47 protein-coding genes, 1 tRNA gene and 2 pseudogenes are annotated in these 57,671 nt (G+C 41.2%); 22 read left to right on the forward strand and 28 right to left on the reverse strand.

Translation table 11 applies throughout. From position 1 onward, the window contains the following. A pseudogene (locus KQP79_RS08595) lies at window positions 1–211 on the forward strand (endonuclease); the annotation flags it as partial. A 47-nt stretch (window positions 212–258) separates the two neighbouring features. Here the strand turns inward: KQP79_RS08595 and KQP79_RS08600 are convergent. Both KQP79_RS08600 and ettA read right to left on the reverse strand, forming a co-directional pair. Continuing rightward, complete coding sequence (locus KQP79_RS08600) at window positions 259–3,504, reverse strand: TonB-dependent receptor domain-containing protein (RefSeq protein WP_004311593.1); 3,246 nt, start codon at window positions 3,502–3,504, stop codon at window positions 259–261. Window positions 3,505–3,720: 216 nt separating this feature from the next. Continuing rightward, the gene (ettA, locus tag KQP79_RS08605; RefSeq protein ID WP_004311592.1) at window positions 3,721–5,412 is read right to left on the reverse strand and encodes an energy-dependent translational throttle protein EttA; all 1,692 of its coding nucleotides are present in this window, start codon (window positions 5,410–5,412) and stop codon (window positions 3,721–3,723) included. A gap of 121 nt (window positions 5,413–5,533) precedes the next feature. Here ettA and KQP79_RS08610 point away from each other — a divergent pair. Beyond that, a tRNA-Lys gene (locus tag KQP79_RS08610) sits at window positions 5,534–5,606 on the forward strand. Window positions 5,607–5,679: 73 nt separating this feature from the next. Here KQP79_RS08610 and KQP79_RS08615 read toward each other — a convergent pair. Together KQP79_RS08615 and KQP79_RS08620 are read right to left on the reverse strand one after the other, a co-directional pair. Then, window positions 5,680–7,551 (reverse strand): PAS domain-containing sensor histidine kinase, encoded by a 1,872-nt coding sequence (locus KQP79_RS08615; RefSeq protein WP_004311591.1) that lies wholly within the window; start codon window positions 7,549–7,551, stop codon window positions 5,680–5,682. A gap of 192 nt (window positions 7,552–7,743) precedes the next feature. Further along, window positions 7,744–9,129, reverse strand: a complete 1,386-nt coding sequence (locus KQP79_RS08620; protein WP_004311590.1) for a GDSL-type esterase/lipase family protein — start codon at window positions 9,127–9,129, stop codon at window positions 7,744–7,746. A gap of 91 nt (window positions 9,130–9,220) precedes the next feature. Between KQP79_RS08620 and KQP79_RS08625 the strand changes: the two genes are divergently transcribed. The 3 genes from KQP79_RS08625 to mtgA all read left to right on the forward strand — a co-directional run bounded on the left by KQP79_RS08625 (window position 9,221) and on the right by mtgA (window position 12,173). Continuing rightward, window positions 9,221–10,573, forward strand: coding sequence for an MATE family efflux transporter (locus tag KQP79_RS08625; RefSeq protein ID WP_008643882.1), 1,353 nt, complete (start codon window positions 9,221–9,223; stop codon window positions 10,571–10,573). 162 nt (window positions 10,574–10,735) lie between these two features. Next, the gene (locus KQP79_RS08630; RefSeq protein WP_004311588.1) at window positions 10,736–11,452 is read left to right on the forward strand and encodes an OmpA family protein; all 717 of its coding nucleotides are present in this window, start codon (window positions 10,736–10,738) and stop codon (window positions 11,450–11,452) included. Continuing rightward, window positions 11,430–12,173 carry a monofunctional biosynthetic peptidoglycan transglycosylase gene (gene mtgA / locus KQP79_RS08635; protein ID WP_061448298.1) on the forward strand — a complete coding sequence of 248 codons (744 nt, stop codon included), beginning with the start codon at window positions 11,430–11,432 and terminating at the stop codon, window positions 12,171–12,173. The genes KQP79_RS08630 and mtgA overlap by 23 nt, the downstream gene beginning before the upstream one ends. A 246-nt stretch (window positions 12,174–12,419) precedes the next feature. Here mtgA and KQP79_RS08640 read toward each other — a convergent pair whose 3' ends face one another. Further along, window positions 12,420–12,923: an RNA polymerase sigma factor gene (locus KQP79_RS08640; RefSeq protein WP_008022098.1), complete on the reverse strand. Its 504-nt coding sequence runs from the start codon at window positions 12,921–12,923 to the stop codon at window positions 12,420–12,422. Between the two features lie 240 nt (window positions 12,924–13,163). Here KQP79_RS08640 and KQP79_RS08645 point away from each other — a divergent pair, with 240 nt between their 5' ends. The 3 genes from KQP79_RS08645 to KQP79_RS08655 all read left to right on the forward strand — a co-directional run bounded on the left by KQP79_RS08645 (window position 13,164) and on the right by KQP79_RS08655 (window position 15,359). Continuing rightward, the gene (locus tag KQP79_RS08645) at window positions 13,164–13,724 is read left to right on the forward strand and encodes a LemA family protein (protein ID WP_004311585.1); all 561 of its coding nucleotides are present in this window, start codon (window positions 13,164–13,166) and stop codon (window positions 13,722–13,724) included. A 45-nt stretch (window positions 13,725–13,769) separates the two neighbouring features. Then, the gene (locus KQP79_RS08650; RefSeq protein WP_264386627.1) at window positions 13,770–14,732 is read left to right on the forward strand and encodes a M48 family metallopeptidase; all 963 of its coding nucleotides are present in this window, start codon (window positions 13,770–13,772) and stop codon (window positions 14,730–14,732) included. Window positions 14,733–14,858: 126 nt separating this feature from the next. Beyond that, on the forward strand, window positions 14,859–15,359 hold the full coding sequence (locus KQP79_RS08655) for a DUF4251 domain-containing protein (protein ID WP_032846475.1): 501 nt from the start codon (window positions 14,859–14,861) through the stop codon (window positions 15,357–15,359). A gap of 8 nt (window positions 15,360–15,367) precedes the next feature. On the opposite strand, the gene KQP79_RS08660 is transcribed toward KQP79_RS08655, so the two are convergent. Then, entirely contained in the window at window positions 15,368–15,991 is a 624-nt protein-coding gene (locus tag KQP79_RS08660) for a trimeric intracellular cation channel family protein (RefSeq protein ID WP_004311582.1), read from the reverse strand. Between the two features lie 92 nt (window positions 15,992–16,083). On the opposite strand from KQP79_RS08660, the gene wecB reads away from it, so the two are divergent. The 4 genes from wecB to KQP79_RS08680 all read left to right on the forward strand — a co-directional run bounded on the left by wecB (window position 16,084) and on the right by KQP79_RS08680 (window position 22,494). Further along, window positions 16,084–17,169, forward strand: a complete 1,086-nt coding sequence (wecB, locus tag KQP79_RS08665) for a non-hydrolyzing UDP-N-acetylglucosamine 2-epimerase (protein ID WP_004311581.1) — start codon at window positions 16,084–16,086, stop codon at window positions 17,167–17,169. Window positions 17,170–17,535: 366 nt separating this feature from the next. Further along, window positions 17,536–20,112 (forward strand): DUF5686 and carboxypeptidase-like regulatory domain-containing protein, encoded by a 2,577-nt coding sequence (locus KQP79_RS08670; RefSeq protein WP_061448297.1) that lies wholly within the window; start codon window positions 17,536–17,538, stop codon window positions 20,110–20,112. A gap of 6 nt (window positions 20,113–20,118) precedes the next feature. Then, window positions 20,119–21,390, forward strand: coding sequence for a replication-associated recombination protein A (locus tag KQP79_RS08675; protein WP_004316871.1), 1,272 nt, complete (start codon window positions 20,119–20,121; stop codon window positions 21,388–21,390). Window positions 21,391–21,537: 147 nt separating this feature from the next. Next, on the forward strand, window positions 21,538–22,494 hold the full coding sequence (locus KQP79_RS08680) for a D-2-hydroxyacid dehydrogenase (protein WP_061448296.1): 957 nt from the start codon (window positions 21,538–21,540) through the stop codon (window positions 22,492–22,494). A gap of 248 nt (window positions 22,495–22,742) precedes the next feature. Here the strand turns inward: KQP79_RS08680 and cydB are convergent, their stop codons facing one another. Genes cydB through KQP79_RS08695 form a run of 3 tightly spaced genes read right to left on the reverse strand, consistent with a single transcriptional unit; the run spans window position 22,743 to window position 25,727 of the window. Further along, window positions 22,743–23,885 carry a cytochrome d ubiquinol oxidase subunit II gene (gene cydB / locus KQP79_RS08685; RefSeq protein ID WP_061448295.1) on the reverse strand — a complete coding sequence of 381 codons (1,143 nt, stop codon included), beginning with the start codon at window positions 23,883–23,885 and terminating at the stop codon, window positions 22,743–22,745. Between the two features lie 37 nt (window positions 23,886–23,922). Then, window positions 23,923–25,470 carry a cytochrome ubiquinol oxidase subunit I gene (locus KQP79_RS08690; protein ID WP_004311577.1) on the reverse strand — a complete coding sequence of 516 codons (1,548 nt, stop codon included), beginning with the start codon at window positions 25,468–25,470 and terminating at the stop codon, window positions 23,923–23,925. A gap of 20 nt (window positions 25,471–25,490) precedes the next feature. Then, window positions 25,491–25,727, reverse strand: a complete 237-nt coding sequence (locus tag KQP79_RS08695) for a DUF4492 domain-containing protein (protein ID WP_004300334.1) — start codon at window positions 25,725–25,727, stop codon at window positions 25,491–25,493. A gap of 218 nt (window positions 25,728–25,945) precedes the next feature. Here KQP79_RS08695 and KQP79_RS08700 point away from each other — a divergent pair, with 218 nt between their 5' ends. The 9 genes from KQP79_RS08700 to KQP79_RS08740 all read left to right on the forward strand — a co-directional run bounded on the left by KQP79_RS08700 (window position 25,946) and on the right by KQP79_RS08740 (window position 34,925). Beyond that, entirely contained in the window at window positions 25,946–27,343 is a 1,398-nt protein-coding gene (locus tag KQP79_RS08700; protein ID WP_004326925.1) for a TolC family protein, read from the forward strand. A 19-nt stretch (window positions 27,344–27,362) separates the two neighbouring features. Further along, complete coding sequence (locus KQP79_RS08705) at window positions 27,363–28,592, forward strand: efflux RND transporter periplasmic adaptor subunit (RefSeq protein WP_234120553.1); 1,230 nt, start codon at window positions 27,363–27,365, stop codon at window positions 28,590–28,592. Between the two features lie 48 nt (window positions 28,593–28,640). Then, on the forward strand, window positions 28,641–29,384 hold the full coding sequence (locus KQP79_RS08710) for an ABC transporter ATP-binding protein (protein WP_004300330.1): 744 nt from the start codon (window positions 28,641–28,643) through the stop codon (window positions 29,382–29,384). 119 nt (window positions 29,385–29,503) lie between these two features. Continuing rightward, complete coding sequence (locus tag KQP79_RS08715; protein WP_004300329.1) at window positions 29,504–30,724, forward strand: ABC transporter permease; 1,221 nt, start codon at window positions 29,504–29,506, stop codon at window positions 30,722–30,724. Window positions 30,725–30,772: 48 nt separating this feature from the next. Next, the gene (locus tag KQP79_RS08720) at window positions 30,773–31,834 is read left to right on the forward strand and encodes a sensor histidine kinase (protein ID WP_061448293.1); all 1,062 of its coding nucleotides are present in this window, start codon (window positions 30,773–30,775) and stop codon (window positions 31,832–31,834) included. Window positions 31,835–31,876: 42 nt separating this feature from the next. Continuing rightward, window positions 31,877–32,575, forward strand: a complete 699-nt coding sequence (locus KQP79_RS08725) for a LytR/AlgR family response regulator transcription factor (RefSeq protein WP_004300327.1) — start codon at window positions 31,877–31,879, stop codon at window positions 32,573–32,575. A 367-nt stretch (window positions 32,576–32,942) separates the two neighbouring features. Then, window positions 32,943–34,166, forward strand: a complete 1,224-nt coding sequence (locus tag KQP79_RS08730) for a tyrosine-type recombinase/integrase (RefSeq protein WP_004318751.1) — start codon at window positions 32,943–32,945, stop codon at window positions 34,164–34,166. Between the two features lie 97 nt (window positions 34,167–34,263). Continuing rightward, on the forward strand, window positions 34,264–34,434 hold the full coding sequence (locus tag KQP79_RS08735) for a hypothetical protein (RefSeq protein WP_004313367.1): 171 nt from the start codon (window positions 34,264–34,266) through the stop codon (window positions 34,432–34,434). 41 nt (window positions 34,435–34,475) lie between these two features. Then, window positions 34,476–34,925 (forward strand): DUF5053 domain-containing protein, encoded by a 450-nt coding sequence (locus KQP79_RS08740; RefSeq protein ID WP_004311570.1) that lies wholly within the window; start codon window positions 34,476–34,478, stop codon window positions 34,923–34,925. Between the two features lie 172 nt (window positions 34,926–35,097). Here KQP79_RS08740 and KQP79_RS08745 read toward each other — a convergent pair whose 3' ends face one another. The 18 genes and pseudogenes from KQP79_RS08745 to KQP79_RS08830 form a co-directional block, all read right to left on the reverse strand. Then, window positions 35,098–36,201, reverse strand: coding sequence for a putative phage abortive infection protein (locus tag KQP79_RS08745; protein WP_229105646.1), 1,104 nt, complete (start codon window positions 36,199–36,201; stop codon window positions 35,098–35,100). Window positions 36,202–36,639: 438 nt separating this feature from the next. After that, window positions 36,640–37,446: an EcsC family protein gene (locus KQP79_RS08750; RefSeq protein WP_004313369.1), complete on the reverse strand. Its 807-nt coding sequence runs from the start codon at window positions 37,444–37,446 to the stop codon at window positions 36,640–36,642. Between the two features lie 127 nt (window positions 37,447–37,573). Then, window positions 37,574–37,783: an HTH domain-containing protein gene (locus KQP79_RS08755; protein ID WP_004313370.1), complete on the reverse strand. Its 210-nt coding sequence runs from the start codon at window positions 37,781–37,783 to the stop codon at window positions 37,574–37,576. A 282-nt stretch (window positions 37,784–38,065) separates the two neighbouring features. Next, a complete protein-coding gene (locus KQP79_RS08760) occupies window positions 38,066–38,329 on the reverse strand; it encodes a hypothetical protein (protein ID WP_004313371.1) in 264 nt (87 codons plus the stop codon). 29 nt (window positions 38,330–38,358) lie between these two features. Then, window positions 38,359–39,420 carry a helix-turn-helix domain-containing protein gene (locus KQP79_RS08765; protein WP_004313372.1) on the reverse strand — a complete coding sequence of 354 codons (1,062 nt, stop codon included), beginning with the start codon at window positions 39,418–39,420 and terminating at the stop codon, window positions 38,359–38,361. Window positions 39,421–39,474: 54 nt separating this feature from the next. Then, entirely contained in the window at window positions 39,475–40,089 is a 615-nt protein-coding gene (locus KQP79_RS08770; RefSeq protein ID WP_008997727.1) for a hypothetical protein, read from the reverse strand. Between the two features lie 158 nt (window positions 40,090–40,247). Continuing rightward, window positions 40,248–40,754 carry a hypothetical protein gene (locus KQP79_RS08775; protein WP_008770959.1) on the reverse strand — a complete coding sequence of 169 codons (507 nt, stop codon included), beginning with the start codon at window positions 40,752–40,754 and terminating at the stop codon, window positions 40,248–40,250. Then, window positions 40,751–41,329 (reverse strand): N-acetylmuramoyl-L-alanine amidase, encoded by a 579-nt coding sequence (locus KQP79_RS08780; RefSeq protein WP_004313374.1) that lies wholly within the window; start codon window positions 41,327–41,329, stop codon window positions 40,751–40,753. The genes KQP79_RS08775 and KQP79_RS08780 overlap by 4 nt, the downstream gene beginning before the upstream one ends. Further along, on the reverse strand, window positions 41,313–41,840 hold the full coding sequence (locus KQP79_RS08785; RefSeq protein WP_004311566.1) for a hypothetical protein: 528 nt from the start codon (window positions 41,838–41,840) through the stop codon (window positions 41,313–41,315). The genes KQP79_RS08780 and KQP79_RS08785 overlap by 17 nt, the downstream gene beginning before the upstream one ends. Then, on the reverse strand, window positions 41,837–42,124 hold the full coding sequence (locus tag KQP79_RS08790) for a hypothetical protein (RefSeq protein ID WP_004313375.1): 288 nt from the start codon (window positions 42,122–42,124) through the stop codon (window positions 41,837–41,839). The genes KQP79_RS08785 and KQP79_RS08790 overlap by 4 nt, the downstream gene beginning before the upstream one ends. A gap of 203 nt (window positions 42,125–42,327) precedes the next feature. Next, complete coding sequence (locus tag KQP79_RS08795) at window positions 42,328–42,606, reverse strand: hypothetical protein (RefSeq protein ID WP_004300310.1); 279 nt, start codon at window positions 42,604–42,606, stop codon at window positions 42,328–42,330. Next, a complete protein-coding gene (locus KQP79_RS08800; RefSeq protein ID WP_264386628.1) occupies window positions 42,569–43,990 on the reverse strand; it encodes an RNA-directed DNA polymerase in 1,422 nt (473 codons plus the stop codon). Before KQP79_RS08800 ends, KQP79_RS08795 begins: the two co-directional genes overlap by 38 nt. A 14-nt stretch (window positions 43,991–44,004) precedes the next feature. Then, window positions 44,005–44,412: a four helix bundle protein gene (locus tag KQP79_RS08805; protein ID WP_004300306.1), complete on the reverse strand. Its 408-nt coding sequence runs from the start codon at window positions 44,410–44,412 to the stop codon at window positions 44,005–44,007. Window positions 44,413–44,558: 146 nt separating this feature from the next. After that, window positions 44,559–45,369: pseudogene (locus KQP79_RS08810) on the reverse strand (DUF1566 domain-containing protein). A 25-nt stretch (window positions 45,370–45,394) separates the two neighbouring features. Next, on the reverse strand, window positions 45,395–46,183 hold the full coding sequence (locus KQP79_RS08815) for a hypothetical protein (RefSeq protein WP_004313377.1): 789 nt from the start codon (window positions 46,181–46,183) through the stop codon (window positions 45,395–45,397). Window positions 46,184–46,185: 2 nt separating this feature from the next. Continuing rightward, window positions 46,186–52,359 (reverse strand): hypothetical protein, encoded by a 6,174-nt coding sequence (locus tag KQP79_RS08820; protein ID WP_008770956.1) that lies wholly within the window; start codon window positions 52,357–52,359, stop codon window positions 46,186–46,188. Window positions 52,360–52,370: 11 nt separating this feature from the next. Beyond that, window positions 52,371–53,684 carry a hypothetical protein gene (locus KQP79_RS08825; protein WP_008770955.1) on the reverse strand — a complete coding sequence of 438 codons (1,314 nt, stop codon included), beginning with the start codon at window positions 53,682–53,684 and terminating at the stop codon, window positions 52,371–52,373. Between the two features lie 4 nt (window positions 53,685–53,688). Then, window positions 53,689–55,680: a hypothetical protein gene (locus KQP79_RS08830; RefSeq protein WP_008770954.1), complete on the reverse strand. Its 1,992-nt coding sequence runs from the start codon at window positions 55,678–55,680 to the stop codon at window positions 53,689–53,691. 340 nt (window positions 55,681–56,020) lie between these two features. Between KQP79_RS08830 and KQP79_RS08835 the strand changes: the two genes are divergently transcribed. After that, window positions 56,021–56,824 carry a deaminase gene (locus KQP79_RS08835; protein ID WP_008997729.1) on the forward strand — a complete coding sequence of 268 codons (804 nt, stop codon included), beginning with the start codon at window positions 56,021–56,023 and terminating at the stop codon, window positions 56,822–56,824. A gap of 84 nt (window positions 56,825–56,908) precedes the next feature. Here KQP79_RS08835 and KQP79_RS08840 read toward each other — a convergent pair whose 3' ends face one another. After that, window positions 56,909–57,382, reverse strand: a complete 474-nt coding sequence (locus tag KQP79_RS08840; RefSeq protein ID WP_008997730.1) for an RNA polymerase sigma factor — start codon at window positions 57,380–57,382, stop codon at window positions 56,909–56,911. Window positions 57,383–57,671 lie beyond the last annotated feature (289 nt).

A 57,671-nucleotide genomic window follows, 5' to 3' on the forward strand; every position in this document is an offset into this window, starting at 1 on the left:
GTCTTCGTATGTTTATCATACTATAAAAGGTGATAAGTTGCAGGATGGTTTTCAGAGGAGCGGGCATGGGTATATGTATACTTTCAAGTACTTCAAGCATCTGTTGAGAATCGACTATATTCTCCATTCACCGGAACTGAATAGCACGGATTACTTCTCGCCGGATCTTAATTATAGCGATCATAATCCGGTGGTGATGAGGATGAAATAAAAAAGATGCTCCGTTTATTGAACGAAGCATCTTTTTATATAAATATTCTAGAATGTAAACTTAACGCCTAACTGCATCTGCCATGCACTACCTGTAGAAGCAGTATAATCCCATTTAGAATTTTTCTGGAACACCTCGCGAGAAGATGCATTCATCTGATAAGTAAGAGGTTCTCCTACCTTACTTGCTGTTTTTAACAACCTTACATTATCATAACTCTGCAAACCGCAAGAGCGATAAGCCCCCCACTTCGAATTTAATAAGTTACCAATATTCAACATATCAAGACTTACTTGAATACCGTACTTACGGCTACCAATCTTAGCATAAAAATCCTGTGCTATCTTCATGTCAAAACGGTGAATCCACGGTTCTAAAGAAGAAGCACGTTCTACATACTGCCCCTTGTGATCATTCAAATAAGAGTCATTATTTACATAGTTCCAAAAATCTTCTTGTTGGTCTACCGCCGAATAAGTCACATTATTTTGTTTATCTTTAATATCCACAAATGTCATTTCTTCTTTAGAAGCAGGCACATACATCAAATCGGAATAGTTTCCGTCACCGTTCATATCATTAGAATAGGTATAAGAAAAACGTCCTTGTTGGTAACCTGTATAGAACAAAGAAACAGTCGTTTTCATATTCGCATAAGCAACTTCATAAGAAGCATTAGCTATCAAACGATGCGGGGTAGAAAATAAAGAATAAGAGACACCCGGATCATTCAATGAATTAACTGCAACATTATTCTGCCATACTGAAGCCGCCGATGAACCTGGATTTGCCGTCATATCTTTAGCCATTGTATAAGTGTACCCAAATGAACCTGTAAAGCCAAAATCAAATTTCTTCGTTAATACTGCATTAAAAGAATATTGATAACCTTTTTCATCCCCATTAGTCAACTGTATAACGGTTTTCGTCTTAGGATTGTCATAGTAATTATTCTTAGTCCAATATACACGTCCCGGTTGTTCATTATAGGTTCCAGAAGGGGCCTTTTCGTTCATATTCTTCTGAACAACATTATATATATCACGTGTATACATAGCACCAACAGAAAGCATAAATCCATAAGGTAACTGAAACTCTGCATTTACATTACTACGCCAAACTTGAGGCATTTTAAAATTCGGATCCACATAAGCTATAGCACCGGGGACCTCATTTCCCGGAGTTGATGGAAACATATCCGGATTTTGGGTAAGAGTTTCTTTATAATTTGGATTAAAAGCAAAGTTTGCCGGTAATTCCGAAGTCTCAAATTCGACCATATTTTGCATCTGACCTGCATTTGTCGGTTGGTTAGTGAACCATACAAATGGTAATAACCCTGTAAACAAGCCTGTACCTCCAGTCAAAACAATAGAACGGTCACCTTTTATATCCCAATTAAATCCTAAACGAGGAGATATTAACAATTTACTTTTCGGCCATTCGGATACGTCAACATTCGTTCCATTAAATGACTGTTCTTTGATAGCCGCATTCCCTAACAAATCATCAAAATATAACGGTAAATCAAAGCGTAATCCATATGTCAATTTTAAATTAGGTGTAATAGAATATTCATCTTGTGCATAAGCTCCCAACATACCAAATGTCAGTTCAGCTCCCGGAGCGTCTTTTCCATTATATCCATAAGTAATGCCATACAGCATCGGTTTTTCTCCCGTCATAAAATCGTCCATTGAAGCATAACGATAATATCCATAAGGAGCACGTAAATATGAATTCATGAAATACTGTCTTTCAAATGTTGCACCGGCAGTTATCAAATGGTTTCCTTTATTAATAGTTACATTGTCAGTAACACTAAATACATTATTCTCGACATCATTAAAAGGAGTAAACAATTCTGTACCCAATGTCATATACTGCTTACCGTCCTTGTAAATATCAACCATTGGAAACGCATCTCCCTTAGTTGTACGAGAATCTCGGATATGGGTATAAGTCACTAATAATTTGTTTTGTACTGAAGAAGAAAAATTGCTATTCAACTCACCGGAAAGAGACGTTACAATATTTCTAAAACCATAGTTGGAATTTCCAAATGCAAATGCATCAACCCCATAACGGTTTGAATTAGCTTTAGTGATTACCGAAGAAGTTGAACTAATACTAGCATCATTTTCTGATTTCACTGTGTTAAAACGTAATGACAGTTTATGACTTTTATTAATATTCCAATCCAAACGAGCCATAAGCTTCCAATTTTTACTCTCGAAATCATCAAATTTATCATAACTTCCCGGATCATATCCATATTTATCCTTTACAAAATCACTTATTGTCTTCAAATCCTTTATCCAAGTTCTAGAAATATGATTTTGATTATCCCCACTTCCACCTTCTTCTTGACTAGGAGTCCACAAAATACCAGGGCTAGTACTATTTTCTAATTCTCCATTTACAAAAAAGAATAGTTTATTTTTTATTATCGGAGCTCCTAATGTAAAGCCATACAAACTGGATTTATAACTTTCCACATTAGGAACGTCAACATCGTTAATAGATTTTCCTATAAAATTCTTTGGTTTCTGATATGTATAAACTGTTCCCTTTAATTCGTTTGTACCACTCTTGGTTACAGCATTAATAGAAGCTCCCGTAAAATTGGAATACGTAACACTATAAGGAGAAACATTAACGCTAATTTCATCAATTGCATCAAGTGAAATAGGCTGCGCATCTCCACCCGGCAAATTATTAGTACTCAAACCAAAATTATTGTTCAAAGCTGCACCATCCACAGTTATTGTATTATAACGTCCATCACGTCCGGCAAAAGAATTACTGCCACCCGCATAAGGAGAAAGTTTAGTAAAGTCAGTAATACTACGATTAATAGTAGGCAATGTCGTTAACTGACGCTCACTCACATTCGTTACAGTCCCCATCTTCTCTACTGTTTTCTGTGCTGTTACTATAACTTCATCCAATAATTCAGAACTTTCCTTTAAAACTACATTTAAAGTGTATACTTCTCCTAACGATAAATTTACACCTTTATAAATAGCAGTCTGATAACCAACATAAGAAACTTCAACTTTGTAAGGACCACCGGTACGCATACCTTGCAAATTAAATTGACCACTGATATTAGTCACTGTACCATAACGTGTACCTGACGGCTCGTGGATTGCAACCACAGTCGCTCCAATGATAGGTTCATCTTGTGCTGTAACCTTACCACTCATACTAGAAGTGGTAACCTGCGCACTAACGGTAGCAATGACCATGAGCATCGCCGCTACTAAAAAAGATCGCATTCTCTTTAACATAAATGTAGTTGATTAGTTAATATAAATTGTTTGCTTTTAAAAACTGTGCACAAATATAATTAATAATATTTAGAACTACATTACGATTATACTACAATTTTTTAAGAGAGATAAACGTTTTCCCTTGTTATAAAACGATAAAGGCTCTACAATATTTGCAGAGCCTTTTATTTTGAAACAGAAAGCATTATAAATGCTTCAATCTATTACTTTATACTAGTCAGTCATTAACTTTCTATAACGAACGCGTTTTGGTTCTTCATTTCCCAAACGTTTCATTTTGTTTTCTTCATATTCTGAATATGAACCTTCGAAGTAGAATACATTGGAGTCTCCTTCAAAAGCAAGGATATGTGTACAGATACGGTCGAGGAACCAACGGTCGTGCGAGATAACTACTGCACAGCCGGCGAAATCTTCCAAACCTTCTTCCAAAGCACGCAGAGTGTTTACGTCGATATCATTGGTAGGCTCATCGAGCAACAGTACATTACCTTCTTCTTTCAAAGCCATCGCCAAGTGTAAACGGTTTCTTTCACCACCGGACAATACACCGCAGAGTTTTTCCTGATCGCCTCCGGAGAAATTGAAACGGGAAAGGTATGCACGCGCATTCACGTCACGTCCACCCATGCGGATCAACTCATTACCACCGGAAATTACCTGATATACGCTCTTATTCGGATCAATATCTCTGTGTTGCTGGTCTACATACGCCACCTTTACAGTCTCTCCTACTTCAAATTCTCCTTTATCCACTGTTTCCAATCCCATAATCAGGCGGAACAATGTCGTCTTTCCCGCACCATTAGGACCAATCACACCGACAATACCATTAGGAGGAAGCATAAAGTTCAAATCGTCAAACAACAATTTATCACCGTATGCTTTAGCCACATGTTTGGCTTCAATGACCTTATTACCCAGACGGGGACCATTCGGAATAAAGATTTCAAGTTTCTCTTCTTTCTCCTTCACGTCCTCATTCAGCAATTTGTCATAAGAGTTAAGACGTGCCTTACCTTTCGCCTGACGGGCTTTCGGAGCCATGCGTACCCATTCCAACTCACGTTCCAGTGTTTTACGACGTTTGCTGGCGGTCTTTTCTTCCATTTCCATACGTTTGGTCTTCTGTTCCAACCAGGAAGAGTAGTTACCTTTCCAGGGGATACCTTCACCACGATCCAGTTCAAGAATCCATCCGGCAACGTGATCGAGGAAGTAACGGTCGTGCGTCACAGCAATAACCGTACCTTCATATTGTTGTAGATGTTGTTCCAACCAGTCGATAGACTCTGCATCCAAGTGGTTGGTAGGTTCGTCCAGCAAAAGCACATCCGGTTTCTGCAGCAACAAACGGCAAAGAGCTACCCGGCGACGTTCACCTCCGGAGAGATTTTCTACCGGCTGATCTTCAGGCGGACAACGGAGAGCATCCATCGCACGCTCCAACTTGCTATCCAGATTCCATGCATCAGTTGCATCAATGATATCTTGCAATTCACCCTGGCGAGCAAAAAGAGCATCCATCTTATCCTGATCCTCATAATACTCCGGCAAACCGAATTTCTGATTGATTTCTTCGTATTCTGTCAGTGCGTCAACAATGGGTTGCACACCTTCCATCACTACTTCTTTTACTGTCTTTGTGTTGTCTAAATAAGGTTCCTGTGCCAAATACCCCACGGAATATCCCGGAGAAAACACGACTTCTCCCTGAAAGGATTTCTCCAAACCGGCGATGATCTTCAATAACGTTGATTTACCAGAACCGTTCAAACCGATAATACCGATTTTCGCTCCATAGAAAAACGACAGGTAAATGTCTTTCAGCACATTCTTATTAGGAGTGAATGCTTTGCTCACTCCTACCATTGAGAAGATAATTTTTTTATCGTCAGCAGCCATAATGTATGATTATATATTGTTGATAATGGCACAAAGATAAGAAAAATGTTTGAATTCTTTTGGAGTTATAAAAAAATGTTCTACCTTTGCACCCGCATTCGAAAGAAAGCACTGAAGGATTGATTCGCTAGCTCAGCAGGTAGAGCACAACACTTTTAATGTTGGGGTCCTGGGTTCGAGCCCCAGGCGGATCACGAAACATAAAATTAATCCCTTGATAATCAGTCGTTATCAAGGGATTTTTATTTTAATATTCTTCACATATACTTATTCTACAAGCATAGAGCGACACGGTAATTCGATTATAAAAGTAGTACCTATCCCCAGTTGGGAATCGACTAATATCCGCCCGTTCATCTTCTCGACGATCAGTTTGCAGATAGGTAAGCCCAGACCGGCCCCTTGAGCAAAGGAATCCAATTTCTCAAACCTTTCGAATATCTTTTCAAGCATATTCTGCGGGATGCCCCGACCGGTATCTTTAACACCGATTCTGACAGATTGGTGGTCTACCTCATAGAAGACTTCCACATGTCCGGTGGTAGTGTTCTTTAAGGCATTCGAAAGGAAATTACTCAAGATCTGTTTGATACGCAATTTGTCCAGTTCTACCAGAGAATCATGTGCCGGATAGTTAGTCAGAAGTTCAACGCCGGATGGTACTTGATGAGCATACTCCGCTACACTCTCGTCAAGAAGCTCGGTAAGGTTAACCCAGTCCGGACGCAATTCCAGATAACCGGATTCTATTTTAGAAAGATCAATTACATCATTAATCAGATTTAATAATAGTTTGTTGTTATGTCCAATCAGAGAATTATATAGTTCCTTTTCCGCTGCATTTTCCGTACTAGTCAACAGGCTTGAAAAGCCGACAATAGCATTTAAAGGAGTACGGATTTCATGACTCATATTAGCCAGGAAAGCAGACTTTAACCGATCGGACGCTTCAGCTTTATCACGTGCCTTGACAAGCATTTCTTCTGTCCTTTTCAGTTCTGTGATATCATAATTGATGCTGATAATTTCGATAATCCGGTCCTGCGGGGCATATTTCTTTACTAACAGATTGACATGCGTCCATGTGTATGTGCCATCCTCCCTAAGAACACGCATCTCTTTGCTAAGTTTGGTAGTAAGTCCCTTTCGTGCGTCGTCCAAAAACCGAATCAACAAGGCACGGTCATCAGGGTGGAAATGCCGGTATGTGCCAAAGATGTCGGACAACGGAGTTTCATCCGCTTCACCCACATTTCTGTACCAGCTTTTTTGGGCATAGCCGTGTCCACTCAAAATATTGAAATGAGCATAACCGACCTTGGCATAATCACCGACCAATTCAAAAAACTCCTCAAACTCCTGAATCTTATTATAGGCTACCGTTGTTTCTGTCTTATCCGCATTAATCAATAGATAGTTTATTGGCTGATGCTCACTATTATATAATGTAGTCACTTTAGTCATCAGATCAATCGTACCCTGTTTTTGGGTATTCTGATAATACGATCCGACCTTCGAGAAGTCATAACGGAAAGTAAAGTCGGCGTCTTCATTTTTCTTCAGCCGTTCTTTCATTTCTTTCGGAAAAATAGGATTATCAAAAATATTGATACCCAATACGTCTTCTTTCTTCTCTATATGAAACATTTCTAATTCCTTATCGTTCAGATCCACCAATACCCCATCCATATCGTATAATTCGATACCAATAGGCAAATACTTGAAAATGTTAGATAAGAGACGCTCACTGTATTGCAAAGCTTGGTAAGCAGATGCCATATCAGGACCATCTTGCACTTCGGATATACCATAAATGATTTCGTTTCCGTCTTCATCCGTTTCTTGAAAGCATACCTTGCTACGTACCCAAACAGCTCCTTTCACCGTATCAAGCAAATACACCACCTCCGGCCGTTGATACACACCATAAGAATGAACTGTTGTAGAAAGTTGTTCCTCTTTCTGAATACGTTTATTGAAATCTTCAAAACTAATAACTCCGGTCTGATCCAGACCTAATAACTCTACTATAAAGTCAGAACATTCATAATTCGCAGTTGATAAATTGGCTTTCCACCATCCCATATTAGCGTTAGCCATCAACTGCGAGAAAAAGGTAAAATCTTGTAGTCTATTCATAACGCTATTTATCATTTTATTATTTTTCGGGCGCAAAAATATAGATTGGTAACAAATCTAACTTTCAGAAAGACACTTTTTTAGCATATTATAAGAAGATTATTTGTGATTAAACTAAAAAATTTCCGGTTAAAACTTTCTCTAAAAGAGATTATTTCAACCGGAAATTTTACAATCGTCAAGTTCCTTATTTTACTTTTTCAAGGACTGATAAACAGCTTTTGCCATCACTTTAGCCCCTTCTTCATTCGGATGGATCTTATCCGGAAACAACTGGGGCATTCCGTCCATTGCTGCGTGAAGATCGATGACAGACAAGTTATTTTTCTTGGCAACCTTCTTTATCATCGGAATGATTTGTTTAGAGATGATATCATCGTTGATATTATCACCGGTCTGATAGGCTTTAGAAGGATAACAAAGATAAATCTTCGGTTGAGCTGGCAACGCTTTGAAAGCATCGACCATCGTTTGCAGATCTTTCGTGAAGTCGGCCTTATACTTCCAGTTGAATGATTTACTGTCATTCGTACCCAACTTGATAACAACGATATTAGGATTGAAAGCCAGCGCATCCTGATAAGCCTTTTCATTCATATAAGGATGATCGCCCTTGTTCAGCAGAGTGCGGGCACTGACTCCGAAATTCTTTACCCAATAAGCCTCTCCCAACATACGGCTCAACACAGCCGGATAACTGTCACGATCACGATTCTTGATACGTGCTCCATACGTAATACTATTTCCAATGCAAGCTACACGGATAGCATCTTTATGAGGTACTTTGAAACTACGGAGCCAAGACGTCAGTTCGTCCAACATTTCATTCTTATAGAGGAAACCCTCGCGAATTCCCCATCCATGTCCACCGGAAGGATAAATATGAAGCACTGAAGGAACATTGTTCTTGTTCAGCGCCAAATAATAATTAACTCCGTTAGCAGGCGGAACGACTTTATCATCATCACTATATACGATAAAAGCACGCGGTGTATCTTTCGTCACTTGCTTTTCATTAGAATATTCAAGTTCCAATTCAGCAGAAGCATCTTTTCCCAAAAGGTTGTCGTGAGAGCCTCTATGGGTATAAGATTTATCCATCGTAATCACAGGATAAAAAAGAATCTGAAAGTTCGGACGAAGTTCGGGCTTGGCATGAGTGGCAATGGTAGAAGCCAGATGTCCACCGGCAGAAGAGCCCATGATACCAATGTCATTCGGGTTCAAATTCCAGACATCGGCACTGTCACGCACCAATTTCATTGCTGCTTCAGCATCCGAAATGGGTAATGTACGATCACCGTTCGGCATCCGGTATTTTAGCACAATCAATGCAATACCTTGTTTATTAAAGTAGGGAGCCCAATCACAGCCTTCGTGTTCGAATGCCAAATGTGAATATCCACCTCCCGGACACGCAACCACAGCACGCCCCGTTGCCAGTTCCGGCGCAGGAAGGAATACGCGAAGTGAAGGTTGTTCAATATCAAAAGGTTTCGGAACATTTTGCGCTACCACTCGTGAACCAGCAAAAAAGAGAAGCAGCAAGATAAAAATAGTAGAAAATTTCTGTTTCATAGTATCTATGTACTTTGATTAATGAATAATTAGATGCGCGAAGATAGTAATTTTGCGTATCTTTGCACCCCATTTTGATTAGAAAAATTATATGCAAGGAATAAAGAATCTGACACAAGGCCCTATCAATCGTCAACTGTTTAATCTGGCAATGCCGATCATGGCAACGTCGTTTATCCAAATGGCATATAGCCTCACAGATATGGCGTGGGTAGGACGACTGGGAAGTGAAGCCGTAGCCGCCATCGGTTCTGTCGGAATCCTGACCTGGATGTCCGGTTCTATCTCCTTATTAAATAAGGTGGGATCTGAAGTGAGTGTCGGACAATCCATCGGTGCGCAAAGCCAGGAAGATGCCCGCAGTTTCGCGTCTCATAACATCACGATTGCTTTGATTATTTCCATCTGTTGGGGCACACTCCTTTTTATATTTGCAGAACCTATCATACGCATCTATGAACTCGAGGATCATATTACGGCCAATGCCATCCAATATCTGCGGATTGTTTCTACCGGATTACCTTTTGTCTTCCTCTCCGCCGCCTTCACCGGAATTTATAATGCAGCAGGGCGCAGTAAAGTCCCGTTCTTTATCAGCGGCACAGGATTGATACTGAACATCATTCTGGACCCGCTCTTCATTTTCGGTTTCGGGCTGGGAACCAATGGTGCGGCATACGCTACCTGGATTGCGGAAGCAAGTGTTTTCCTGATTTTCGTTTATCAGTTGCGTTGCCGGGATGCCCTGCTTGGCGGTTTCCCTTTCTTCACGCGGCTAAAGAAAAAATATACACGGAGAATCTTTAAACTGGGATTGCCCGTAGCTACTTTGAATACGCTATTTGCTTTCGTCAATATGTTCCTTTGCCGCACCGCCTCGGAACAGGGAGGGCACATCGGACTGATGACTTTCACCACCGGAGGGCAAATTGAAGCAATCACCTGGAATACCTCACAGGGATTCTCCACCGCTCTAAGTGCCTTCATCGCCCAAAACTACGCCGCCGGACGAGTGGAACGGGTACTTAGAGCCTGGTATACGACTTTATGGATGACGGGAATCTTCGGTACATTCTGCACATTACTATTCGTTTTCTTCGGGAATGAAGTTTTTGCCATATTCGTCCCCGAACAGGCGGCCTACGAAGCCGGAGGTGTGTTCCTCCGTATCGACGGATATTCGCAACTTTTTATGATGCTCGAAATCACCATGCAGGGAGTATTCTACGGCATCGGACGCACCATCCCTCCTGCTATTATCAGCATCAGTTGCAACTATATGCGTATTCCGCTTGCCATCCTGTTTGTACGGATGGGTATGGGAGTGGAAGGAATCTGGTGGGCAGTCTGCATCACCACGGTTGCCAAAGGGTTAATTCTTTTGAGTTGGTTCATTATTATTAAAAAGAAGTGTTTGAGTATTCCTTCAACGATAAAAGGATAATTATCATTTCCCTTTATTAACAAACAAAGGGACTCATCCGAGTTATTTTAACTTAAAAAGTACACGCTTGCCAAATAATATGTATCTTTGCATTGTTATTAATAATGCGAAGTGATTCGTATAAAAACATTTTTTATAAACCAATTAAAAAACATCAACATTATGAACAAGATGAAATTTATGGTTCTCTTCATGAGTATTGCCATGATATTTGGTAGCTGTGGAAGTATGAACAACACTGGTAAAGGTGCTGCTATCGGTGGTGGTTCGGGCGCTGCACTAGGTGCGATCCTGGGAGGTGTTATCGGTAAAGGTAAAGGTGCTGCTATCGGTGCTGCTATTGGTACGGCAGTAGGTGCAGGTACAGGTGCTCTTATCGGTAAGAAGATGGACAAAGCAGCAGCAGAAGCAAAACAAATTGAAGGCGCACAAGTAGAACAGATAACAGACAACAACGGATTGCAAGCCGTGAAAGTAACATTCGACTCGGGTATTCTTTTCACTACCGGTAATGCAAATCTAAGTGCTGCTGCTAAATCTGCTTTAAGCAAGTTTGCCAACAATGTGCTCAACCAGAACCGGGATATGGACGTGTCTATCTACGGATATACCGACAACCAGGGCTGGAAGAACAGTACTGCTGCACAAAGCCAGCAAAAGAACCTGAACTTATCACAAGAACGTGCGCAAAGTGTGTCCAGTTACTTGTTGAGTTGCGGTGTTTCCACCAATCAGATCAAGAGTGTACAAGGAATGGGTGAAAGCGATCCCGTTGCAAGCAATGACACTGCTGCCGGTCGCGAACAAAACCGTCGTGTAGAAGTATACATGTACGCAAGTGAGCAAATGATTAAAGATGCACAAGCAGCTACTCATTAAAAAATTACTGCGCTATACGCGCAACCTGCTGATTTTCTTCTTTGCATCAACGCTACTGGCAGTGATTATTTATCGTTTCATGCCGGTTTATGTAACTCCGTTGATGGTTATCCGAAGCGTTCAGCAAGTTTTTTCAGGAGATAAACCCACGTGGAAGCACACGTGGGTTTCTTTTGATAAGATATCTCCCAACCTGCCGATGGCGGTCATAGCCTCCGAAGACAACCGTTTTGCCGAACACAACGGGTTCGACCTCGTAGAAATCAAGAAAGCGATGAAAGAAAACGAAACACGCAAACGGAAACGGGGAGCAAGCACCATCAGTCAGCAGACAGCCAAGAATGTGTTCTTATGGCCGCAATCGTCGTGGGTACGCAAAGGGCTCGAAGTCTACTTTACGTTTCTCATCGAACTCTTCTGGTCGAAAGAGCGAATTATGGAAGTCTATCTCAACTCTATAGAAATGGGAAATGGCATCTACGGTGCACAAGCAACCGCAAAAAATAAGTTCGGAACAACAGCCGACAAGCTGACCCGGGGACAATGCGCGCTCATCGCCGCCACCCTACCCAACCCGATACGATTTAACTCGGCGAAACCTTCGTCATACATACTAAAACGACAAAGTCAGATATTACGGCTGATGAATCTGGTTCCTAAATTCCCACCGGACGAGAAGGCCGTTGAAAAGAAAAAAAGCAAAAAAAAGAAAAGCAAATAACAAGAAAGAATTTATAACCTAGTTTAATTTACGATTAGACGATTTACAATGTACGATTGAAACAACTATTGGAATCATAAGTACTTATCTTTGCATGAGTATTCCCTCATTCACAATTCAAACTTCAATCGTACATCGTAAATCATCTAATCGTAAATAAAATAGGTTATAAAAAAGGAAGGAGCGAAGAGATAGATTCTCTTTGCTCCTTCTGCTAATAAGCTTGTTTGTATGCGTTATCCTCATTTATACAAAATCTTTCAATTCCTGTTGTAAACGTTGACGTGTGAAGAATATGCGGCTCTTCACTGTGCCTAATGGTAATCCTAGTTTCTCTGCGATTTCGCGGTATTTAAAACCAGATACGTGCATAGAGAAAGGAATCTTATACTCCCGGGGGAGTCCGTTGACGATGCGGTGCATTTCTTTCAGGTCGTAAGCACCTTCCGTACTTTCAAATCCTGAATCTTGTGGCAGATTTAAGTGATAATAATTATCGGTTGTGTCAACAAAAGTTTGATCGCGTACTACTTTACGGTAGTTATTTATAAAGATGTTACGCATAATAGTGTACATCCATCCTTTGAAATTTGTGTCCGGAACATATTTTTCTTCATTATCTAATGCTTTTAAAGATGTTTCCTGCAATAAGTCATTTGCTTCTTCACGGTTGGCCGTCAATTTATAAGCAAAACGAAGCAACTCTTCCTGTACTCCAATTAAATCTTTTCTGAAACTTAAACTTTTCATACTTTAATGGTTTTATGGTTAATATTTCGTTTTTCTCGATGTTTGCAAGTTTAAAGGTATTTTGCTTATCAAGCAGGGTAGGATCCGTTATTTTTTAGGGTGAAATTCTATCAATTGACAGATTTTGGGTGCTTTCTGACAGTTTTTAGGTGGTATTAGCGAAATTTACCCCCTACTACTTGGTTAAAAGAACCAAATAGATTACTTTTGATTTTATATTATTAAATAAAACAAAAAGCTATGACCATACTTATTATTGTAGGGATTATTGTATTGCTGGGCATCTTCTTTGCTTCCATGTACAACTCATTAGTGAAATTGAGAAACAATCGTGAAAATGCGTTCGCCGACATCGATGTACAGTTGAAACAACGCCATGATCTCATTCCCCAACTGGTAGACACCGTGAAAGGATATGCCGCACACGAAAAGGAAACGCTCGATCGGGTGATTCAGGCACGTAACGGTGCAGTCGGCGCAAAAACGATTGATGATAAGATAGCTGCCGAAAACCAGTTAAGCTCTGCTCTTGCAGGATTGAAAATCACTCTCGAGGCTTATCCCGATTTGAAAGCTAATCAGAATTTCCTGCAATTACAGGAAGAAATTGCTGATGTAGAGAATAAACTGGCTGCTGTCCGCCGTTACTTCAACTCGGCAACCAAAGAATATAATAACGCCGTACAGACATTCCCATCGAATATAGTAGCAGGAATGACCGGATTCCAAAGAGAAATCATGTTCGACCTGGGAAAGAATGAACGTGCGAATCTGGATCAGGCACCTAAAATAAGTTTCTAAACTCTTTATTCACACCGTCCACTCAATTACAAAAGTTGAACACGCATGCAATACGTCGGAATCCAAACACAGCAGAGCCGGAATAATCTGCGCTCTGCGTTTCTACTGTTCCTGTTTCCCTGTCTCGTGGCAGCACTCCTCTATTTATCCTGCTACCTGTTGGTTCTTTTTGGATACGGAAAGAGTATGGAAATAGAAATAATGCCAATGGTCAATCATTTCTTTCTCTCTTCGTTGCCATACACCATGGGAATCGTAATCATCTGGTTTCTGATTGCCTACTGGGGCAACACAAGCATTATCAATTCTGCCACCGGTTCCAAACCGCTGGATCGTATAGAGAATAAGCGCGTTTACAACCTGGTAGAAAACCTATGTATGTCGCAAGGCATGAAGATGCCGAAAATCAATATCATCTATGACAGTTCTCTGAATGCATTTGCAAGCGGCATCAATGAACGTACATACACTGTTACCCTCTCGGAAGGTATCATCAAAAAACTGAATGATGAAGAACTGGAAGCAGTGATTGCACATGAGCTAAGTCATATCCGCAACCGTGACGTGCGCTTGCTGATAATATCCATCGTATTTGTCGGTATCTTCTCCATGCTGACAGAAATCACCCTATATACCATCACGCACATACGTGTACGCAGCAACAGCAAAGGTAGTGGCGGCATTTTTCTTTTCATTCTACTCGCTTTAGTGATAGCCGCCATCGGTTATCTTTTCTCAAGCCTGATGCGTTTTGCCATTTCACGCAAACGCGAATACATGGCAGACGCGGGATCGGCAGAAATGACGAAGAATCCGTTGGCACTGGCCAGCGCTCTCCGCAAAATATCGGCAGATCCTGCCATCGAGGCAGTAGAAAGGAAAGACGTGGCGCAATTATTTATACAGAATCCTAAAAAGAAATCGAAAAGTATATTCAGCGGAATCAACGGATTGTTTGCCACTCATCCTCCCATTGAAAAACGAATTGAAATACTGGAACAGTTCTAAATTGGGCTAAACTCATAAATAACAGGGGGTTCTGTTTAATTTTCATTAAAAGAAACAGAAGTATCCCTGTCTTTTTAGTATATTTGATTGTTATACATATATACATCAACCTAAATGCAAACTGATATGAGAACGAAGAAGCAAATCTTTATGCTGTTACTAGCCTTGCTAGTGGGCATCCCTACCCTTTCGGCTCAACAAAGTAAAAAGGAAAAGAAGGAACAGAAGAAAGAAGCAGTAATGAAACTAATTGAATCTGAAAATTACAAGATAGATGTCAACACTGCCATGCCGATGCGCGGACGCTCCATCCCTTTGACATCTTCCTACTCACTGACAATCAGAAATGATTCGGTTATTTCTTACTTGCCTTATTATGGACGGGCTTATAGCATTCCGTATGGCGGAGGTGACGGACTTAACTTCAAAACCATCCTCAAAGAATATAATGTGGAAATGGATAAAAAAGGGAATGCCGTTATCAAGTTCGTCGCACGTAATCCTGAAGACAGATATGAATTCAGAGCCAAAGTATTTCCCAATGGTTCGGCAAGTATCGATGTCAATATGCAAAACCGTCAGTCCATTAGTTTTCAAGGAGAACTGGATATAAAGGAGGAAAAATAATGCCATCCTTATTCTTCCGGCTCTTCCCCACCTTTTAATATAGGCAGGCAAATGTGATATTTTACAGCTAAGATGCGAGTCAGAAATACGGCTGATCCGCCAATCAACTGACAAGCGTAGGACTCCATACCTGCGAGATCGCAAATCCAATATGCAATACCGCCTACGACACAAGCCATTGCGTAAATCTCCTTTCGGAAGATAAGAGGTATTTCATTGATAAATACGTCACGAATGACCCCACCGGCCGCTCCCGTAATGCTACCCATGATAATCGCCACCCAGAAAGGATAACCCAGAGCAATGCTCTTGCCTACACCTACCACGGTAAACAGTGCCAGACCGATGGTATCGAAAATGAAGAAAGTATTATTGAGCCGGATGAGCCAGCGTCCGAAACAGATGACCCATAACAAAGCCAGTCCTGTACAAATCAGATAGATAGGGTCGGTCATCCATCCCGGTGTCACGTCGAGCAGCACATCACGGATAGTACCGCCGCCGATAGCCGTAGCAAGTCCTACCACATAAGCGCCGAACCAGTCGAAACGTTTCGCCGAAGCTAGCCGGATACCACTAATAGCAAAGGCAAATGTGCCTATAAAATCAAGAATTTGAACGAATGTGGGCATATATTTGTTATTTTGTATGCAAAGTAACGAATAAATTCCGTAAGAAAATGTACTTTTGCTTCACGAATTAAACCGAATTAGGTAGAAACAATATGAAAATAACAATTGTTGCGGGGGCACGCCCCAATTTTATGAAGATAGCTCCCATTACACGCGCTATTGAAGCCGCACGGGCGCTGGGTAAAAGTATCTCTTACCGACTGGTTTATACCGGGAGGAAAGACGATACGAGTCTGGATGCTTCTCTCTTTTCGGATCTCGACATGAAAGCTCCTGATGTATATCTGGGAGTGGAAAGCAGTAATCCAACGAGTTTGACAGCCGGAATCATGGTAGCCTTTGAACAAGAACTGACGGAAAATCCGGCACACGTAGTCCTTGTGGTAGACGACTTGACCGCAACCATGAGTTGTGCCATCGTTGCCAAGAAACAAGGCATCAAGGTAGCGCATCTCGTAGCCGGAACCCGTTCTTTCGATATGAAAATGCCGAAAGAAGTCAACCGCATGATTACAGACGGACTATCCGACTATCTGTTCACAGCCGGTATGGTTGCCAACCGCAACCTGAACCAGACGGGAACGGAAAGCGAAAACGTATATTATGTAGGCAACATTCTGATTGATGCCATCCGCTACAACCGGAACCGCTTGCTCAAACCGATATGGTTCTCCGTCTTGGGACTGCAAGAAGGAAATTATCTCCTATTTACTCTCAATCGTCGTGTATTACTCGGCAATAAGGAGAATCTGCGTCAGTTGATGAAAACAATCATCGACAAGTCTGCCGGTATGCCTATCGTTGCACCGCTGCACACCTACGTGCGCAATGCCATCAAAGAGTTGGACATCGAAGCTCCGAATCTCCATATCATGCCGCCGCAGAACTACCTGTTCTTCGGTTATCTGATAAACAAGGCGAAAGGAATCATAACAGATTCAGGAAACGTAGCCGAAGAAGCGACCTTCCTGGGTATTCCTTGTATCACACTCAACACGTATGCCGAACATCCGGAAACGTGGCGCATGGGAACCAACGAACTTGTCGGAGAAGATCCTGCCCTGCTTGCCAAAACCATGGATACACTGATGCACGGTGAATGGAAACGTGGCGAACTTCCCGAACGTTGGGACGGACGTACCGCAGAGCGTATTGTACAGATACTTACGAGCAAATAACATTTACCCGGCATGTTCCATTCCGTTTCCCGGCATGGGACTGTTAGTTTCACGCCTTGAAACTAATAGTTTCACACCGAGAAACAAAGTGTTTCACACCGAGAAACCAACAGTTTCATGCCGGGAAACAAAAAGTTTCAAGGGTCGAAACAAAAAGTGCCCTACAACAGGAGCAAAGGTTTCAAATACCGGAACCGGGAGAATGAAATGCGGAAATGCCCTTATCAAAAGGATTAACAGCGGGATGTTCCTTGAATTATCGGACGATATATGCTTGTAAACAACAAAAAACGATGGGTAAAAAAAGTTATATATTCTGTTATCCTTAGAGTTATTTGTTAACTTTGCAGCCCTACTACGAACGTTATGATACAACGATATAACAAAATACTTATACTGTTCTTACTCGTATTGGTAGCTTCCAATGCTTTTGCACAGCAAATTAAAGGGGTAGTCACTGATTCGGTTACCCACGAGCCATTGATGTATATCTCTGTTTACTACCAGGAAAAGAGAGATATGGGTACCATCACCAATATTGACGGAGAATACAGTCTTGACACCCGCAGAAACGGAGGAACACTGGTGTTCTCCGCTGTAGGTTATATCAGTAAAACGGTTCGGGTTGGTTCCAACAATCAGACAGTGAACGTTAAGTTAGCTCCGGATAATGTGCTCCTGAACGAGGTTGTCGTGAAACCTCAAAAGGAGAAATATTCCCGCAAGAACAATCCGGCAGTGGAATTCATGAAGAAGGTAATCGAACACAAAAAGGCACAAGTCCTCGAAGTGAACGAGTACTATCAGTACGACAAGTACGAGAAGATGAAAATGTCTATCAACGACCTCACACCGGAAAAGCTTGAAAAAGGTATCTACAAAAAATATTCATTCTTAAGAGACCAAGTGGAAGTGTCGGAAACAACCAATAAGTTGATTCTCCCTATTTCCGTACAGGAAACGTCCTCGCAAACCATCTACCGCAAAAATCCCGAAAACAAGAAAACGATTATCAAAGGAAAGAACTCCAATGGTATAGAAGAATTTTTCTCTACGGGAGATATGCTCGGTACCGTATTGAAAGACGTATTTGCCGACATCAATATCTACGATGATGATATCCGGTTGCTTCAGCAGCGTTTCGTCAGTCCGATCGGTAACAATGCCATCTCATTTTATAAATATTATCTGATGGATACATTGATGGTAAACAAACGCGAATGTGTCCACCTCACTTTTGTTCCGCAAAACTCGCAGGACTTCGGATTCACCGGCCATCTGTATGTATTGAACGATTCTACATACGCCGTTCAGAAATGCACGATGAACCTGCCTAAAAAGACCGGAGTCAACTTTGTCAACCGCATGGACATCACGCAACAGTATGAGCAACTGCCCAACGGCAACTGGGTATTGGCGGATGATGACATGACCGTAGACCTTTCCTGGAATTCCAACAAAACAGCAGGTGGATTGCAGGTGGAACGAACCACGAAATATAGTAATTATAAATTCGATCCTATTGAACAACGACTGTTCCGGTTGAAAGGCAGCGTGATAAAAGAAGCGGATATGCTCTCGAAAAGCGATGAGTACTGGGCGAGTGTCCGTCAAGTACCATTGACAAAGAAAGAAAGTTCGATGGATGTATTCGTCAACCGTCTCGAACAGATTCCGGGATTCAAATACATCATCTTCGGAGCGAAAGCACTGATTGAGAACTTTGTAGAAACAGGAAGCAAAGAGCATCCGAGCAAAGTGGACATCGGCCCTATCAACACCATGATTTCGAGCAATTACATTGATGGTACCCGTTTCCGGTTGAGCGGTATGACTACGGCTCATTTCGACAAGCACTGGTTCTTGAGCGGATACGGAGCGTACGGTCTGAAAGACGAACGCTGGAAATATAGCGGAACGGTGACTTATTCGTTCAACAAACGCGATTATGTGGTCTGGGAGTTCCCGAAACATTATCTTTCGGCAACATACAGTTATGATGTAATGTCTCCGATGGACAAATTCCTGTTTACGGATAAAGATAATATCTTCCTGTCGGTCAAGACAACGACAGTAGACCAAATGTCGTATATGCGCGACGCCACCATTAATTATGAACTCGAAACGCTGACGGGATTCGGAGTGAAAGCCATGTTGCGACACCGTAACGACGAGCCTACCGGCAAACTGGAATACCTGCGCAATGATGCCGCACAAACCCGTGTGCACGATGTCACGACTTCCGAAGCAAGTCTGACGCTGCGCTATGCGCCGGGCGAATCATTTGTCAACTCCAAGCAACGCCGCGTGCCTGTGTCGCTGGACGCTCCTATCTTTACGCTCACTCATGCTATGGGTTTCAAAGGAGTATTGGGCGGGGATTATAACTTTAACCGCACGGAAGCAAGTGTGTGGAAACGTTTCTGGCTCCCGGCTTCCTGGGGAAAGATTGATTGCAGCGTGAAAGCAGGTGCAGAATGGAACACAGTTCCTTTCCCGTTGTTAATCCTGCCGGAAGCCAACTTGTCCTACATCACCCAGCGCGAAACGTTCAACTTGATTAATAACATGGAATTCCTGAACGACCGTTACGCTTCCATGTCATTATCATACGACATGAATGGAAAACTCTTCAACCGTATTCCTCTTATCAAGAACCTGAAATGGAGGGAAATGTTCCGTGTACGTGCTTTGTGGGGAACATTGACGGACAAGAATAATCCGTTCAAGAGCAACAATCCCGATTTGTTCCGTTTCCCGACACGCGACGGTAAGTTCACCAGTTTCGTGATGGACCCGAAAGTGCCGTATGTCGAAGCAAGTGTAGGTATCTACAACATTTTCAAGTTGCTGCACGTTGAGTATGTACATCGTTTCACTTATCGTGATAATCCGGGTATCAACAAAAACGGTATCCGCTTCATGGTATTAATGGTATTCTAAAAAATTATGCAACCACTAGCAGAACGGTTACGGCCAAAGACTTTGGATGATTATATCGGTCAGAAACATTTAGTTGGACCGGGGGCTATCTTGCGGAAAATGATTGACGCAGGACGCATCTCTTCGTTTATTCTCTGGGGACCTCCCGGAGTGGGTAAAACAACCCTTGCGCAAATCATTGCCAACAAACTGGAAACACCTTTCTATACGTTAAGTGCCGTGACTTCCGGTGTGAAGGATGTGCGCGAAGTGATAGAACGTGCCAAGAGCAACCGCTTCTTTTCACAGTCCAGCCCGATTCTGTTTATCGATGAAATCCATCGGTTCAGCAAGTCGCAGCAGGATTCTCTGTTGGGAGCGGTAGAGAACGGAACAGTCACGCTGATTGGCGCAACAACGGAGAATCCGTCGTTTGAGGTCATCCGCCCTCTCCTGTCCCGCTGCCAGCTTTATGTGCTCAAATCTTTGGAGAAAGAAGATTTATTGGAACTTCTGCAACGTGCCATCACCACGGATGCCGTATTGAAAGAGCGCAAAATTGAATTGAAAGAAACAACCGCCATGTTGCGTTTTTCCGGTGGAGACGCCCGCAAGCTGCTTAATATATTGGAACTCGTTGTGCAATCGGAAACGGAAGAGACTGTCGTCATCACCGATGAAATGGTGACCGAACGGTTGCAACAAAATCCGCTGGCATACGACAAGGATGGGGAGATGCATTATGACATTATCTCCGCTTTCATCAAGTCTATTCGTGGCAGTGATCCCGATGGAGCGATCTACTGGCTTGCCCGTATGGTGGAAGGAGGCGAAGATCCTGCTTTCATTGCCCGCCGACTGGTGATTTCGGCTGCCGAGGACATTGGTTTGGCAAACCCGAACGCACTGCTTCTCGCTAACGCCTGCTTTGAAACATTGATGAAAATCGGCTGGCCCGAAGGACGGATTCCTTTGGCTGAAACAACGATTTATCTGGCTACCAGTCCGAAGAGTAATTCGGCATACAGCGCGATCAATGACGCACTGGAGTTAGTCCGTTCAACCGGTAATCTGCCTGTCCCCTTGCATCTGCGCAATGCTCCGACCAAACTGATGAAGCAACTGGGCTACGGACAGGAATATAAATATGCACACAGCTATGAAGGTAACTTTGTCAAACAGCAATTCCTTCCGGACGAACTGAAAGACAAACGGATATGGCAACCGCAAAACAATCCGGCAGAGCAGAAGCATGCCGAACGGATGATACAGTTGTGGGGAGACAAATTCAAGAAATGATATTTTCAGGCATAGATTACACGGATTACGCAGATGCTTCATGCAAAGCATATTTTAAGAAAACGTGAAATCCGTGTAATCCGCGCCTATAATATCAATATGTTGTTAAGAAAACACGTATAACTTATTATTAATATTGAAATTGAAATGAAGATTGTAGTTTTAGACGGCTTTGCCGCCAATCCCGGAGATTTATCCTGGGAAGGTATGAAAGTTCTTGGAGAATGTACAATTTATGATCGTACAGCTCCGGAAGAGGTATTAGAACGTGCAGCCGGTGCAGAAGCAATTCTGACTAACAAGGTAATCATCAATGCAGACCACATGGCTGCACTGCCCGAACTGAAATATATCGGTGTATTGGCTACCGGATACAACGTGGTAGACACAGCTGCTGCCAAAGAACGGGGAATCGTCGTTACTAATATTCCTTCATACAGCACCGCTTCCGTTGCTCAAATGGTATTTTCGCATATCCTGAACATCACTCAACAAGTGCAACACCACTCCGAAGAAGTGCACAAAGGCCGTTGGACAAACAACAAAGATTTCTGTTTTTGGGACACTCCGTTGATGGAACTTCGGGATAAGAAAATCGGTCTGGTAGGATTGGGAAACACCGGATATACCACAGCGCGTGTTGCTATCGGATTCGGTATGCAAGTGTACGCATTGACTTCTAAATCTCACTTCCAGTTGCCACCGGAAATCAAAAAGATGGATTTGGATCAATTGTTCAGCGAATGCGATATTATCAGTTTGCACTGCCCGCTTACACCGGATACACGCGAAATGGTGAATGCACGCCGTCTTGCTATGATGAAGCCGACAGCTATCTTAATCAATACCGGTCGCGGACCGCTTATCAACGAACAAGATCTTGCAGATGCTTTGAACAGCGGTAAGATTTATGCAGCCAGCGTAGACGTGCTTTCTACCGAACCGCCTTGTGCCGACAATCCATTGCTGACAGCAAAGAACTGCTACATCACTCCGCACATTGCCTGGGCAACCATAGAGGCTCGTGAACGTCTGATGAATATTGCAATCAGCAATCTTCAGGCTTACATTTCTGGCAAACCGGAGAATGTAGTCAATAAATAATTAGCATTAGTGTAATTCATAACGAGGGTGTCATAATGCCCGAAGTGTTTAGGCACACACGTTAAGTATAAAATATATAAAAAGCTCCCCTTATTTCATCTCTCTACCATGACTTAGAGTGATGTTAAATAAGGGGAGTTTATTTATTCCGACTAGAATCTCTATTTCGAAATTCTATATGGACAATGTATAAGTGTATGGACAAAGTTATTAGTACACAGACAAAAGACTAATATACAAATGATATATTAGTATGAGTGTCCTCCTTCATCCATTTCTTTCTCGGTAATCTTATGCCGGTCGATACTACGCCAAGCGTAGAAAATATAAGCAATCACGAACGGAACAAGAATGGAAACATAAGCCATTGTCTTCAGTGTAAATTCACTGGAGCAGCTATTGGCTAATGTCAATGAGCTTTGCAGGTCGGTATATGACGGATAATAGGCAGTATTGTTGTACCCTGCTACCAGTAGCAAAGATAAAACAGTCAGTACCGTACCGATTCCTGCAAACCAGATACCTTTATCAAAAGTCTTTTTAAGCAATGTCTTTCCGATACCGAAAAGAACCAGTACCACCCCAATCAGGAATAAAACCAGCACTACCGGCATCTCGATAAAGTTTGTGAGATACTTGTATGGCTGCATATAAATCTCCTGTGTTTCCGGGTTAACGGCAAAGCCTTCGGACACCAATGTACGAATGACAAACGACAAAAAGAATACAAGGAACAAGACTGTGTTATTGCGTACTGCACGACGACATTTGTCAGTCAGTTCTTTGTCATCAATATTATTAATGAAATAGAGTGCTCCCAATACACGGGCAAGGAAGAAGACAGCCAATCCGAGAATTACATTCCAGATATTCGTCAACGCATCCAATCCGTGCCAGCCATTTCCCCAATGACTGATTACCGGCATAATAGTGTCTGTCATATTGGCCTTATTAATATAGAAATCAGAACCGGTGAAGAAAGTAGCCACCGCCCCGCCAAGTAACACAGGACCCACTACCCCATTAATCACCAAGAAAGTCTGATATGTCTTTTTACCTAACAGATTTCCTGCCTTACTCTGAAACTCATAACTGACAGCCTGCAATACAAAACTGAAAAGTATAATCATCCAAAGCCAATATGCACCGCCGAAACTGGTACTGTAAAACAAGGGGAAAGAAGCGAAGAAAGCTCCTCCAAATGTAACCAATGTAGTAAACGTAAACTCCCACTTACGTCCGGTAGAATTCACCATCATCTTACGATGTTCCTCGGTTTTACCCAAGCAGAACAACAAAGAATTACCTCCTTGTACAAACAATAAGAACACGAGTATGGCTCCTAACAAGGAAACGACAAGCCACCAATATTGTTGCAAAAATATATACATATAGCTAAAATATTAAGTAATGAGTAATAGGTAATTATCAATTCTCCGGTCCTTTTTTAATAGCCTTTACCATAATTCCGACACCTGCAATCAGCATCACTGTAAACAGGAGCAGGAAGATAAAGAAAGTCGTTTGTACAGAGCTTACATCCAGTTTGGAGATGGCAGCCATTGTCGGCAGCATATCACGGATAGCCCACGGTTGACGCCCACATTCGGCAACCACCCATCCGGCTTGTCCGGCGATGTATCCCAAAGGAATTGTCAGCAGAGCAATCCAGTGCATCCAACGCATCTGGCTTAAATCTTTCTTATAGATAAAGAAGAGAACGACAATAAAGAACAGGATGAAGTATCCGCCCAAGATTACCATTACACGGAATGCATAAAAGTTCAGAGGAACATTCGGAACCAGTTGGTTCACATCTTTGATATATCCGTAACCGAAATATGGAATATTTTCCTGTAATACTTTATATGCAATTTGAGCATCTTCCTCATGTCCTGCACTCTTTGCTGCACGATAGGCAGCCAATGCACCGATAGCCGTTTTTCCACGTTCTATCTTCTCGGCAGCAGAAAGAGCTGTCGATCCGTCTTTCTGTTGATAACCACCCTCGATGATATTTGTAATACCAGGAACGTAGCCGTCTACATTACGTTCTGCAAGGAAAGAAAGCATGCTGGGGATTTCAAAACGGAAGAGGAAAGGATCTTTCCCATCGTTGTAAGTCTTCTTTTCCGGGTTCAACACTCCTATTCCAACCAGACCTACATTAGTGCCGCCTTCATACAGACCTTCCACGGCAGCCAGTTTCATCGGTTGCGTCTGGGCAATCTGATAACCGGAACCATCACCCGTCCAAACAGAAAGCAACGATGCTACTAATCCAAAAATCGCCCCAATCTTAATGCTGGCAAGCGCAAACTCACGATTACGTTTCTTCAGCAGATACCAACAACTGATGCCGACTACAAAAATAGCACCCAGCACCCAGCCGGACAATACCGTATGGAAGAATTTATTGACCGCTACAGGTGACGTAGCCACTGCCCAGAAATCTACCATCTCATTACGAACTGTATCAGGATTGAATTCCATGCCTACCGGATGCTGCATCCATGCGTTGGCAACGAGAATCCACCAGGCGGAAATCGTAGCTCCCAAGCCTGTGAGCCAGGTAGAAGCCAAGTGGAAACGTTTACTTACTTTGCCCCACCCAAAGAACATGACGGCGATAAATGTGGCTTCCATAAAGAATGCCAAAATACCTTCAATAGCCAACGGAGCACCGAAGATGTCTCCTACAAACCACGAATAATTGCTCCAGTTTGTACCGAACTCAAACTCCAGAATCAAACCGGTTGCCACACCAATGGCAAAGTTTATACCGAAGAGTTTCATCCAAAACTGGGCAGTCTTTTTCCAAAATTCATTGCCTGTTTTATAATACAGCGTCTCCATGATTCCCATCACCACTGCCAGTCCGAGTGTGAGAGGAACAAAAATCCAGTGGTACATGGCTGTCATCGCAAATTGGGCTCTCGACCAATCGATCAGCGAGGTGTCAATACTTTCAATCATAATCCTATGTAGTTTAAGAGTTAAAAATCAGTAGATTTACCGGGGATGGCACGTTCTATCAGTTCGTTTCCCACGTATGTTCCCTTGTCGTCATCCGTAGGATGGTCACGGAGGAAATCAGGGAAAAAGAACATTTTAAGGATGAAGAACATAACGAATAATTTCAGCAGAATGATAACCCACAGGGTACGCCCCAAGGTCATACTACGGAAGCCCTCCAAATAGAAGTTCCAGATCGTAAGCAGTGTATTCTTCATATGTTGACGTTATAATTTGTAATGAGTACAAATATACATTTTTTATAATTAAAACAAACAACTAGTCAAAAAAGTTGTGTGATTTGTTGTGTTTTTCTTCAAAAACCTGCCTATCGACAGAAAAAAAACATTTAACGGCGAAATTACGTCATCCGTCTATCGTTTTTGCGGCATATATAATATGTACGTACCTTCGCTAACAGTAAATCAATAGAAGTATGAATATGATAAATGTAAGAAGATTGACAGTGATGACATTTCTTGGAGCAGGTATGCTGTCCGGCATATCTGCCCAAGTTTCTCCGCTGCAAGTCGATACGCTGAAAGAAACGAAAATTCCGGCTCAATGGGATTTGCAGTCATGCATCGACTACGCAAAAGAGCAGAACATCACGATTCGCAAGAACCGGATCACTGCGGCCAGCACGCAGATTGATGTAAAGACAGCTAAGGCTGCCTTGTTTCCCAGTCTTTCGTTCTCTACCAGCCAGCAGGTGGTGAATCGTCCGTATCAGGAGACGAGTAGTCGGGTAAGCGGCAGCGAAATTATCAGTAGCAATAGTAAAACGAGCTACAATGGTAATTATGGACTGAATGCGTCGTGGACTCTATATAATGGTAATAAAAGACTGAAAACCATCCAGCAGGAAAAGTTGAACAATCAGGTAGCCGAACTGGACGTAGCGACTTCCGAAAATAACATTCAGGAATCTATCGCCCAAGTGTATATCCAGATTCTTTATGCAGCCGAGTCTGTCAAAGTAAACGAAAGTACCCTGCAAGTCTCTATTGCGCAGCGTGACCGCGGACAGGAACTTCTGAACGCCGGAAGTATTGCTAAAAGCGACTTCGCCCAACTGGAAGCACAGGTGAGCACAGACCGATACCAACTTGTCACAGCGCAAGCCACTCTTGAAGATTACAAATTACAACTGAAACAATTGCTCGAACTGGATGGGGAGAATGAAATGAACATCTACCTCCCTGCCCTGTCCGACGAAAATGTACTGGCTCCGTTGCCTACCAAAAAAGATGTGTACATTCGTGCATTGAGTCTTCGCCCAGAGATTGAAGCTAGCAAACTTAATGTAGAGGCTTCCGAACTGGGTATCGGTATTGCCAAATCAAGTTATTTGCCCACAATCAGCCTTAGCGCAGGAATCGGAACCAACCACACCAGCGGCAGCGACTTCACTTTCGGAGAGCAAGTGAAAAACGGATGGAACAATTCGATCGGATTGTCTGTCAGTGTGCCGATCTTCAATAACCGTCAAACTAAAAGTGCCGTACAGAAAGCAAAATTGCAATACGAGACGAGCATGTTATCCTTGCTTGACGAACAAAAAACTCTGTACAAGACCATCGAAGGACTCTGGCTGGATGCTAACAGTGCACAGCAACGTTATGCAGCAGCAAACGAGAAGTTGAAGAGTACACAAATCAGCTATGAGTTAATTAGCGAACAGTTTAATCTGGGAATGAAGAATACCATAGAACTTCTTACTGAAAAGAACAACTTGCTACAAGCACAGCAGGAACAGCTTCAAGCCAAATATATGGCTATACTGAATATGCAGTTGCTGAAGTTCTATCAGGGAGATCAATTAGCAATCTAAATAAAAGCATAATAAACGAATGAAAACGAAAAAGATTATCTTAATCGCTGTGGCAGTCGTTGTGGTAGCAGGTGCAGGAATCTGGTTCTTTGCAGGTTCACCGGCCAAACACAAAGTCACCTACGCCACTGCCAACGTGAGCAAAGGCGATATTTCAAATTCGGTCACTGCTACCGGAACCATCGAACCGGTGACGGAAGTAGAAGTCGGTACGCAGGTTTCCGGTATCATCGACAAGATTTACGTAGATTACAACTCGGTAGTAACCAAAGGACAGTTGATTGCCGAAATGGACCGTGCCACATTGCAAAGTGAATTGGCATCACAACAGGCAACGTACGATGGTGCAAAAGCCGAATATGAATATCAGAAGAAGAATTATGAACGTAGCAAAGGCTTACACGAAAAGTCACTGATTAGTGATACGGATTTCGAACAGGCCCTCTACAACTATCAGAAAGCGAAAAGTAGCTATGATAGCAGTAAGGCATCGCTCGCAAAAGCAGAACGTAACTTGGCTTATGCTACTATCACCTCACCGATTGACGGAGTAGTCATCAGCCGTGATGTGGAAGCAGGACAAACCGTTGCTTCCGGATTCGAAACTCCGACACTGTTCACCATTGCTGCCGACCTGACACAGATGCAGGTAGTAGCCGATGTGGATGAAGCTGATATAGGCGGTGTAGTAGAAGGCCAGCGTGCCAGCTTCACGGTAGATGCTTATCCGAATGATGTATTCGAAGGCGTAGTTACACAAATTCGTCTGGGAGATGCAAGCAGTACGAGCAGTACGAGCAGTACAAGCACCACCACTACAGTAGTTACTTATGAAGTTGTAATCTCTGCTCCCAACCCTGATTTGAAACTGAAACCTCGTTTGACAGCTAATGTCACGATCTATATTCTTGATAAAAAGGATGTGTTGTCTGTCCCGAACAAAGCACTGCGATTCACACCTGAAAAACCGTTAATCGGTAATAATGACATCGTAAAAGATTGCGAAGGCGAACATAAACTCTGGACTCGTGAAGGAACCACATTCACCGCTCATCCGGTAGAAGTAGGAATCAGCAACGGTATATCTACAGAAATTATCAGTGGCATTTCCGAAGGAACAAAAGTAGTGACCGAAGCTACCATAGGAGCAATGCCCGGTGAAAATGTGGCTGCTGAAGGAAATCAGGAAAGTGGCGGAGAAAGAAGTCCGTTCATGCCTGGCCCTCCGGGAAGTAAGAAGAAAAAATAATTATTCAATGTGCCAATCCGTTATTGGCACATTAACACATTATTTACGATGAAAAAAGTAATTGAAATACAAAATATCAAACGTAACTTTCAGGTAGGCGACGAAACCGTCCACGCATTGCGAGGCGTTTCGTTCAATATCAATGAAGGAGAGTTTGTTACCATCATGGGGACTTCCGGTTCGGGAAAATCCACGCTGCTTAATATATTAGGCTGCCTGGACACCCCGACCAGTGGAGAATATCTGCTCGACGATATTCCCGTACGTACGATGAGCAAGCCTCAACGTGCAGTACTAAGAAACCGGAAGATTGGCTTCGTGTTCCAAAGCTACAACTTGTTACCTAAAACGACGGCTGTAGAAAATGTGGAACTACCGCTTATGTACAACTCTGCCGTGAGCGCTTCCGAACGCCGTCGCCGCGCCATCGAATCCCTACAGGCTGTAGGATTGGGGGACCGTCTGGAACATAAATCCAACCAGATGTCCGGTGGACAGATGCAGCGCGTTGCCATCGCACGCGCATTGGTCAACAATCCGGCAGTGATTCTTGCCGACGAAGCGACCGGAAACCTCGATAGCCGTACCTCTTTCGAGATACTTGTACTGTTTCAAAAGCTTCATGCAGAGGGACGTACGATTATCTTTGTAACACATAATCCCGAACTTTCGCAATATAGCAGCCGGAATATCCGTCTGCGTGACGGTCAGGTTATAGAAGATACAACCAATCCGAAAATTCTGTCTGCTGCCGAAGCGCTGGCCGCATTGCCGAAAAACGACGAGGATTAATAATTATTCAATGTGCCGATATACTAATGTGCCGATTGCTGTACAATAAACAGGTTGGGTGACTATACCTTCAGGAAATTGCCCCATTAGTATATAGACAAATTAGCAAATTATTCATTATGAATGGAACTAATTTATTTAAGATAGCTCTCCGGGCATTGGCGAACAATAAGCTGCGTGCTTTTCTCACCATGCTCGGTATCATTATCGGTGTTGCTTCTGTCATCACGATGCTGGCTATCGGACAAGGTTCGAAGAAAAGCATCCAGCAGCAGATTTCCGAAATGGGATCGAACATGATTATGATTCATCCGGGAGCCGATATGCGTGGAGGTGTCCGCCAAGACCCGTCTGCTATGCAAACCTTGAAGCTTGCCGACTACGAAGCCTTGCGTGATGAGACAAGTTTCCTGTCCGCCATCAGTCCCAATGTTTCATCATCGGGGCAACTCATTGCCGGAAACAACAACTACCCAGCTTCCGTGAACGGTGTCGGAACAGAATACCTCGACATCCGCCAGCTGACTGTTGAAAACGGAGAGATGTTCACTGAAGCCGACATACAGAGTTCGGCCAAAGTATGTGTGATTGGAAAGACTATAGTAGACAATCTTTTTCCGGACGGAAGTGATCCGGTAGGTAAGATTATTCGTTTCAGTAAAATACCGCTTCGTGTGGTAGGTGTGCTTAAAGCCAAAGGCTACAACTCCATGGGACAAGACCAGGATGCAGTAGTGCTTGCACCATACACCACAGTGATGAAACGTCTGCTTGCCGTTACGTATTTGCAGGGAGTGTTTGCCTCTGCCCTTACCGAAGATATGACGGATTATGCTACTGACGAAATCAGTACGATCCTCCGTCGCAACCATAAGCTGAAAGCTTCGGATGACGATGATTTCACCATCCGTACCCAACAGGAATTGAGTACAATGCTCAACTCAACCACCGATTTGATGACAACCCTGCTGGCTTGTATCGCAGGTATTTCATTGGTAGTAGGTGGTATCGGAATTATGAATATCATGTATGTATCCGTTACGGAACGTACCCGTGAAATCGGTCTGCGTATGTCTGTCGGTGCACGTGGAGTCGATATTCTAAGCCAATTCCTTATCGAGGCCATCATGATTAGTATTACGGGAGGTATCATCGGAGTGATTATCGGTTGCGGGGCTAGCTGGATTGTCAAGAGCGTAGCGCATTGGCCTATCTATATCCAGCCGTGGAGTGTATTCCTTTCCTTCGCAGTATGTACCGTTACGGGCGTCTTCTTCGGATGGTATCCGGCTAAGAAAGCAGCTGATTTAGACCCGATAGAAGCCATCAGATACGAATAATTGATTGACAACCGTCGGTTGTCAATTAAAAAAATTATCTTTGTCTTTATGAAACAAACCTTTACATCCGCACGTCGTCCCCTGGAGATACTGATACACATTATCAGCTGGGGGATTATGTTCGGTTTCCCGTTCTTCTTCGTTGAACGTGGAAACGGGAACATTAACTGGATGGCCTATATACGCCATCTTGCTGTACCACTCTCTTTTATGATTGCGTTCTACGTGAATTATTTCATTCTTGTCCCCCGTTATCTGTTTCAGAGTCAGGCCAAAAGATATATCGTCTACAACATTATCTTTTTATGTGTCATCGGCATTTTGTTACATCTCTGGCAAAGCCTGACATTCGATCCGTCATTTGCACCCAAAGCCAAAAGACCGGGTATGCCTCCGGGATGGCTATTCTTCCTTAGAGATATGTTGAGCCTCGTATTTACTATCGGCCTAAGTGCCGCTATCCGTATGAGCGCGCGATGGACGCAAAATGAAGCTGCCCGCAAAGAAGCGGAACGAAACCGTACGGAAGCGGAACTGAAAAATCTGCGAAACCAACTGAACCCTCACTTTCTGCTGAATACCCTGAATAATATCTATGCACTGATTGCATTTGATTCGGACAAAGCGCAACAAGCAGTTCAGGAGTTGAGCAAACTGCTTCGTTATGTGTTATATGATAACCAACAAACGTACGTTCCTCTCTGTAAAGAGGTTGATTTTATCCGAAATTACATTGAACTGATGCGCATCCGCCTGTCGGCCAATGTACAGATGATTACTAAATTTGATATTCAGCCCGACAGTCAGATGCTTATTGCTCCGCTTATCTTTATCTCATTGATAGAGAATGCTTTCAAGCATGGCATCTCCCCTACTGAATCGAGCTTCATCAGTATTCATCTTTCGGAGAATGATAAGGAGGTGATTTGCGAAATTCGCAACAGTAATCATCCAAAGACAGTGGAGGATAAAAGTGGCTCGGGTGTGGGACTGGAGCAAGTCAGCCGCCGGTTGGAGATTCTTTATCCCGGGGCTTATACCTGGTCGAAAGGTATCTCAAAAGATGAAAAAGTATATGAATCGAAATTAAGTATCAAGATCAGAGAGTAGATTTCAAAACATTGAATATAAAAACTTTAGATATAAAATAGTATGATGTTACGTTGTGCAATTGTTGACGATGAGCCGTTAGCTCTTAGCTTGTTAGAGAGTTACGTGAATAAAACCCCGTTCCTGCAACTCGTAGGAAAGTATTCCAGTGCGGTTCAGGCAATGAAAGAATTGCCTGGCGAAGAGGTCGATCTCCTGTTTCTGGACATCCAGATGCCGGAGCTTAATGGTTTGGAGTTTTCGAAGATGGTAGATCCGCACACCCGCATTGTGTTTACTACCGCTTTCGGACAGTATGCCATCGACGGTTATCGTGTCAATGCACTCGATTACCTGCTGAAACCAATCTCCTACGTCGATTTCCTGCAAGCTGCCAACAAAGCCCTTCAATGGTTCGAACTTGTGCAGAAACCGGAAGAGATAGACAGTATTTTTGTGAAAAGTGACTACAAACTGGTGCAAGTGGACTTGAAGAAAATCATGTATATCGAAGGACTGAAAGATTATATTAAAATATATACGGAAGATGCTTCCAAACCTATTCTATCACTGATGAGTATGAAAGCAATGGAGGAACTTTTACCTTCCAGCCGTTTCATACGCGTGCACCGCTCATTCATCGTACAAAAAGATAAGATACGTGTGATCGATCGCGGGCGTATTGTTTTTGACAAGACATATATTCCTATCAGCGATAGTTACAAGCAAGTTTTTCAGACTTTTCTTGACGAAAGGAGCTAATTATTCATGAATTTATCGGTAAAAAAGTGAATTTTGTCGATTATAGTTTGTCAAAACCCGTTTTATATCTACCTTTGCAACGAACAGAAAGGGATTGTGAAATTCCAAGAATAGAATAGTTTAGTTAAGTCTAGTTTAGTTTTTGTGTTGATCGGAAGCCTGCGAGCGAGCATGAGCTTCCGATTTTTATTTTATTGATATACAGCATATTAAAAGCACAATCGAACTATTTTTCCTATCAATTAGTAGTCTATAATAGAGAGCAAAAACGTCACTTTTGACGCTATAAAATGGTCGGATTATGGTCGGAAAATTCCCGGATTAGAATCTGATTATAAGTAAATTACAATAGGATGTTAAAAAAATAATGGTCGAAAACGCCATTTTTACCCTAAAAACACAAATTATGGCTACATTAACATTGGTAATAGTTCCCGCAAAAAGGTTATCAGACGGGACACATAAAATAAGAATTCGAGTCGCACACAACTCTGAAACGAGATTCATCACCACGGATATAGTGGTAAGGGAAAACGAGTTTAAGAACGGTAAAATAGTACACCGTCCAGACAAGGATTTTCTCAATACAAAATTACAACAGCTATACAACCTTTATTTCAAGCGATACATGGAACTGGACTACCCTGATTCGCTCACGTGCACGCAATTAGTCAAAATGATAACTAACCCGTTAAACGGAGAAAAGCATCGTAAGTTCGAGGATATCGTGGATGAATATCTGTCCCAAATAGATGAAGAAGAACGTACCAAGACATACAAACTCTATCGGCTGGCCACAAACAAGTTTATGCAATTCATCGGGAACGGTTCTCTCATGGAACATATTACCCCTATCAGAATGAACCAGTACATATCATGGCTCAAAAAGACAAAGCTGTCAAGCACCACAATCAACATCTACATAACCCTCCTAAAGGTTATCATTAACTATGCTATAAAGATGAGATACGTCACCTACGATATCGACCCTTTCATCACAGCCAGAATTCCATCAGCCCAAAAGAGGGAAACGCAAATCACCGTCGAAGAACTCAAGACAATCAGGGACGCCAATTTAGAGCATTACAATCTCAACGTCACACGGGACATTTTCATGCTTACTTATTATCTTGCCGGCATGAACCTAGTAGACATACTAGCATACGATTTCCGGACGGATGAAATAAACTACATCCGAAAAAAGACCAAAAACACCAAAGAGGGGGACTCCCTGATTTCCTTTTCCATTCCCGAAGAAGCAAAGCCCATTATAAAAAAGTATATGAAAAAGAATACAGGGAAAATTATATTCGGGAAATACAAGAACTATACCTCCTGCTATAACCTGCTGGCTAGGAAAATCAGTCAATTAGGCAAGGTGGCAGGAATCAGGCATAAATTCACCCTATATTCAGCCCGCAAATCTTTCGTCCAACATGGATATGACCTGGGAATTCCTCTTAGTACACTGGAATACTGTATCGGGCAGTCAATGAAAGAAGATAGACCAATCTTCAACTATGTCACAATAATGAGAAAACACGCTGATAAAGCAATCAGGGAAATACTTGACAACTTGAAAAATGAATAATCACATATAAAATAAATCACTAAGAATTTGCATAATAACCAAATGCTTATTATCTTTGTAGTGTCAAATAAGAGTTCTTAATTTTAATGTTTAACTGATGAAAGATGAAGAAAAAAAAGAATTAGAACAAGAGTATGAGAATTTAAAACTTCTCGCTTCTTTTCACGAGGCCTATGGGGTTCCTGAAAATGCCAAAGAACGGGAAGCGCTTATAAATGACATACTCGATCGGATGAACGAAATCCAAGAGAAATTAAAAAAGTTGTAATTAACATCCCTCCCTTCGGGGAGGGACAAACATTAAAAGCTATGATAGATTGGAATGATTGCCTGCCAACAAAAGAAATGCAGGCTGACTTTGAAAGATTCAAAGAACTAAAAACCACAGAAGAAAAAGAAGCTTTCAAAAAGGAAATGCAGGATAAATATAATAAACTACCGGAAGCCCAAAAGGAAGCCTACAAAAAAGCATCTGAAGCTGGGCTAAAAGCAACGGTAAATGCCTGCAATGATTATATAGAAAGAGCGGAAGAAGCCATATTACGTGATAAACTTGGAGAATTGCCCGAAGCAATCTCATTCAGTTATATTGCAAAGAAATATTTTGGTAAAAGTAGAAACTGGCTATATCAGCGTATTAACGGAAATATAGTCAACGGGAAAAAGGCTCGCTTTACTGACAATGAACTCAAAACGTTCCTGAACGCTTTGAACGATGTTAGCGAAATGATTCATCAGACATCATTAAAAATCAGTTAAGCTCTTATTTGACACCATCCCTGCATTGAGCCGATGCAGGGATTTTTATTGTCTAATCGAAAAATAATTGTATCTTTGCAACATCAAGATAATACGGACATAATTCGGATTATTTTGGTTTGACTTTGGTGAGGGGGTGGTTCCCCTCACTTTTTTATTTCTACCGAACATTCTATAGTATATTATTTTCTGAAAGAGTCACATTGTACAATTTTTCCAACAAATTACTAGACATATATTCGTTTTTGTTTGCCTTTTGAAACAAGACTGGTGGAAAATGTATATATTCCATTCGGCGGGATACAGATTCATCATTTATCCCCTCTTTCAATCGCACATCTTTCAACTCAAGGTTATTGAACAAATCGGCATTCAAGTATAACCTTCGTGTCTCAATTGTTGATAATGAACTAAATGAGTTAAAAAACAACAACACAAGTTCATACTTTGACAGTTGCGCTCGAAATATATTCGAATATTTTAGGGGCGAAGTGAATTCCGAAGTCATTTCCAAAATATAATAAGCATTCCTAAAATATGTGCCAAGTTGATTTTTATATGGGGCAAAACAATGATCAGCGGCTTTAGCACAAGCTTCAGCTATGGGCTTGAAATTATTCTGTTCAAAATAGATCTTAATCGCATTTAAACAGAGGTAATCATAAGTGTTTATATGTACAGGATAAATATTAATCTTTCCTTTATGTATTCCAAATTCATGCTCTGAATAAATGTTGTTAATGGCAGCATTCAATTGACCATATATAAACATCCATTGCTCTTTAGACATATTTTGGGGAATAATCCTCCTTACAAATTCCTCTTTGGAAAAATTTTCAGGAATACCTCTTCTTATTTCCAAATAGAAAGTATGGTATAACTCTACATAAATCTGTCGATAAGTTTTTTCTGGTGTACAAAACTCATTGTAAGGAGTTATTTTCCATTCACATTGTTTTTCATCATATACCCAATCTATTCTTTTCACTCGCAAGGCATCCCGATATGAAATAAAAATCCTAAGCAACTCAAAAAAGACAGCTCTATCCTCGCTATTCAAGAATTGCTGTTTATTCTGTCTTAATGTAAATAAAACTCCGACGAATGCTATTAATCCTGCAATCGCTCCTAATAGACTTCCAAACTCACCCCAGTCGGTCTGTTTATCCGCAAACTTACCTTTGGTCTGAATAAAATAGAAAGCTAAAATGACTATTATAATTAATATGAGGATGACAGTTCCCCAAACGAGCCAACCTTTTACATTTCTTTTCATTCTTATCATAAATCAAAATCTAATAAGTTTTAAAACAATATTATCAATTCAAATATAATCATGATTTTGATAAATAAAAAATATTTCCAGAAATAATAGATTCCAAAGGTACTAAAGTTTGTTCTTATTTATCACAGCAAACAATATAATATAAGTGCTCACCAATTATAGCTATACTTGACTTAAAAGAAAAGTGCTCACTTTTTTATATCCTTACCGAACTTTTCAATTATATATTAGTACTATCTTATGTAACCCTTCTTGAGAGTTTGTTGATTCGTGTGTTGTTGATTGGAGGGATTACAAAACTAAGAGGTAGCCGAATAGCTACCTCTTATAAACTCTATTATGATTGCTACTTAGTGAGAAGAAAGCCCTAGAATAAATACTCTTAGTACTTTCTTACTTTCTGATGTCTTGAAAGAATATAACTAATAATTAAATCGATTGAACTTTTCCATTATCAATAAGCCAACGTTCTTGGAAACTTCTTCTTGCGGCCCAACATATATCATTTATAAAAGCAATATTCATAGTTGCACCAACACCGGCACCTATAAGAGGAATTGCTTGAATTGCCTTTCTTTTTGTGATATTAATACCAAGTTGTTTAGCTAGACTCTTGATTGTAATCAATATGGCTTCATTACAATACTTATTTACAGTAGCTTTTTCAGCCATTTTTTTCCAACTTTGTTTTACAAGAATAACATTTAATTGTTTAAGAGTAACTAATGCCATATTCTTTTCTTGCATAGAATTAGAACCGGCAACAGACATTATAGAATATACAAATTGAGTATCTTCTAATGTTAATGCTTTATAACCATAGCAAATTCCTATTTTATGTATTGTTCTTAATGCAATAGTTACAACCATAGGAATATCAACAAACATACCTGGTAAGCCAAAAAAGCCAGCGACTCCCCCTTCTAGACCAAGTCCGGCCAATGCCCAATTATGAACTTCATCTGCTAACTTATCGGACAATTGAAGATCTTTTGTTTTTAACTCAATTATTGAATTAACTTTTGCATCCCGTATAATATCTTGTTCATCAGTAATTAACTTTGCCAAAGTATTAGAACCTGTTAGAGCACCTTGTATCGCTTTTTGTGGGATAATCCTATTTGCAACCAGAACAATAGGCTTAGTCATATAACCTACAGCTTTGGAAACTACCGATGGTTCAGTAGCTTTCCAAATTTTAATATCTTTAATTTGACCTTCTTCGTATATATTCATCTTTTTACAAAACCTGTTTTACTACTTTATTAGTTTAATCCATTAAAAATAAATTTAATTTCTTTCCTTAGGTTAATTACCTCACAAACGCAATTGTGAGCATATTTATTTTCTTCTGCCATAGTAATTAGTCAGTGACCAAATAGACAGTATTTCCTAGTCTACGAAAAAGCTTATCGTAGTTTTTAGTACGCCCATGGATTTGAAAAGGAGTAATTTCACTTTTATCTTTCTTCAAATACCATTTATTTTCATTTAGAGCATTTGCAATCTCTGTTGTTGTCATAGGAGTACCCTTTTCTTTCAACAATTTAATAATAGCTTCGTGTAATGTCATATCTTTTTAATGCTGTTTTTGGTGTTTTTTATCATACATGAGTTTAGTTTGAAACTCTTTCGTTATTTCATCTTCTGAAATGATATTTTTTGATAAGGTCCAAATAATGATAGGACTTCCATCATCATAACGGATACCTACTCCAATTGCCAGCCAAATTTGGAGATGAAGTTCATAGCCAAAACTGATGCAAAGGTATAAGAAAGCCCCGAATCAAAGAGACGGGACAATATAAAAAGGACTTATCATTAATAGAACATAACTTATCTCTAAAATAATAAATCAATAATGATTGTTTGGTACAATTACTTTAGAATCTTTCATCATACTAATATATACTTTCAAAAATGCTTCAGCAGTATCAAGATTAGACTCAACATTAGAAGGGTTATATATTCCTATTCCATCTGCATCTTGCGGTTTTGTCAAATGACTTGTATACCAGTAATACAAACCACCTTCCTTTTCAATTCTTGCATACACAGTTACCATATTATCATATTTATCTTTCACCGCATAAGTGAATCTTTTTATTGTTTTAGCCATATGATGATTATATTTATAAGATATACAGATTATATACTCAATCTTAATTTCAAATTAGTTTTTGTAGGACAGCAAAATCTAGTAAGAACATCAATAGGCAAACTAAATGCAGTTGCCATTTCCTCATTTGAGTATTCCAATTCATTCTTATGAAGTTTATAAGCTTCATTGTACATATTCGGCATATCAATATATACACTCACAGGTTCGCTTTTTCTATATCCTCTTCTACTTAGTTCAATACTAAAATATTTATATTTTTCGTTAGTAATACATTTCAAATCTTTTGCCCTACGTACAATAGATGCCATGGAGGTTAACCAATATCTTTTTAATTCCACCAAATACTGCAGTTTTAGTCCACGTAAAGAATTTGATATAGCATCAGAAGGCATAAGGAATTCTGAAGCAAATCTATTTGCTTCATCTTCTTTATCCCTATATTCAGAGATTAGAAACTCATTTGAAGTATGCATGATCAAATGTCCCAGTTCATGTGCTAAAGTGAATCTTTTATGATCATTACTGAAATTCTTATTAATAATAATCACATAATATCCACCATCTGTCAAAAAAGAAACCCCGTCAAATAGATCCACATCATAATCCAATTCTATGATTATAATCCCATTTCTTTCCAGCAAAGAGAATATATTCCGAACCGGTTCATCTTTCAAGCCTAAATACTTCCTGGTGTACTGAGCCACGGTTTCGGGTGTATATCCATCTTCAAGGTCAATCATTCGAAATGACATATCTGGAAATTCCACAGACTCCCCCATTTGGTCTACAATATAACCTAATAACTTATTTGAAAGGTCTATTTGGGAACGTTCATTTTTAGTCATTCCTTTCTTCCTTCGGTAATGCGCATTTTCTGCAATATTTGAGATTTTCTTCTCATAAAAGTCAGTTGGAAATCCCAGAAAATCAATTATGCGATTAAGCACATCGGTAGATAAAGGACCAATACCCTTCTCATACTTAGATAAATTGGATTGTGACAATCCAACAATCTTAGAAGCAAGCTCGGTTTGTGAGTAACCTCGATATTCACGAGCAAATATTATCTGCTTATAGTTGATTTCCATTTTTGCTATCAGTATTGTTGTTTTCTAAAATAAATTCGGTGATGTATTATATTATTAATTATTTGTTCCTTCTTTCTTTTTGATATTTTGGCGTACAGAGAGAGACGCAGCGGCTGGCTGAACATCCATTGTTCTATTAACCGTAAAAATATCATTTTCAGAAATAGTCCATCTCACTCTGTTTTCATCGATATAAACCAATTTTGGATTTATAATCTCCCCAAAACGACTTTTATTATATCCAAAAAATAAAATAGGCTCTGTCCCGTTATCATACATATCAAACAAATAACCTTGCTCTTGGTTCTGAATAGATGATGAAAAACGAGTTGGAACATTCATTGGCATATTTTTACTATTTAATTTCTTAAAAAGCATAATATATCCATTAACTCTAAGCATAAATCTTTTGTACTTTCCAAATGTCCAGTCATCTTTAAAAACAGACTGAACACTTTGAATTATTTTTGAGTTTAAGAGGGAGGCTTCAAATCCTCGACAACGAGCTGTAAACGGGGTTTGTATTACCTCTTTTTCATAATTACGTACAGCATTCCAAAAAGCATCAAATAGCTTTTCTAACGACTCACGAAGTTCGTATTCACATTCTTTAGCGTTTATTATACGCTTCCTTTTGGCTGTTTCAGCCACATTCTTTATTTTTGCCATAAAAATAAAATTTTATATTTTTACATCACCGAATTTAAAGTTTATCTCTGCGCCAACAGAGATATTCTTTTGCTGCAAAGATATATATTATTTCCACAATATTGTATTTTATCACATATAATTTCGCCCCAAAATTGTATTTTCAATAAAAGAAAGGCTTATTTCTTAAATTTACACCCCAACCATCCCGCAAGAATCAAGCCAATGACATAGCAATAAACTTTATCTTTATGCAAATCCCACCAAGATAACTCGACTACCTTCTCTCTTTGATTTAGTAAAGCATTCACCTTGTTATTTATAGTATCAAGTCGATTCGAGAACTGCTGCAAAGTAATGGATAATGTTTCATCAACTTCACTCCGTTCTTGCTCCTGTTTGGAAGCGGTGGTAGTACTTTCTTTGACTAGATACTGTTTTCCGGTTGAATCCGGAAGCGACAAGTAAACTGTTTTATTCTCAATTTTCAGATCACTCAACTTGTCAGTAGTAACTTTCGTTTGCTTATTCACATCCAGCTGTAATGATTCAATTAAGTTTCGCAAATACAAAAAATCTCCTGAATAGTCAATCTGCTTTTGTGACTCAATGCTATGAGAAGTTTTGCAGGAAGTAAACCATATTCCTGACATCAGGAACATGGTTATATAGATTAGCATTTTCATACTTTCAGATATTTACAAATACCTTTCACATGAAGAGAGACAATAGTCCGTTTACCTTCTTCTGACAGCAGGAAATCCACATCCTCTTTGTTATCCTGAAACAGATTCTCCGTCAGAACAGCCGGACACTTCGTATGCTTTAAGATATAAAAACTACTCTCCTTATCTGGATCACCGTCTGCCATATCCTTCCGTATTTTCATTCCAAACAAACATTCTTCAGCAGTAGCATACAGACAGTCAGCCAGCTTATCGGCTTTTGTCTGTCCCACACTGGTCCATGCTTCCCAACCACGTGCTTGCATCCAATTTGAACCATTACCGGCTGCATTGCAATGGATAGAAATAAGAATTGCATCAGAAGTTTTATATTCATTCACTCGCCTACAACGTTCTGACAAAGGAACATCTATTTCCTCTTTCACGACCAGTTCCGCATCAATACCTAATTTACGCAATTCAAATACTACACGCCCAGCAATTTCACGGGTATAGGAGTATTCCCTTAACCTGCCATCTGGAGAACACTTACCCGGAGTATTACTACCGTGACCGTTATCAATCAATATTTTCATATCTTTCCTCTTTATCTAGTTCGTTTTCGATTCTATCAATAATTCCTTGTACATGTGTAGGCGTAGCCCGCTTAAATTCAAAACGTATTACATGGTAAATTATACGAAACCCTTTGTTTCTAGGATAAGCAATAATCAGATTCTTAAATGCGTTCTGAAGATATACATAAGAAAATACATACGTAATAGTCTTAATAACTAACAATGAATTCTCACCATCTCCTATCAAGCTCATAAAGGAGAAGACTACTTCAATGATTATAAGATAGAGGAGAAGTTCGACCAAGGCATTTTTAAACTTATCCCACTTAAAGTTTTTACAACGTATAATTGAAACACCATCAGCCCTCATTCCGCACCAAATATTAAATCCAAACATTACAACTAATGCTATAAGAAAACCTTTAGTCGGCGTTAAATAAGCAAGAAGAGAACTGAACATCGAAACGAAAATAATTCGTATCTGGTCTACATTAAATAACTCATATAACCATCTCATAATATTAATCATAAAGTTACTACCAATATTGAAAACACAGTAATCAGCCCAGGAAGCAAAACAGTAGCTAATGCGTCAAGCCAATCAAAGATGAACCCGCACTTTTTCTGAATGTACTCAACCACTATTGCGGCAATGGCGGTTGTCGTTAAAGAAACAATAGCAGATTTACAGAAATCAATGCCTAATAGAAGGAAACAGAAAATAAGCATTACAACAAAGACGAACATCCCGGCTTTGACGTGTGCCGGTCGGTTAGATTGCAAAAGCCAATCATACAATACTTTTATACCCATACTCATAGCGTTTAATTATTAATAAAATATTCTGTATGGAACAAATGTATTGAGTATAATAACGAGTTTTACAAAAATGGAAAATCTTGGAAATCAATTCTATGATAAATATCTATAAAACAAGACATTATAATTTTCACTTTTTCCATAAATAAAAAAGGGATGCTTGATAAGCACCCCTAAACAACCAACAGATTGAACTATTAATCCGTAAACATATACACGGAAAGATCAACCTTTTCTATTTCGTCTGAAATTGTATCTCCATACATTGTTAGACACACCCGATAACGGTCAATACTTCTTTGAATCTGTTGCAAGGTAGGTTTCTCGGGATATTCCGAACTGGCAAAAGTTACCAGTTCTTCACCATTCTCACTGGTACCAACCACCCGGAAGTGATGACGTACAATCCAAGTTCCGTCCGGCTGTTGCTCGATAGGCTTAGCAATCCCACGCGGTAAGATATTTTTTTGATCCATGTTTTTTGATATGTTTAATTAGTTGTTTTCTATGGTTATATTTATTCTTCAATACAAACTTTTCAAAATGTCCTTCGATATAAACATATTCCCACCATTCAGGAAGTAACATCGCTGCAATTTTACGACGGATATTGTACGTTGCAAAGTGTTTCATCAGGCCATAATAAGAGTTCATTGTACTCACAAACTTCTCAACATACGCTTCTGCAGATCCATTTTCAGCTATTCTATTAAATTTCCTGACAGCGTTATATGTGTTACCAACCACCCTGTTAGATACATAAATTCTACCCGGCAAAATGAACGCCCCAACAAACAAGACTCCTTTCTTATAATGCTGAAGATACAGCTTGCGTGGATGCAACCGTAAAAGGAGTTGTTCTTTCAGGAAACCATCAAGAAGATGGACTTTGGACAATATTTCTTCCGGAGATTTCACCACGATACAAAAGTCATCAACAAAGCGTACATAATGTCTGAATCCCAGTATTTCCATCACGAAATAATCATATACAGACGCCAGAAAGTTGGCTATGAGTTGCGACGGCAGGTTCCCGATAGCCACTCCCCTGTCAGGGTCATTATGAAACAGACTTTTATTACTGGGAAGTTTGTCCCACATGGAGACGGGAGAGCGTCTGATACACTTATTTTGTGGACAATGAAAGATAGTAACGGCTAGAAGGTAAAGCAAACATTCAATATCATCACCTTTATAATTGTCCCTTACGAATATGTTCAGCATTTCCCATACCAACGATTTCGAGATAGACATGAAGAAACTGAACAGGTCATCTTTGAAAATGTACGCATCGGCAGTATAATGCTCACTGACCTCGACTATCATGTTATTCAGATAGTGCACGGCAGACAAGCATCCCTCACCTTTCCGGCAGTTCTTGGAGACGTTTCCTTGTTCCCGGAAGCGTTCCTCTAAGATCGGCTCGATACGAAGAGCGATCCAGTGATGGACAACACGATCAATGAAAGCGGCGGCAAAAACCTCCCGATATACCGGGTAAGTCCGTATGAATACTTTTGAAAAGTCCGGTACATATTCACCGTAAATAATAGAATACCATAGCCGCACCAATGCGGACTGATAATCATTATAGAACTCAACACAATCCGTACTCGTTCTTTTCTGCCTGGCACAATCTTCGGATGCTTCGAAAATACTGCTAAGAAGTATGTCATAGATTATATTACCTGTTGCGGCGAGGGGACGAACCCGGTTCGCGTTCTGGCGGTTGTTCGTGTTGACGTTGCCGTTGTTGAAGTTCACGTTCCAACTGCTGGAAGCCGTTGCATCCGCTATCTTAGTCTTTCCCGGCTCATCACCGGGGGGATGCCCAATAAATAATTCTAATTGCTCACTCATAATCCCCTTGGCGATTATGACTCCGGCTTTGCGACTTGTTGCGATCCGTTAGCTTTTTGCCGTTGGAGATCTGCAACCGTTTTTTTGTACCAGCCGGTACTTTGCTTACCGATGCTCTCTGCAAGCAGACAGATTTCGGCAGTTTGAGTCAGGCTGGTCAAATGTCGTTCTTCACACACTCTTAGCAGTAATTTCAATGCATCAAACTCACACAAAAACTTCATCAGATAATCTGCACGGTGCTCAAGGTTCATATCTGTATTTGCATAACGGATATATTCGCAACAATGGACGGCAAGCATCATCAACTCCGTACCAAATTCATACCGGAACGCCTTGGGGAATTGTTGCCGGGCATCAATGATAAGGTTCAGAAGCTTATACATCGAATTTGATATAGGAAGGTCTTGTGTAAGTGCCATGTTAATTTTTTGATATTTTAATGTATGTATTAGAGGGCGCAAAGTTAATAACTGTAAAGCAATTAACACAATTTTAGCACAAAAAAGTGAATCTGAAAAGCCCCTACCGGGGCTTTTATTTAGCTAACTCTCTAAGGGATAAAGAATTAAAGGGATAAAGTGTTTATTGCGGCGAGGGGACGAACCCGGTACGCGTTCTGGCGGCCGTTCGCGCTGACGATGCCGTAGGTGAAGCCCACGCCCCAACTGCTGGCAAGCGTCATATTCGGTACTAGACCAATACCAGTCGTTTGTAAATATATTTTGATTGCCAAGCATAGAAGTTATGAGCTCATTGATTTCGGTTTTATACTTGGCCATAAGCATAAGTTCACCCAATGCGGGCAGGTTCCACACGGTTGTATCTTCAATTCCGTCAGATTCAAGCGTACAGGCTTTATAGGCTCTGGCAACTTCGGCGGCAGGGGCGCCGACAGTTCCCTGGGTGTCCTTGACGCCTGCAAGGGTTTCTATTATAACATCGGTATTTTCCTTGCCGTCGAAGGTATCATAGAGTCCTTGGTTACCACTGCCGTAGTTTTTCAGGCCGCGTAGGTCAGTTCCGTAGCCACCCCATTTGAACGTTTTATTGCCGCCTGCGTCAACGCAGTCGCTTTTGGCGATAATGAACTGGTGGCATTCGGCGCGAAGTCGGATGCCGATACGGATATACTTGGAGCGATTATTCGCGCTCATGGAGTTCCATTCGGAAGCCGTGAAAAAGACTTGTTCACCGTCTTCAATCCGGAGCGTAGCCAAAGAAAGGTCAAGAAGCGTACCTGACCATTGCATATATTTGGCGATGTCGCTTGCGGGGGTGTTTTCATTCACGGTTGTAAAACCAATTGACTGTAAGGCTTCTATCTGGTCTTGTTTATTCAGGCGCAGAAGCATGGCACTGGCGATATTTTTATCCATTTTATTGTATAATATTAAGTTAATACTATTCGGAAGCAACAGCTCTCACATGGAGAAGATTTGAATTTTTGTTTTGATTCGTAATACGCCCGGTATTCAGTTCGAACGCCCAGGCGGAGTTTACATCCCAAATTGTTGATGACCAGTAGTATTTATCAGTCATCAGCATACTGTCACTACTCCAAAAGGTACGCATCATCTCATTGATTTTATCCCGGTAGCGGTACATCAGAAGCATTTGGCCGGATGAAGGAAGGAACCAGTTGGATTCATCCTCGATACCGTCACTTTCCAAAGTGTAGGCACGGTATGCACGGGCAGCTTCAGCAGCCGGCGCACCGATTACACCGCTATTGTTCTGGTCCTTCAGGCCGGTGATGATCAGCTCGGTATCTTCCTCACCCGTGAAGCAGCCGTACATGGCACCCAGTCCTTTTTGATTCAGGCCGTCTATGGCTTTACCCTGACCGCCCCAATAGAAGGTAGTAGTCATATCGGCATTATAGCACTCCTGGGCGGCGATTACGAAGGAGTGTCCGTGGGCACGGATACGAAGCCCGCGTTTGATGTACAGTTGCTTATTAGCAAGCGTAAGGGAATTCCATTCGGCAGCGGTAAAGTATGCCTTGGAGTTATCAGAAATACGGTTACAGGCAAGAGTAAGGTCAAACAGGCCGGCGGCCCACTTGATACGTTGTCCAAATTCAGATGCGCGGGAATTCTCGGTGATATCCGAGAATCCAACGGCGTTCAGTGCTGCTACTTGTGCCTGTTTGTTCAAGCGAAGCAGCGTGGCGCTTTGTTCATTAGTCATAGTTACTTGTTAATTAAATCATTAATATCCATATTGTCTTCAGCAAACCGTTCGAGATATTCCTCGTAGGTTTCGCCGTTATAATATTCAAGGACTTCATTGATGTTGTCCAGCGTTACGTTATCGTAGTACGGTTCCCCGCCATAAGACTCATTATTGAACCAGTTGATCAGGTCGATGTAGGCATCTATGACGGTAAGGATGACAAGGCCGTCGATACCGGATTCAAGGGATTCGATTTCATCCGTTTCACGGATAACCGTCAGTTCGTACGTGCCGTTGACTACCGGTTTATCCTGTCTGTTACCGTCCTCATCCATACCGGCGACTCCATATTCGAGAATGGCAAGAAGCTCGGAGCCGTCAGCCTTCAGTGTCATGTTCGAGATACGGAGCATGGAAAGTTTACGGGATGCCGCTTGTGAAGCGAGGACGTCACGGAGCATCTGAATGGCGTCAAGTTGAGGCGACGTTTCAAGACGCAGGCGTTGGACGTTCGGCATGGATTCTATTTGCAGGCCGGACGGGGCGGAAAGACCGGTATAGGTCAGTTCAGGAAGACCGACAAAACGGAGGCTTGTCATTGTTGGTGGAAGAGAGATGTCATTAATCGGAGAAGTCTCTGCAAGAGTGATGTTCTCCAGTTTGCTACCGGACGCATTGATATGGGCGATACGTGGGCATTTGTCGGTAACGAGCGTAGCGATTTGTGTGTTCCGGATATCGAGTGATACGAGGAAGGGCATTTCGCCGCAGTTCAGCGAGGTAAGCGGTGCGTAAGAACCGATGGATTGTTCTGTATGGGTGTCAGAGCCCAAGATAAGGGTTTCCACAAGTTGCATGGCGGAGAAGCTCACCGTACTTGACAGGGAGATTTCAGACAGGTCGAGCAGCTTCATGCGGTCAGCCTGATAGATATACAGCAAGGCGCCTTCCTCATGTGAGAAGTTGGTGAATACATATTCTTCGCCCGCTTCAAGGAAGCAGCTTTCGGAAAGGTTGCCGCTAGCGTCATTGCCGACACCGAAGTAACCGTTTTTAGCAGCGACAATCCGGATGGTGGCGTTTGATTTGGAAGATACGCGCCCGGAAATTACACCGCTGAAGAAATCACCAGTTTGGAAATAGCCGTCACGAATACGCCAACGTCTTTCGATGAAAGACGGAAGGGCGGTAAGTCCAAGACCTTGCAGGGCATAGAAGTAAATAGCATCAGAGGTGGCGGTATAGGAGATGTATTTCCGTTCACCGTCGTAAGAACTAACCAGTTTCTGCCATTTTTTGAGCCGTTTGTCAATGAAGAAATGCGTAGCTCCTTCGGGTGAGAACGGGTGCAGGGTGACGCCGTCAATGGTCGCCTGAACGTTACGCATGGCGGCGGCAACGGTACGCAGGGAGAGTTCCGTACCGGATGAGTCAGTCCACACTACTTGCTGGAGATAGATGTTATTAAACAGAACGGAGCCGTAGCCAGCATAAGGGTTAGTGAATGTTTCATCGCTCGTCCGGTTGGGGTCCACCTCGGTATCAACCGTGCAACCACCGTCATTGTCCTTGCTATTGAGCGTATCGCAGTCATAGATTTTATTCAGGTACATGCGCATGGCATCCTCGGAGCTGTACACACCGTCTGTTACGGAAGCATACTCTTCCAAGAACCACATCGGCTGCATATTCTTGGCGCGTTGGTCAGTGGCGGCAAGGTAGTCGGTGAAGATGTCATAACTCAAGACACTTTCTGGGCAGGCGTATTTATACAGGTTTTCCTTCCATGTTCTTTGCCAGTTCCCGCCTTTGGAGTAATCGCAGGAATCACAGAAGCGCAACCATCGGTAGAGGTTATAGGGCACTTTCTTACCCAAAGCGTAATCAATGGCGAGCTGGTCATCATCGACAAGCGATTCAAAGTAGTAAGTCCATGCCGGGAAGGTATCAGCAGAGATAGTTCCGTTATCCACGAGTTTTTGAACCCATGAGGACTTGTCCGTTTTCATGGCCATCATATCCTGAACAGAACCGACGCCCTGAAACCAGTCCATACCTTGGTAGTTAAGAAGTTCGAAACCTTCAACCGGATTCAGGACGTCACCGGTGACATTCCATTTGCCGTTTTCATACTTCATGGAACCGGACTGCTTTTTCCATGAGCTGTCCTGATACCTCATTATCCGGTACGAACTACCGCAATACAGGGAAAGCAGGTACACGCTGTCCGTATCGACTCCGTCAGTCTGTTTGAAGCGTATCTCAATTGCGTCTAAAGTTTCGTCAGGAGTACCGAAGAACTCTATGAAGTCACCATAATTCAGGCAACCTTTGTTATAGCCGGGGGTATCTTTGAAGCCGAGGGCGAACTGTTCCCCTTTGTCTTCTTTCCAGTTGCCTTTGGCATGGAAATAGACGTTTTGCAGGCTGTCATCCTTACACCGATAGGTGGCTACCGGGTGATTGGCGGTAGAGTGGTTCATCTGCAAGTCTTCGATATGCAAGTCACCGCTGTCAAATGTTCCGTCAAATGCACGTTGGACAGGTGTCATATAGTTACCACCTAAGGCACGGTATGTAACGTTCATCATTTCACAGGCGCCGCAGTCGTTCGCATTGCCGGAATCGGAGTAATCGACTTTTACGGTAATGACATCGACCGGGATTGTATTATCACCGACCTGTACTTTGTTGATGGCAGCCAAGGCTATTGCACGGCGTCCTTCCTCCGTCGTATCGTCCGGATTAAGTAGTATGATTCGAGTGTCCTTGTTTTTGCCTTTGCTCTTGGCGAGGTAGTAGCGTTTATTCTTTACCGGGCGTTTGGCAGAGGTGGTTCCCTGGTTGCGGGTTTGGACACTCACGGCCTTGAAGTTACGCCACGGGCGTTCGGGGTCAAAGTAATAGAGCGTGATGTATATCTTCGTACTGGTGGAAGTGGTGCCGTCCAGTGCTTCTATATCGGAGCCTTCATAGGGGCATTCGACAATGTAAGGCATACCGCGTGAATAGATTTCGGCAGCCGACGGGCGGCTTTGGGTACTACCCTCGGCTGTCTGGCTTTTAAGGATGTCCTCAAAGGCGTATTCCTTCACCATTACCTCTGTATCGGTCAGACGGACAAGGTAGTTCTTGAACGCCTGTGCCCATTCCATATAGGAGTTCCAGGCCATCATGTAATAAAGATACAAATCACCCAGTTTGCCGTCCATCGTTATATACTTGGTCTGAATCAGGGAGCCGCCGCCCGGAACATAACCAAGGCAGGCGACTTCCTCACCGTTGAGGAAGAGTTTCATCATGGAATACCGTGTGCCGTCACGTTCAACGTAGTTGTTTGCAGGTTCAACAACCACGGCTACGGTTATCTTTTCACCCTGTCGATAGGCGCGTTCTTCACGACGGGAAACGCCATTGTTACAGAAGATGCCGACCACCCGGCCGGTGACATAGAAGCCGGCACCGGACGTTTCGTCATAGCAGCTAAGGAGCAGGGCATCATCATCGGTCACGTTCTTGGAAGCGAAAGCGAACTGGATGGCGGCACCGTTGGATTCGATGGACGAGCCGGCAAACGGGGCATGGTTTAATGACACGCCCACATTCTCGGCTACGCGAAGGCAGTTCTCACCCAAGAATGTGCCAAAACCGTTGGTAGTCCAGTTGGCACCGTCCACTTTCATTTCATAATTACCGCTGACAATGCTATGGTCAGTTTCCTGATTGGTACGGGATGAGAAGTCAAAGTTATAGATGGCGCCTTCTTTTATGGCGGCGTCAATGGCGGAACCGCTAACTGTCACCCGGACAGGTTCGCTAGTCACGTCCTTGCATACGGCGGTATAGTTGACCGTATCGGTGCCGTCAGCCTTGTAGCCCTGCAGTTGTTGTTTGACCTGATAGGTTTTGTTACGACTGGCAGCAATTTGTGTTACCTGCACGTCATTGGCTTTCACGCTGACGGGTGAAGTCATTTCCAACGGGTCATAACAGGCAACATCAAGTTCTACGGTTTCGTACAGTCGGACTACTCCACCGTTTTTATCATCGTATCTCAAGGCGACAAGAGGTGTGGAACTATTCGGGTCAATTACCATGACAGCCGTGTAAATGACATTTCCTTTCACTCCGGATGCGACATCCGTTCCTTGGATGCGCAAGGAATAGGTACCGTGTTCTAGGCCGAGGGAAGCAGGACGGATTACGACGGAGTGCGAGTAGTTGTCATTGACAACGGCGGTAGACAAGGATTGCCATTCACCGTTAATCTTAATGTCAACCTGGGCACTGATACCTTTATCAGAGGTATTGTTTCCGAACTTATAGAGTGGAAGGCTGAAACTTTCAGTTGTCGGAGTAAGCAGAGTTTCAGGGGTATAGTTGAGCACCTGCACACAGGTACAGGTAATATCAACAGCTGTTACATTGACATTCTTGGAACCGGTATTGCCGCTTTCGTCAGTGGCTATCAGCTTGAATTTCCGAGTACCGGCAGCCGTAAAGTATGCGGTGAAGTCCAGTTCAAAGGAGAAGTCCTTCATGTCACCGGAAGATGCTTTGTTGACGGTTTCAGTCCAGACGGTAAGCCCGCTTTCACGGTCTACGAGTTCTAGTTTCTCAATCAGGTTGTCAGAGGATTCGACACCGTTCGAGGTCACGGAACGAATGGCGGCAAAGGTTCGTAGCGTGGAGCCGTAAGAGCCATAGACAGGTGTCGACTGGAAAGCAATGGCAACAATGGTACCGCCAGTTTGACCGCCGCCACCCGTGCCGATAGCGAACTGCACTTCATCGCCAAGGGTTTCACCGGCAGCGTTCTTCATCTGAAGTTTTACGATGCCTTCTGTTTCCACGTTTACGTCGAGGTTGGCCGGAACATAGGCATAGGCGCCACCAGTTGAAAAGGCATCCTTTCCCCCTTCCGCCGGTTCATCGGAAGTTTCAACAACGGAACCGCCACCACCATTCCCGAAGGGTTTCCAAAGAGAAGGGGTCGCAAAATCGGACACAGCACCCTGGAACTGCCGGGTTTCCATTTCATACTCGCCTGTTTTGTAAGTAATGATGAGACCCGTTCGCTCATATTTGACGCCAGATTCCTGTTGATAGGAGACAATGGCGGCAATAGCGGTTTCAAGGGTATAGTAGCCGTCTTTCAATGGGCGGATCTCATCAACAATGACGATGGGGTGTGTTACATCGTCAGCGGGCGTGCCGCTCTTCATATCCTCAAGGGCTTGCTTATCCTCGGCGGACAAAAGGCCGGCTTGTTCAAGGGTAGCAGAAGGCAGACGGAAGCTGTCGTCCGTTTCTTTACCGGTTGTTTTGGACACTTTCTTAAAATACACATTGAGATAGGAAGCGTCAGACAGGACGGAGAAAGAACCCGGTTTGATTATATCGGAAGGGATATTTTTCATTGTATCTTCCAAAGACTTTCCACGGTTGCCGGGGAAAGCTTCTTCTTCACCTTCCCCAAGAGACAACGGTTCAGGCAGACATTCAGAAGGAACTTTACTTTCTTCGTTCAAAGGAGCGATACCGTTCGCTTTTCCTATCCTTTCCTCAAAGTCATTTATTACAGAGGTCCATTTGCCCCATGTAACACTCTCATTGGAAACAATACCTATTCGTGAGATTGTACAAACTGTACCTAAATATACACCTTCGGCATTGTCTGACATGGTAGCCAGTTGTATACACGAAGTGAATGATTGACAAACCTTATCAAGCTCCAACCGTTCAATTTGTATATTTACAGGAATCTTAGACGAATCAACAGACAAAATACACCGATAATTCCCAATAGAAGAATCCCCGGAATACATTGTTTTTAATTTATCTTTAAAGCTACCAATAGTAGTAAAAGAGCCAATACTTTTAAATGGGTCAGTCAAAGGATTGGATTTATCAGACACTCCTGTTATACGTTTCAATAACTCGGCGTCTCCATCCGATAAATCTTTTGCAATCTTATTGACATTCTCCACTAATGCATCAAAATCCCCATTCACCATTTTAGCAATGGTACTTGAAAGTAAATCAATAGATATTTTCCGACCGCCACTAACTTCAACGTACATATCTTTGGATAGCTCTGTTGTATCAGTCAGTTGCTCTATTGTAAGACTGTTTGTCTTCAACGCTTGTAACACAAGGCTAATAATCTGTTGTTTTTCTGTTTCTGTCATAATTCTCTTTTTTAATCATTTTCATATACCCATACAAGCTCAATGGTCATACCAAGATTATCTATGTCGCAATCATAGACATTATCAAGATAAAGTTGGAACTCCTTCAGAGCACCAATATCTCCACCGTTAATACCTTTCAAGACACATACACCATCCCTACTGATTACACTCCCTTCAATGAGGTTAGTATACGAATCTCCTTTATATAGTACAGCACGCAAATTTATCGAACCGTTGTCCAAATCGTTCTTTAGTCTATCCAGTCCATTAACTGTAAGTTTACCGTAACCTCTTCTACCAATATACTTGTTATCTATGTCAGTCGTCTTGATTGCAATCAAATCCCAATATGAATTTTCATCAACACCTGGGTGATGAATACTGTTGACAGTAACCATAGTATCACTATTAATAGAAACTCCAGTATTAGGAATAGCCTTAGTCATATTGATATATGCTCCGACCTCTGCAACCTCACTTTCTGAACCATACTTGATACTACGCATTCCTTCATCATCTGCTATCCTATAAGCACCGCTTTGTACACACCTCATAGCAAGCTGGTTATTCCATTCCAAAACTGGATTCATCGTTCTTACCTTCTGTAACATTTGATTGAACACAAAACTCTTCAATCCCTCTATTTGCTGGTTAAGTTCCGGAACATTACTTTCCTTTCTGGTATATCGAACACCATCAAAGTAGACGTAATTACAGCATAAGACACGATTCAATAATTCAGCAAACCACACAGGGCATCCCATCCCATTTCCAAGCGTGAATAATACTGTTGTATATTCGTGGCTGAATAGCTCAACAATATCCTCATCAGAGGTCACGAACTGCTCATTATCCACACCGAACGTCCATCCGTTATCTTTGAAACCACCAGGAACGCGAAAATCAAAAAAGTATTGCATCCCATCTATCCACCAGACAGCATCAAGACGCTGCTTATTATCTTTCATTGAATACTGAATAAGGCTGGTTTCTGATAACTCACATTCATCGTCCGTAACTTTAAAAATCTCACTCGTATTCCCATTAACTGTTACAGTATAGTATCCACATGGAAGCAATGAAATGTTATAGAAATAAAGAATCTTATCATCATTCATCTTCCATGAGCTTAATGATACAGGTGTAGATATATTACTTAAAAGATTATTAATGTAAACTATAGGCTCCTGCTCTTTGGCTGTCAAAATCAATTCAACAAAAATCCTGTCTGTACGTGCGAATAATTGCACATATTTACTCTTCGCTCCAAATTTATCGGTAGACGGAGAAAAAAACAGTGGGGTAAACGGGCTTATAATCATATTTCTAGGCTTTTGTTATTGAACGGACAAATAAATCATACTTCACTCCCTCGTTTCTCTCAACTGTACTACTCACCTCTTTGATGTAGCCCTCGTAAACTAGATCATCTTTTAAGATTTTAATCGTTTCATCATCTGTTGGTGGAATATCTTCATTATAAGTTGTGAATGAAACATCTCCACAAGTTATAATACCACTTTCAACGTTAAAATCATCTTTCATTCCTATACCATTGACAACAACATCACTATTACCGTCAGAAGAAGAATAAGATAGTTTTTTAGTAAACATACCAATATAGCCGGCATTTGCTTGCAATATGCCTCCTTGCCAATACATGGTATTAAACATCGTTTCAGGATCAAGTACACCACTTATTTCCCAACCGCTCCTTATAAGCCTATACTCTTTATATGTTTGTACTCCGCCATTATCATGTAATGTAGTACTGGCACAAACAAAAAACACATCATTGTCACTTTCACTATCCGTTGTATCTTGGCCTCTCTTTTGCGATAAGAATTCAATTCCATAAACATCAGCACGGTAAGGGCTAATCAACTCTAATACATTATCAGTTATATCAATGCCAGTAGTATATTCAGTAGTAAATCGGAATTCGTCACGACCATTCATACTTTCATAGTCCTGTTTATCATATCCTACCCTAACCAAAGAATATATTCTTGATGAATCAACCTTATACTCAAAACTAGAAAAGCTGCTGTTTAAATCCTTTACATTGTTATCACTAAACAATTTGTCCCGGTGTTTAAAAAAAACAGTGACACCATTGATCACAGGCACAAAGCCAAAAACTGTTTCCATCCAGTTTTTAAACTTTGTATAAGAAGTATATAGCTTAGCTTGGGGGATTCCACGGATACTTTCAGCAGCTAATATCACGCAATTATCTAACCTTTCATCAACACCTGAAGCTATTTCACCATAGATACCTTCATTTCCACCATTCATGCTTTTAAGCAATCGGTTTAACACATCAATAGGTCTTATTGCATCCACATAGATAGGGTTAGCTCGAGAAGTAAAGCGTGTCTCAAATTTGAAATTACGAAAATAAATATTGCCAGTAGAAGCATTAACTCTGTTAAATGTTACATTCAAATCAAAAAATAAAGCCTGCCCTTTAGTCAGATGAATCTTGATGGATTCATTCAGATTACTTGGAGTAACATCCCCCTTATTATACCCCCATCTTTTCAACTCGACTAAACGACCATCTTCGTAACGCCCACCTAGAACAATTTCAGCTTTAGTTGTATACGCATCACTATAACTGATATAGTATTCAAAACTAAAATTCAATACTATATCAATGTCGGACAAGGCTTTAACAAATACATTTGGATCATCTTTCGATTCCTGTGGTACATCATAAAACTCAAGAGGTGAATCCCGTGACGGAAGTTCACCACCAGAAATATATAAGGGAAGCGAATATGTTATAGCTTCTACATATATTCCTTTGTCAATTACGATATATTGCAAAGAAGCATCATTTTCTACAGTATTACCACCTAATGTATGCGGTTGACTATAATTCATACTTACAGAATCATAATAAAGCTGATATGTATCTTTTATCTCATCTACCGAATATTCGTACTGCGTTCCTTTGTTAGCCTTTATGATATTAGCGACACTATCATCTATCGAATTAATAGAAACAGTATTTCCATCATAGGTCAATGAACCGAAATCCAGTCGGCAACTGAAGAATTCTTCATAAGTATGAGAATTAGTTATAGTATAAACAGTGATACTAGCATTAGAAGCTAGGTATTTGCTCAAATACTCCTCCAATATGAGATCATAGGCTTCTCCCACAAACTGGAATTTTGAAGTAAAGGTTCTAGTTATTCCTTCAAGTCCGGAGCGTTTACGGGAAAACTTTATTTCATCCCAATTCTGAATACAAGATTTGGGAATATCATAGGAAATACTATCAACGGTAAGTACATATTTACAAAGCATTTTAACTCCTTTTGAACGTTCACGAGCAAATATATAGAAAAAGCCAACCGGTTTTCCGATTGGCTAAATTCTTGAAAGTCTCCCCTTATCAAATCATCATATAATCATCTATTTATCAAAGGAATACATTATAAGAGAAGAAATTCTCATTTTAAAACTCCCTATATATAGTTATTTACTTTCAAAAGAAATATCGCCATTCGCATCACAGCTTCCTTTTTATACCGATATCTATATTAAAAAATTATCATAGCTTTCAAAAGTGAAAATATTTCATATTAGCATTCTTGTTTTCAATTTAATATTTATATCTTTGAAAAAAACAAATACAATAATCAAAATGGAACAGAAATTATCAAATGTCGATTTAATGAAGATTGCAATAGAAGAACAATCAAAATGTACTTCATTTCCTAAAGTTGGAGCTGTAATAGCAAAAGACGGAATCATATTGGCAAAAGCTTTTAAGGATGAAGAGTCCTCAAAACATGCTGAAAGAATAGCGATAGAGAAACTTGATAAATCTACTCTTAATGGAGCAACTTTAGTGACAACTCTAGAACCGTGCATAAATATAGCAAATAATCAGCCACTGCAATCCTGCACAGATTTAATCATAGAGAGTGGTATCAAAGATGTAATTATAGGAATATTAGACCCCAATGGGGCAATTTATTGCCAAGGTTATGAAAAACTACTTGAAAATAATATTAATGTTAGCTTTTTCACACCTAAACTAAGGAATAAAATTGAATCATCGACTTTTATTTATGGTGACTGTAATATTGGATATGGATCAGGTATAAGACGAGTAGCGGTAATTGGCAGTGGTAAAAATTTTGAAATAAAATTTTCTGAAAAAGATAATCGTTCCATCAAATTCAGATGGTGTACATTGCAATATGTACATGGGATCGTAGATTTAATGGGACCAAATGAATCAATTCGCAGTGCTAAAGGAGCCCAAAAATTTGAAGATATTACAGACCCTTTTGTGTTTAGAGAGCCTTCTCATTTTGCCAGAATGAAAGTTGGAGATATTGCAATTATTTCTCCAACGGATAGTACCTTTGTTATATTAATAAAGTTATTAGAGATGACTGAAACTGATATAACTTTTCAATGGCAAGTTAGAAACAGATAATAATTTAATAAATTACTGACAATCGGAAAAAATTATATAATATTTCTTTTCGATTGCCAGTAATCACTACAATAACATATAAAATTAATATTTAAGTTCTTGACATAATTGTTTTCGTCCAGAAGAAATACGACTTCTTACAGTTCCAACAGGAATGTTCAGGATTTCACTTATCTCATCATAAGAATATCCACTAGCATAATACATCACACTATCAATACAACGGGATTTTTTAGCACACCGTTGTATTGTGGAAACCAAATCATCAAACAGTATTGAATGAGCTGTACAGTTAGAAATGGCACTTCCGTCTACCATATCAAGCCCTGTAAAATGTATAAGGGAATTTCTATTGTATCTTATTATATAAGTATTCCTCATTATAATAAGGCACCACGGTTGAAGTGGTTTAGAACAATCAAATTTATCACGATTCACAAGTAGCTTATAAACTGTATCACCGGCTAAGTCTTCAGCATCTTGCATGGAACAGCAGAATTTTCTTGCCACCTTTAATATCCAAGGATATATTTCTGATAATTCCTTTTCAAAGTCCATTGTCAGCCCTCCTTATTAGGTGTATCTTCGGTTCGCCATTAATGCACCTTTCCACATATTTCCGGTGCATGATACTTTGTTCGTGCATTTCCTTAGCAGAACGCTCGATTGAACTAATAAGAGTGCCTATATCGGGGGGCAATAAGGCAATCATTTTTTTTACCTCGGACACTTCTGCTGTTATCCGATTACACTTCGTCTCTAATGTACGTAATTCTGACAATAAAACATTGTATAAATGCCTATTTATACAATGGATGCTGTTTTTTCTATTCATAAAAAAGTCGTT

The sequence above is a fragment of the Bacteroides sp. DH3716P genome (assembly GCF_025914115.1).
Taxonomy (GTDB): Bacteria; Bacteroidota; Bacteroidia; order Bacteroidales; family Bacteroidaceae; genus Bacteroides; species Bacteroides ovatus.

Bases quoted from the DNA above. Each gene is read 5' to 3' on its own strand.
- KQP79_RS08600 (WP_004311593.1), bottom strand. From the start codon at position 3,504: ATGTTAAAGAGAATGCGATCTTTTTTAGTAGCGGCGATGCTCATGGTC.
- ettA (WP_004311592.1), bottom strand. From the start codon at position 5,412: ATGGCTGCTGACGATAAAAAAATTATCTTCTCAATGGTAGGAGTGAGC.
- KQP79_RS08615 (WP_004311591.1), bottom strand. From the start codon at position 7,551: ATGAATAGACTACAAGATTTTACCTTTTTCTCGCAGTTGATGGCTAAC.
- KQP79_RS08620 (WP_004311590.1), bottom strand. From the start codon at position 9,129: ATGAAACAGAAATTTTCTACTATTTTTATCTTGCTGCTTCTCTTTTTT.
- KQP79_RS08625 (WP_008643882.1), top strand. From the start codon at position 9,221: ATGCAAGGAATAAAGAATCTGACACAAGGCCCTATCAATCGTCAACTG.
- KQP79_RS08630 (WP_004311588.1), top strand. From the start codon at position 10,736: ATGAACAAGATGAAATTTATGGTTCTCTTCATGAGTATTGCCATGATA.
- mtgA (WP_061448298.1), top strand. From the start codon at position 11,430: ATGCACAAGCAGCTACTCATTAAAAAATTACTGCGCTATACGCGCAAC.
- KQP79_RS08640 (WP_008022098.1), bottom strand. From the start codon at position 12,923: ATGAAAAGTTTAAGTTTCAGAAAAGATTTAATTGGAGTACAGGAAGAG.
- KQP79_RS08645 (WP_004311585.1), top strand. From the start codon at position 13,164: ATGACCATACTTATTATTGTAGGGATTATTGTATTGCTGGGCATCTTC.
- KQP79_RS08650 (WP_264386627.1), top strand. From the start codon at position 13,770: ATGCAATACGTCGGAATCCAAACACAGCAGAGCCGGAATAATCTGCGC.
- KQP79_RS08655 (WP_032846475.1), top strand. From the start codon at position 14,859: ATGAGAACGAAGAAGCAAATCTTTATGCTGTTACTAGCCTTGCTAGTG.
- KQP79_RS08660 (WP_004311582.1), bottom strand. From the start codon at position 15,991: ATGCCCACATTCGTTCAAATTCTTGATTTTATAGGCACATTTGCCTTT.
- wecB (WP_004311581.1), top strand. From the start codon at position 16,084: ATGAAAATAACAATTGTTGCGGGGGCACGCCCCAATTTTATGAAGATA.
- KQP79_RS08670 (WP_061448297.1), top strand. From the start codon at position 17,536: ATGATACAACGATATAACAAAATACTTATACTGTTCTTACTCGTATTG.
- KQP79_RS08675 (WP_004316871.1), top strand. From the start codon at position 20,119: ATGCAACCACTAGCAGAACGGTTACGGCCAAAGACTTTGGATGATTAT.
- KQP79_RS08680 (WP_061448296.1), top strand. From the start codon at position 21,538: ATGAAGATTGTAGTTTTAGACGGCTTTGCCGCCAATCCCGGAGATTTA.
- cydB (WP_061448295.1), bottom strand. From the start codon at position 23,885: ATGTATATATTTTTGCAACAATATTGGTGGCTTGTCGTTTCCTTGTTA.
- KQP79_RS08690 (WP_004311577.1), bottom strand. From the start codon at position 25,470: ATGATTGAAAGTATTGACACCTCGCTGATCGATTGGTCGAGAGCCCAA.
- KQP79_RS08695 (WP_004300334.1), bottom strand. From the start codon at position 25,727: ATGAAGAATACACTGCTTACGATCTGGAACTTCTATTTGGAGGGCTTC.
- KQP79_RS08700 (WP_004326925.1), top strand. From the start codon at position 25,946: ATGAATATGATAAATGTAAGAAGATTGACAGTGATGACATTTCTTGGA.
- KQP79_RS08705 (WP_234120553.1), top strand. From the start codon at position 27,363: ATGAAAACGAAAAAGATTATCTTAATCGCTGTGGCAGTCGTTGTGGTA.
- KQP79_RS08710 (WP_004300330.1), top strand. From the start codon at position 28,641: ATGAAAAAAGTAATTGAAATACAAAATATCAAACGTAACTTTCAGGTA.
- KQP79_RS08715 (WP_004300329.1), top strand. From the start codon at position 29,504: ATGAATGGAACTAATTTATTTAAGATAGCTCTCCGGGCATTGGCGAAC.
- KQP79_RS08720 (WP_061448293.1), top strand. From the start codon at position 30,773: ATGAAACAAACCTTTACATCCGCACGTCGTCCCCTGGAGATACTGATA.
- KQP79_RS08725 (WP_004300327.1), top strand. From the start codon at position 31,877: ATGATGTTACGTTGTGCAATTGTTGACGATGAGCCGTTAGCTCTTAGC.
- KQP79_RS08730 (WP_004318751.1), top strand. From the start codon at position 32,943: ATGGTCGAAAACGCCATTTTTACCCTAAAAACACAAATTATGGCTACA.
- KQP79_RS08735 (WP_004313367.1), top strand. From the start codon at position 34,264: ATGAAAGATGAAGAAAAAAAAGAATTAGAACAAGAGTATGAGAATTTA.
- KQP79_RS08740 (WP_004311570.1), top strand. From the start codon at position 34,476: ATGATAGATTGGAATGATTGCCTGCCAACAAAAGAAATGCAGGCTGAC.
- KQP79_RS08745 (WP_229105646.1), bottom strand. From the start codon at position 36,201: ATGAAAAGAAATGTAAAAGGTTGGCTCGTTTGGGGAACTGTCATCCTC.
- KQP79_RS08750 (WP_004313369.1), bottom strand. From the start codon at position 37,446: ATGAATATATACGAAGAAGGTCAAATTAAAGATATTAAAATTTGGAAA.
- KQP79_RS08755 (WP_004313370.1), bottom strand. From the start codon at position 37,783: ATGACATTACACGAAGCTATTATTAAATTGTTGAAAGAAAAGGGTACT.
- KQP79_RS08760 (WP_004313371.1), bottom strand. From the start codon at position 38,329: ATGGCTAAAACAATAAAAAGATTCACTTATGCGGTGAAAGATAAATAT.
- KQP79_RS08765 (WP_004313372.1), bottom strand. From the start codon at position 39,420: ATGGAAATCAACTATAAGCAGATAATATTTGCTCGTGAATATCGAGGT.
- KQP79_RS08770 (WP_008997727.1), bottom strand. From the start codon at position 40,089: ATGGCAAAAATAAAGAATGTGGCTGAAACAGCCAAAAGGAAGCGTATA.
- KQP79_RS08775 (WP_008770959.1), bottom strand. From the start codon at position 40,754: ATGAAAATGCTAATCTATATAACCATGTTCCTGATGTCAGGAATATGG.
- KQP79_RS08780 (WP_004313374.1), bottom strand. From the start codon at position 41,329: ATGAAAATATTGATTGATAACGGTCACGGTAGTAATACTCCGGGTAAG.
- KQP79_RS08785 (WP_004311566.1), bottom strand. From the start codon at position 41,840: ATGATTAATATTATGAGATGGTTATATGAGTTATTTAATGTAGACCAG.
- KQP79_RS08790 (WP_004313375.1), bottom strand. From the start codon at position 42,124: ATGGGTATAAAAGTATTGTATGATTGGCTTTTGCAATCTAACCGACCG.
- KQP79_RS08795 (WP_004300310.1), bottom strand. From the start codon at position 42,606: ATGGATCAAAAAAATATCTTACCGCGTGGGATTGCTAAGCCTATCGAG.
- KQP79_RS08800 (WP_264386628.1), bottom strand. From the start codon at position 43,990: ATGAGTGAGCAATTAGAATTATTTATTGGGCATCCCCCCGGTGATGAG.
- KQP79_RS08805 (WP_004300306.1), bottom strand. From the start codon at position 44,412: ATGGCACTTACACAAGACCTTCCTATATCAAATTCGATGTATAAGCTT.
- KQP79_RS08815 (WP_004313377.1), bottom strand. From the start codon at position 46,183: ATGACTAATGAACAAAGCGCCACGCTGCTTCGCTTGAACAAACAGGCA.
- KQP79_RS08820 (WP_008770956.1), bottom strand. From the start codon at position 52,359: ATGACAGAAACAGAAAAACAACAGATTATTAGCCTTGTGTTACAAGCG.
- KQP79_RS08825 (WP_008770955.1), bottom strand. From the start codon at position 53,684: ATGATTATAAGCCCGTTTACCCCACTGTTTTTTTCTCCGTCTACCGAT.
- KQP79_RS08830 (WP_008770954.1), bottom strand. From the start codon at position 55,680: ATGCTTTGTAAATATGTACTTACCGTTGATAGTATTTCCTATGATATT.
- KQP79_RS08835 (WP_008997729.1), top strand. From the start codon at position 56,021: ATGGAACAGAAATTATCAAATGTCGATTTAATGAAGATTGCAATAGAA.
- KQP79_RS08840 (WP_008997730.1), bottom strand. From the start codon at position 57,382: ATGGACTTTGAAAAGGAATTATCAGAAATATATCCTTGGATATTAAAG.